The organism is Limnobaculum allomyrinae, assembly GCF_016649425.1.
GTDB lineage: Bacteria > Pseudomonadota > Gammaproteobacteria > Enterobacterales > Enterobacteriaceae > Limnobaculum > Limnobaculum allomyrinae.
This window is the reverse complement of record NZ_JADRCR010000004.1, coordinates 1-57,671: the sequence shown is the minus strand read 5'-3', so window position 1 is coordinate 57,671 and position 57,671 is coordinate 1. Positions and strand designations below refer to the sequence as shown.

Sequence of the window (57,671 nt, the reverse complement as noted above, 5' to 3'; positions counted from 1 at the left end):
TAGCATTAGAGTAATCGGTGTAATTATGTTCCTGCGCCATATGAACGCTTTTCTCATATACCTTCTCGAGCTCGTCAACTAACTCTGGTGTCGAATTTTCTGCGGCCAGTCTGGCGGCCAGAGGCTCAAGGGTTTTGCGGATTTCCAACATATCCTGCATTTCCTTAACGGAAAGCCTCTTCACCCGAGACCCCTTATGAGGACTCATTTCAATCAGATCTTCAGCGGCCAATTCCTTTAACGCTTCGCGAACAGGAATATCACTGCTGTCATACATACCTGCCAGTTGGTGGATAACCAGACGGGTATCTGCCTTCAGCTCACCTGACAGAATCCGATGTTTTAGATCAAAGTAGATCGTCTTCGCTTTTGTTTTCATTTTTATTGAGACCAAACGTCAAGTGTCAAACAGCGAAAACCGCTGTGTATAAGCATGATTTTACTCAATAGACGGGGAAAAGAGTAGAATACTTTTTGTTTTATGAGGTTAGCGCATGTGATGAAGGCGTCAAGAAATACTTTCGGCCTCATATTTCTGATACGACACCGCAATAGCATCCATTCATATCTTATATATTAAGCATGATTATCAAGGCATAACTTGTTTACAGGCGCTCTTGTGAACAGGTTATAAGTTTGAGTGAAAACGAGATTTTTTCTTACAGAAGGGATAATGGAATATCAGCAAAACAGTGCTCAATACAATAATCATTCTTTTTATATTGAGCACATTATGGATTAACTCTGGCTAAATTTTTCTCAAATAGCTCAACAGCGGCACAATCCCCGCGCTTTTGTCCATCTGTTTAATGAACACCAGTACCTCTTCCGACGCCTGCCGATCTACGTTATTCGTCAAATTGAGAAACTTTTTCTCCAACATTGCGAAATCCGCAACATCAGTGGAGTCCATGACTTCGCATTGATAGACTTGTCCATCCTCCATAAAGACAGTGACATGTGCCTGTCGTTTAGGGAAGCGTGCCGTCGCCTGCTCAGATTCAACGACCTCAATTTTTTTCGCCAATTCCAGTACATCCGGGGCTTGTAACACTTCTGGTTGGAATTCGGCTAACGAGACCTGACCAAACAGCATGGCTACCGCCATACAATACGGTAGTGAAAACTTGGCCTCATCCTCATTTTTCACTTTCAGCACCGCGGTCAGGGATACTGAAATACGGTAGGTTTCCACCTTGATACTGATTATTTTTTTCACATCGGGTGCATATTCTTTGATCAGGCTAAATATCGCGTCCAACGGCGAGTTCGTGTGACCACAGGATGCGTAAACCTTATAAAATGCCGTATCGGACAGCAGCTCTGGCGCAGAAAGGCGATCAAAGTAGGGTAAAGACTCCGCATCACTGGTCGCCATGACATATCCTTTTTCCCCCATCATTGCTGACGGTGACCCGGTAAATCCTTCTTTCGCCAACAGCGCGGCATAAACACCATTTTGGCAGGCATGCCCCACGTTTAACGCTTTGGCGTGTGAACCGAATGATGCCACCAATCCACTGGCTAACGTTGCTGAGATACCCAACGCATTACAGGTTTGCTCTGGCGTGAGTTGCATTAATGATGCTGCCGTGGCGGTAGCCGCAAAGGTTCCACAGGTACCCGTAGTGTGCCAATAAGCATAATGTGAAGGATTGACTGTCTGCCCCAGGCGAATATAAACATCGTAGCCAATAATCAGCGCTTTCAGGAACGCCTGACCGCTGACATTCAGTGATTCACCCAATGCCAACGCAACGGGTAACGTTACCGAGCCCGGATGGCCTATCGCTTTACGATGACCATCATCCAGTTCAGATACATGACCAATGACACCGTTTACCATCGCCGCCATCGCTGCGGGATAACGCGCTCCGGTACCGATAACCGTCGCCTCTTCCAATCCACCAGACCCCGTAAAAACACGACGAGCGATGTCGGATTGCGGATAGTGTACTCCTGCCACCGCACAACCCAGCCAGTCAATCACTCGATACTTCATGTCCGTCATCAGTCGCTCTGCTATCGATTCGTCACGACAATCAACAATAAAATCGGCTAATTTTTTCTGAACATCTTTTCGCATGATCTCCCCCCTTGATCAGGAGGCTACAACGGGTTTAACGCGCCGCGGCCTCCTGAGTGGTGGTATTAATGAAATCTGGTTCAAGGCAACACGACAGTAAAGGTCAATATAAAATTGACTAACATACATAAGATGAGCTGAATCGCGTTGCGTTTGACAATTTGAAACGGCGAAACACCGGCAATACCAGCAACAGCAACTATCGCACCGGTTACCGGTGATAATGTGCGACCAAAGCCAGTCATGGTTTGCAGTGGCAACAGCATAGCGGCAGATGGCACCCCCATTTTCGCGGCAATCGCAGGAATCAGCGAAGCAAATGAGAAGAATGGGGCATTACCTGACCCCATCAGGAAAGCAACGGCGCCGATGATCAGACTCATCAGAATAATCATAAAGCCGGCACCCAGTCCTGCGCCTTCTACACCCGTAATCAGTGATTCGACAGCACCGATAGCAATAAGCCCCTCACCGAACACCTGACCTGCAATAATCAGCGCCACAACGATGGTCAACTGTTTTCCCAGACCTTCAAAGAAAGACTTCATGCCGTTAAGCACTTCAAGCGTGTTACGGTTACGGATAAACTCAAATAGCATGGCAACCAGCGTACTGAGCACAATCGCTGAAGGCACACCGACTTTGATATCGATACCGACCTGACCAAGCACCACTGGATTGAAAAGCAACAGAATAGCCAGCGGTACGATCGGCAGCAGCGCGTAAATCTTCGGTACTGGTGCCACCTGTCCTTCCTGCTCCTCGCGAAACCGCGCCTGCAAGACCAAATCCTCTGGATCTGGCCCTTCACGACGCTCCCAGAAGCGCTGTACGAAGTAGTGAGAAACCAGCATCGTCGCCAACAGAGGAAAGTAGATCATCATTTGCCAGCTAAGGAAATACTCCGCCCACTCAATACCTGAAATCTTGGCCGCCAGCAGACAGTTGGCCGATCCGGGCCCTAAATCGAAGAATCGGCTAGAGCCAATGATAGCCACCGCAGTCAGTCGAGACACACCTGCGCGGATCATGACGGGATACAACGTCACCATCAGCATCAACGCTAATCCTGATGCACTCGGGATTGCCATACCGATGATTTGAGAAACAACAAACCCCATACATGCCAGTAAATAAGGCGATTTGATATACTTCAACGGGCCACCAACAACGGCATATAACGCCTGACCCGCATTCAGTGTATCCATATAGCGGGAAAATCCCCCCATCGCCATAATGGCTAACCCCAACCCACCGAGGTTACTGGACATAATATTTTGAACGACCTGAAAAATATCAAAAAAACCACTACCCGTTGATTTTTTCAGCGTTAATCCCGGGCCGAGATCGAGCATTACTGATGTTCCTAACAAGAAAACGCCGGCGATCAACAGCACTGCCGTCGCATATCCTTTTCTTGCTATCATCCAGGCGACCCACCCGATAACAACAAGTGATATTGTTAATCCCATACTTTGACTCCTCACGAAGCCAATGGCTTCGCGCAAATAACCCACTATCAATATTCGGGAGGTATTAACACCCTGGACTTTGCCTCCCTCATCAGGGCTACCGCTGTTCTTTTATTATTTATTCATGATGAAACATTGACCTGAATGTGTTGTTGTTAATCGTCAAACTTGCTGGCGAATGTTCTAAGAACAACATATCGCCAATCGACATTTTTCTTACTCACATCGGTATGTTCAACACTCACTAAAGGCGGTGCCCTTCGGTAATAGTTGCTGATTACTTCACGGTCTCTTTTGGTGATTCAGCAATTGATTTATCTGTCAATTCCTGACCAATACCCGGCAGGTCAGGAACACTGTACTGGCCATTTTCCGGTAAATAGTCGTACTTACAGGTCGCACGATTGCCATCTAACAAGGAGTAGCGGTGCAACTCGTGAATACCGAAATTAGGGATCGCACACTCCAGTTGAAGCGACGCCGCCGTCATAATCGGGCCGCCGCAAACATGGATTTGGCAGGTGGTATCGTAGATATGGCCCATATCACAAATCTTCTTCGCTTCACTGAAGCCACCACAAGTACCGAGATCGGGCTGAATCAAATCAATAATGTGTTCTTCAAAGAAGGGGCGGAAACCCCAGCGAGTATAAATACGCTCACCAGCAGCGATGGGAATATTGACGTTTTGCTTCACTTCTTTCAGTTGCCCTGGATTCAGATTCATCACAGGCTCTTCATAGGCGGAAATGCGGAGCTCTTCAATCATCCGACCAAAGCGAATCGCAGAAGCCGTATCGGTCAATGCATGAGCTTCTACGATGATATCAATATCATCGCCAATCGCATCACGGATAGCTTTAAGGCGCTTATAACCTACCTTCAGTTCACGGTCACTAAAGACACCGTACAGGTTACTTTTCTTCACGCCACCCTGTTCGTTAATCTCATTAACATCGACTTTAATCGCATCATAGCCATCGGCTACCGCCTGTTCTGCCGCCGCCGCGTACTGTTCCGGCGTGGTCAGGATCTCTTTCTTCTCTGCATCTCCCCAGCCAAACTGTAACTGACTGGCGTAGGTACGCAGTGTATCGCGACATTTCCCGCCTAATAGCTGATAACAGGGCACATTAAGCGCTTTCCCTTTAATATCCCACAGCGCAACATCAATCGCGCTCATCCCGGCAGAAACCACGGTTCCTCCACCTTGTCCCCAGAAGGTTTTCTTCTGCATTTTGTCCCAAATTTTTTCCGTTTCCATGGGATCCATACCGATGATAATACTGGCAAGATCTTTAGCCATACCAAACCCGGCCGAAGCGCCCACACCGTAGGCCATACCCACTTCACCGAAGCCAGAAATGCCTTCATCGGTATTAATACGAACCACAATCGGGCGCCACTTAGCAACGGCAGACTGAAGCGGGTTTTTCACATCGATAATATCGACACTAACGATTTTCATCTTAATTCTCCTTAAGGCACAAAAACATAACCACATGAAAAATAAAGCGATACAGACATCACTTACTCAACCCTCACAAATAATATATTATATATAATGAGTAGAAATTAATCATGTTTCGTGCAGAAAAGTGAGCAAGATCTCAAACGACCTCCCTTCCGGTGAATAAAGGGCGCCCCTTGTAAGAGAAGAAGCTATAGCTCGTTGCCTTTAATCCTCTGCTCAGGGAGAGTTTCAATATGTTGATGCCCGGCATCGTCGGGTGTTGAATTCAGGAGTTATACGATGATGACAATTGACCGAATGGTCTTACATGAATGGATTGAAAAGGTTAAAAGGCAGTCGACGCGTTGGTCGATTAAGTGAAAAACGAGGATGAGAGCACGCCAGAAACAGCACACAGGACAACTGGATTTATCCGGGAGTGATAATAATAAGAGACGACCAATAAAGTACTGCTTCAGGATAAATCCCTATTCCTCTATATCTGCCCACTTAAAATAGAGCTGTAAGAACTCGACACAGACTTTCAGCTTGGCAGAGTTTGATAGTCTCATTGGGTATACCGCCCAGATGTCAGCACTCTGGCTATATTCAGGCAGGACGTTGATCAGTTTGCCTTCATCGATATAGCGTTTGGCATCCCACATGGAGCGCAGGAAGATGCCGTGGCCTTCCAGCCCCCATTGCAACACAATCGCGCCACTATTGGAGGAGAGTCGACCGTCAACCCGAACGGTTTGTGGTTTTTCATCTTTGCCACTCAGTAGCCAACTGCCAAAAGGCGTATCCCGCTCTTTGATCACCAGACAGTCGTGCCGGGCTAAATCATCCAGGGTTTCAGGCTGACCTTTAGCCGCCAGATAGGCGGGTGAGGCGCAAAGCACCCGCTGATTATCCAGCAACTTTTTCGCCATATAGTGATTCGGCAGGTCGCTGCCAACACGGATTTCTAAATCGAAACCTTCGGCAACCAGATCAATCACGTGGTCTGAGGTAACCAGTTGAATGGCCAGATTAGGATACTGTTTTGCCAGTTGAGAGATGGCCGGAGCAACAAACTGTCGCCCAAAACCAAACGAGCTGACGATGCGCAATGTGCCCTGTGGCTCATGACGTGCTTCAGAAACATCGCTGATGAAGTCATCGAGATCTCCCAGAATTCTGTCGGCCCAGACTCTGGCTTTCTCTCCGTCTTCGGTTAAGACAATGCTGCGAGTACTGCGATGAAACAGCTTTATATCCAGTACCTTTTCCAGTGCATTAATCCGTTTGCTGATGTACGCAGGAGAAACCCCCAACTCAACGGCGGCTTTAGCAAAGCTATGCTTTCTGACTACGGTGAGAAAAACCCGTAAATCTTCATTTAACGGCAACGGAGAACGGCTAATCGACATAAAAATGACCCTGAAGTAAAACGATACACCTTAAAGTAAACTGTCTGACGGGCTTTCCGGTTTATTATTGTTTAAAGTTGTATGATTTTATAAACAGAAACCCCGATTAATTCAGGAATGCCCTGATATCTGACTATATTTTAACCTTGCTAACAATGCTATGGGAGCACCGGATTAAAGTGTGATAAACTTCACACTAATTAGTGACTGAACCAGCCATTTTCAAAATGACCTGATCAAGAGTATCTCTGAACCAAATCGAGTGATGCGATTCACTTCTCACGTTTTATTATCTGCAAAAAAATAACTGTATTTTCTGTAAGGATATTCAGGTCATGACATTTTATTGGGCTGCGCAAGCCGTGGGCGGCGTGGCATTTCTGGTAGGCATCACTATGTTTTTTAACCGCAATGAACGCGGTTTCAAATATCAACTGTCTGCTTACTCTACCATCATGAGCTGTCACTTCTTTATGATGGGTGCCAATGCTGCTGCAATGAGTGTGCTGCTTAGCGCAATACGGACTATCACGTCCATCTGGTGGCGCAATCTTTGGGTAATGATGATCTTCATTACTCTGACGCTGATATTAGCCACCATGAAAATTCAGCACCCCATTGAAGCCCTGCCGATTGCAGGTACTATTGCCAGTACCTGGGCAATGTTTCGTACTCATGGTTTGAAAATGCGCAGCATTATGTGGTGCTCAACCGCCTGTTGGGTTACTCACAATATTTGGGCTGGCTCCATCGGTGGAACGCTGATCGAAGGGAGTTTTCTGCTGATGAACGGCTTCAATATTATTCGTTTCTACCGTATGCAAAAACGTGGTATCGATCCGTTTGCTATTGAAAGCAAAGTGGTTAAAGCAGCGGAAGAAGAAAAGGCGCTGGAAGAGAAAACACCAGAAGGACAAAAGTAAGCCCGCGCTTTATGGCGTGGGCTTAACATTTTAATCCAGAAACAACCCCTGATCGCGAAGCAAGTGGTCATTGCCACGTCGGCGGGTAAAGCCGCTGCGGTCAAAAAACTCCAGAACCTGAATCGCCAGTTTACGCCCGACCCCCAGGCGATCGCGAAAATCAGCGGCGCAGGTACTTCCCTGAGTGGTATGCATGGTGCGAATCAAATCTGCAAACTGGCGAATACGGCCACTCAGATAATAACGATCGCGAACCACCGCGGTAACGTGACCCAGCTGTGCCGCTTTACGTAATACACCTCTCACCAGTTGCTCATCCAGCCCCAGCTCGGTGGCTAAATCCCGCACCCAGTATGGGTCATCACCAAATTTCTCTTCTATACGCTGCCATATCGCCTGTTCATCAGGGGTGAATGCCAGACTGAACTCCGGAAGGTGCAGCCAACCCCGGCTATTGCTCAGACGCTTTTCGGTCAACAGCATATCAATCAATGAAAACACCAGCGCTTCCGGCTCAGAAGGTAGTGCCATCCGGCGCAGTCTGGCTCGCCCAACCCCCAGTTGATCTAAATGCTGTTCATGAAAATCTTTCAGGGTATCAATTAATCGCTGCTGAAACTCCTGCACTTTTTCCTGCTGCAGGGCGGTATCACCCACCACTTTACAACCTGATGCCGTTAACAGCATTTGCAGGCCATCATCGGTTAACTGACGTGCCCAACCAAACGCTTTAAGAGACAAACTGCCCTCCGCCAGGCGCAGCTGTAACACCTGCATATCGTTTTGTGCCTGACTTAGCAGGCTGAGCTTTTCAAGATATTCCGGCTGACGTTTGCCCCTGCGCGGAGGCTGAAGTAACAGCACTCGCGCGCCACCCAGCGTTTCACGTGCGCTGATATCACGCACAATGATGCGGTCGTTCTCCGCCAGCAATAAAGCGTCATCCAGCACCAGTTCCACTAAAACGTCACTACCGGCGCTAACAGCCCCTTCCTGTAACAGAGAAATGCGCCCGGTAATATGGTTAACCGAATGGTGCAAATGTACCGACTGCCAGTGACGAATGGGTTTATCACAATGGAGAAGCGCAAGCACTCTGTCCCCTGCTTCTGGTGGTGTTTGCTGTAATAGCCAGTCTCCACGATTGACATCCTGCTTTCCCATATCACCGGTAATGTTTAACGCAATACGCTCACCGGCACCCGCCCGTTCTGCCGGTTGATTCTGGGCATGAATACTTCTTACCCGAACCGGTCGGTTAACCCCCGTCAGCCACAGGGTATCCCCTACGCTAACCTGCCCGCTAAATGCGGTTCCGGTGACCACCAGGCCGCTACCTTTGATGGTAAAGCTACGATCAACCGCCAGACGAAAGCGGTGTATTGATGCTTCACTATCTTCAATTCGGTGCTGATATAAATTGATTAAATGCTCGCGCAACTCCGCAATACCTGTTCCCTGTGGAGCGGCAGTGATAAAGATTGGGCAATCATTCCAGCCCTGAGCGTTTAACTCATCAGTAATCTGACTTTTGACGCTGGCAACCCGCTCCGGCGTAACGCGATCCGTCTTGGTTAAGGCAACGGTAATGGCAGGAATGCCCACCAGACGTAAAATCGCCAGATGCTCCCGGGTTTGCGCCATAATGCCGTCGTCACAGGCCACCACCAGCAATGCATGCTGAACTCCGTCAACCCCTGCCAGCATATTGGCTAAAAACTTTTCATGACCAGGAACATCAATAAAACCAAGTACCTGACCATCTTCCAGCGGCAAAAAAACATAGCCTAAATCAATGGTCATTCCCCGGCGTTTTTCTTCCGGCAGGCGGTCAGTGCTGCCTGCACCGGTCAGCGCTTGCAGCAGGGTAGATTTTCCATGATCAACGTGTCCGGCGGTGGCAATAATCATGCTAACAGCATCTCCAGCAATTCTGATTCATCTTCAAGGCAGCGTAAATCCAGCCATAGCTTTCCTTCCTGTATCCGGCCAATTACCGGTTTGGGCAGGGCGCGCCATTTTTCCGCCAGTGCTTCCAGCGTTCGGCCTCGGCCATCTTTTGGCTCGAAAGTCACGGCATAGCTGGGAAGACGGTCTACCGGTAATGAACCGCTGCCAATTTGCGACAGGCAAGGCTCTGCCTGTACGGTAAAATGTCCACCGTAACAGGCCTGCAATGGTGATAATAACTGTGAGGCCATGCCTTTCATTTCAGCGGCATCACGGCTTAACAGACGTAAAGTCGGCAGGGAGTAAGCTAAACGTTCTGGCTGTTGGTAAAGGCGTAAAGTGGCTTCTAACGCCGCCAGTGTCAGTTTTCCGGCGCGCAGTGCACGTTTTAATGGATGGCGCTGAATTTTTTCGATCCACTTTTTCGAGCCGAGGATAATTCCCGCCTGTGGGCCACCCAACAGTTTATCGCCGGAGAAGGTGACTAAATCAACGCCGGCGGCAATCAGGTTTTGCGGCATTGGCTCAGCGGGTAGGTCATACTGTTGTAAATCGATTAATGAACCGCTGCCAAGGTCGGTAGCTACCGGTAAATTCAACTCACGCCCCAGCGCCACCAGCTCCTGCTCATCAACCGCAGCGGTAAAGCCCTGAATGCTGTAATTGCTGGTATGCACTTTCATCAACAGTCCGGTGCTTTCACTCACCGCATCACGGTAATCACGCAGGTGGGTGCGGTTGGTCGTCCCCACCTCCACCAGCTTACATCCCGCCTGACGCATCACATCCGGCACCCGAAATGCACCGCCAATTTCCACCAGCTCACCGCGGGAGACAATAACCTCTTGATCGGCAGCGACCGCAGCCAGCATCAGCATGACCGCGGCGGCGTTGTTATTCACAATACAGGCCGCTTCTGCACCGGTTAATTCACTCAGCAACTCGGAAATCACATTATCCCGATGTCCACGCCCGGCACCGTCCAGATCGTACTCCAGCGTCACCGCATGGCGCATGGCGCTGGCAACCTCATCAATCGCCTCTTCCGCTAACAGCGCCCGCCCAAGGTTAGTATGCAGCACGGTTCCACTCAGGTTAAATACCGGCTGTAAGCCGCTGCGCTGCTTTTGCATCAGATGGCTGCTGACTGCTTCAATCCAGTTGTGGCTCCACTCGGGTAATCGATTGAACTGGCTAATCTCCTGTCTGGCCTGCTGTTGTAAATGGCGCAGTGACGCCACTACCAGATGTTGACCGAATTGAACCAACAGCGGCTCCATATCCGGCTCATTAAGTAAGCGATCCACCGAAGGAAGCTGGCTGTACAGGGATTGAGTTTGATTATTCATGAGTGCGACCTGTTAAAAATCAATGACGCTAATATATCGGCTCAGCGCCATAACGTGAAGCGTAAGCTTATCAGGGCGTGAATGATATCGATGAAATGGTGAAATCAGTCAATGGCGGCTACGCTTAATAGCAGTCAGCATAATTTTTATGCTGTATGGATGCGGCACGTTTTACTTCCGCTCATCCCTCTTTTTATTCCGTCAGCGTTACAAGGTGATAATCACTATGACTATGAATATTCGCAGCTTTGCTGCCACTTCCGCTACGTCTCCCGTTGCTCTTCACGCCATTATTCGTCGTGACCCGCGAGAAGACGATGTCGTAATCAAGATTTTGTACTGTGGCGTTTGTCACTCTGATATCCATCAGGCGCGTAATGAATGGCACAACACCATTTATCCGGTGGTTCCCGGCCATGAGATTATTGGTCAGGTCACTTCCGTCGGTAAGAACGTCAACCACTATAAGCCGGGAGACTGGGTTGGCGTTGGCTGTATGGTGGATTCCTGCCAGCACTGTGCCTCCTGTCAGGATGGTCTTGAGCAGTTTTGTGAAAACGTCGCCACGTTTACCTACAACGGTAAAGATCGCCATGACGGCACCATTACTTATGGTGGTTATTCAGAATCTATCGTGGTTTCCGAGAAGTTCGTACTGCGCCTGCCGGAAAAACTCGATCCTAAATCCGCCGCGCCTTTGCTGTGCGCAGGTATCACGACTTACTCGCCGCTACGCCACTGGAAAATTGGTAAAGGCCATAAAGTGGCGGTAGTCGGTTTAGGGGGATTAGGCCATATGGCGCTGAAGTTCGCCAAAGCACTGGGCGCTGACGTCACCCTGTTCACCCGTTCAATGAGTAAAGCCCCGGAAGCCACCCGACTGGGCGCCGATCACGTAGTACTGTCCACCGATGCCGACCAGATGAAAGCCGTAAGCAATCACTTCGATTTCATTCTGGATACGGTTCCTCAACAACACGACCTTAACCCTTACCTCGCCACCCTGAAACGCGACGGCACCTGCGTACTGGTTGGCCTGCTGGAACCGGTAGAACCCCCAATGAACAGCGGCCTACTGGTCATGGGCCGTAAAAGCCTGGCCGGCTCACTGATCGGCGGCATCGCCGAAACGCAGGAAATGCTCAACTTCTGCGCCCAACACAACATCACCTGCGACGTAGAAATGATCAACATCCAGGAAATCAACCAGGCCTACACCCGAATGCTAAAAAGCGACGTCAAATACCGGTTTGTTATTGATATGAAATCAATTGAAACGGAAAGCTTATAATTTCCAGTCTTTATCTTTTGACCTTTAGGCCTTTGTCCGTTGACCTTTATTCTTTGACCTTCAAAGGAGCACTGGAATTCAGCCGACAACTGAGAGAGGGTAGCACGCCAAACAGGGATGTTTGGCGAGGCACTGCTTCGCCTGACAAAATTGCAGGAGCAATTTTGAACAGCACAACGTGCTGGCCCCGTAGGGGTGAGCCTCATGGATGAGGCGAATAAACCGAATCAGTGCCGGTGCGTAAGCCCGAACGAAGGCGGAGGGAAGTCGCCGCGAGGCGACCTGGATTCGGGTGCGAAGGCGCGGGGGGTGCAGGGGGGCATTCGCCCAAATGCCTCCCTGCTCGGCCACACGCACCACTGCCAATCCGGGCTCTGTACTATTCGTGGACGAAACCTTCTCCTGACAAAACTCTATTCAAACAAATTTTTACTATCAAATAGTTAATTAAATATCCTTAATTAACTCCATAAAAACCACGCCCACAACCCCAAAACCCCTCTCTCATCACCCCCCTAATGCAAAAATTAACAACTAAACAACAATAACTTGAATCTCATCACATTTAATTAACATTCACCTACCCTCACCTTGTCATCCCCCCCTTTCCACCCATACTTAATTTTGTCTATAACCTGATAAATAATGGGAATACTAGCATGTCCAAGAAATCAAATTTATTCATCGTCAGTATGCTAACCCTGTCCGTTGGTTCCGCTCTGGCTGCCCCTGAAAACTACCCTGCCGACTACCAAAAAATTGTGGATGCAGCCAATAAAGAGGGCAAAGTGGTGATCTATTCCACCACCGATACTGCCGCCGCAGCACCGATTATTAAAGGGTTCGAAACGCTCTATCCAAATATCACCGTTGAATATAACGATATGAACAGTACCGAGCTGTATAACCGCTATATCAGCGAGCAAGCCTCATCCAGCGGTAGTGGTGATGTGGTCTGGAGCTCCGCAATGGATACCGGCCTGAAACTGGCTACCGACTATGCATTAACCTATAAATCACCAGAAGCCAGTAAAATCCCAACCTGGGCAGTATGGAAAGATACTGCTTACGGCACCACCTATGAGCCGTTGGTGTTTATCTATAACAAGCGTCTGATTAAAGAAGATGAAATTCCTAAATCCCACGCCGCTCTGGGTGAATTAGTGAAAAGTCAGCCGGACAGATTCAAAAACAAAGTCACCACTTATGATATTGAGAAATCTGCCCTTGGCTTTATGCTCTCGGTTGAAGACATGAAGAACGATCCTAAATACTGGGATCACCTGAAAGACATCTCCAGTGCAGGTATGGTGGTTCAGTCATCTACCGGTACTATGCTGGAGCGCGTCTCTTCCGGAGAGAACCTGATCGGTTACAACATTCTGGAACCTTATGCAAAAACCCGTGCGGTTAAAGATCCTTCGCTGGGTATCGCTTATCCATCGGATTACACCCTGGTACTTTCCCGCGTGACCTTTATCAGCAAACAGGCGAAAAACGTTAATGCTGCCAAACTATGGCTGGATTATCTGCTGTCACAAAAAGGTCAGGATATTGTCGCTAATCAGGCCAATATCACCTCCATTCGTGACGATATCAACGGTGATAACGACGTAGCAGGCACCACCAAGCTGCTGGGGAATTCACTGAAGCCGATTCCGGTTAATGAAACGCTGCTGGAGTATCTGGAGCAGAATAAGCGTCTGGACTATCTGAAAAAATGGCGTTCTGTCACCGGTAAATAATAAAAAAAGACTCTAACGGTAAGCGATACTGTGTGTGCACTTACCGTTAACCCTTCTCTTTTCTACAGGGTTTTATCATGTACTCGTTGCGCAAAATAAAGCAGAGTTTGCCGCGCGGTGTAGTAGTGATGCTAACGGCACTGTTTATCTACGGCCCTTTAGCGCTTATTGTCACCCAAAGCTTTCTGTCTGCTCCTTTTTTTGTTCCTGACAAAACCTTCAGCCTCGATGCCTACCGCTTCGTGTTTGACGATCCGGATTTCTATAAAGCGCTGAAAAGCGGATTTATTCTGGCTATCGGGCTGGTGGTCATTGTTATTCCTCTGGGCGGTATTCTGGCGTTCCTGATTGTCAGAAGCGATCTGCCGGGTCGCCGTTGGATAGAACCGATGATTCTGGTACCGGTGTTTGTCTCGCCAATGGTATTGGGGTTTGGCTACGTGGTTGCTGCCGGCCCGGTGGGGTTCTTCTCACTGTGGATGCAGGATCTGTTCGGGTTTGTGCCGTGGAACATCTACTCCATGACCAGCATTATCATTATTGCCGGTCTGATGCATGTGCCACACGCCTATCTGTACATCGCCTCCGCGCTACGTAATATGGGTTCCGATGTAGAAGAAGCGGCGCGCATCTCTGGCGCTTCGCCGTTTCGCGTGATGGTTTCCGTTAGCCTGCCAATGGTCAGGCCAGCGATTCTGTACGCTACCGTGTTGCTGTTCTTCCTCGGACTGGAAGTATTTGGCCTGATGTTAGTACTGGGAGATCCGGAAGGTAACCTGGTGCTGGCTACCTACTTATACAAACTCACCAACAAGCTGGGCATCCCTTCTTACCATCTGATGGCGGTGGTGGCGGTAGTTCTGATCAGTATTACCATTCCGCTGATCATGTTACAACGCCGTTTAATGCGCACCGCCAATCGCTTTGTGACGGTGAAAGGCAAAGCCTCACAGGCTCACGTGTTGCCATTAGGCAAATGGCGTTGGGTGTCTGCGGCCGTGGTTATTTTATGGCTGATTGTGACGATATTCGTACCACTCACCGGCATACTGCTGCGGGCGTTTGTCTCTAACTGGGGGGTTGGCGTTTCGCTATTTGACCAGCTTTCGCTGGATACCTTCCGCACCGTGTTCTCACAGCCAAACCTGATTCGAGCCATTATCAACTCGGTGGCGATTGGCGTATTCGGCGGGGCACTGGCGGTAATTTGCTACACCTTTATTGGTCTGGCGATGCACCGCAAGCCAGACCGTACCACGCGTTTTCTCGACTATAGCGTGCTGATCCCTCGGGCGGTACCGGGAATACTGGCGGGTCTGGCCTTCTTATGGGTATTCCTGTTCACCCCGATGTGGATGGATAGGTCACTGGAGAACGGCTATTTGTCGGTTCTGCCGGGTGCTCAGTGGATGCGGGATAACGTTATCGTCTGGATGCGTGCAACCCGCAATACCATCTTTAGCGTCTGGTTAGCCTATACCGTGGTATGGCTGGCCTATGGCCTGCGGCTAATCTCCTCAGCGCTGTTGCAGGTGGGAGCGGAGCTGGAAGAAGCGGCGCGCAGTACCGGCGCACAGCGCAGTCAGGTTACCCGGCAGATTACCGTGCCGCTGGCTCGTTATGGCCTGATTGGCTCCTGGTTGTTGATGTTCCTGATCTTTGAGCGGGAATATTCAACCGGCGTGTACCTGCTGTCACCGGGTACAGAAACCATCGGTTCAATGCTGGTTTCCCTGTGGGCTACCGGTGCCGTTGATATCGTCGCCGCCCTGTCATTTATCAATATTGTTTTAGTCATGTTCGGCTTAGGCATTGCACTGCGTTTTGGAGTAAAACTCAATGACTGAACTCACTGTAGAGAGTCTGCATTTAAATTACGGCACTAACCCGGTATTAAAAGGGGTTTCGATGCAGCTGAAAAAAGGCGAAGTTGTTACGCTGCTCGGCCCTTCGGGCAGTGGAAAAACGACGCTGTTACGTGCCGTTGCCGGATTAGAAGCCCCCTGTAAGGGGCGCATTATCATTGGGGATCGGGTGGTGTACGATGGCAGCACCAATCAGGAAATCCCGGTGGAAGAGCGTAATCTGGGGCTGGTTTTCCAGTCTTATGCGTTGTGGCCCCATATGACCATTTTCGACAATATTGCCTATCCACTTAAGCTACGTAAAACCCCAACCGCTGAAATAAAACAGCGGGTTCAGGCAGTATTAGATCAGCTGGGATTGGGCCATTTAGGCCAGCGCTACCCTCATCAGCTATCCGGCGGGCAACAACAGCGGGTGGCGATTGGTCGGGGGCTGGTTTATAACCCTCCGGTGCTACTGCTGGACGAACCGCTTTCCAACCTGGATGCCAAGCTGCGCGAAGAAGCGCGGGTGTTCCTGCGCAGTCTGATTGTTGATTTAGGGCTCTCAGCGCTGATGGTGACTCACGATCAAAACGAAGCAATGGCAATCTCCGATCGTATTCTGCTGCTGAATAATGGTGTGATTGAGCAACAGGGCACGCCTCAGGAGATGTACTCTACTCCCACTACTCTGTTCAGCGCTGAATTTATGGGCAGCAACAATCGGCTTTATGGCCATGTTGCTGAACTTGCCGGTAACTACGCTTGCATTCAGGGAAATAGCTGGAAGCTGTGGGGAAAGCCGGGAGGTGCGCTGAAAGTCGGGCAAAACGTCACGGCGGTGATCCGTGTTGAGCAGGTGAAACTCAATGATGCGGCCGAACAGAACAGTCTGGAACTACCACTGCTTACCGGTATGTACCTCGGTAGTCACTGGGAGTACCTGTTCCGTGAGTCTAATGAAGACTCTCCGGTATTGCGGGCTTTCGGCACCACCAAACCAGCCAGCGGCAGCCACTGTCGGCTCTCGATGCCTGCGGATCAGGTGTGGATATTCCCCGGTTAATCGTTTTTTGTGTTAACTAATGCCTGAATAAGCGCTCTTATGGCATAAGAGCGCTGAGATTGATGACAAACCAAATTAATTGGCTTTCATGAATATTCTGGCCGGGCACAACGATGTTGCCCAAATCATCGTTGTGCCCGGCCGGAAGACCATCTGTACTTAACGGTAGAGCTCGTCGGGCATAGATTCCCCTGGCGTGGTTATGAAACACCTTACGGTGTTCAAACAGGCCTTGCCTGTTTGTCCGGCAGCTAAAGCTGCTACGACCCCAACGGCAATCTCTCCCTCCGATTGACTATGATAAAACATAAAACTGAACTAGCCGACTTTGTCAGCAGCCTGAACACTTTTATGCCATAAGAGTGCTCCATTTCACCAATGAGGTGAGCCTCATCAAGTGGGCGCATTAAGATAAAATTCCATACCCCTCTACCGTCATTCTGTCTTAATATGCATTCGATGTGAGTTTAGCTAATCAATGGAATGAACTATGGTCATAGCGATCTTCGCGAGTATCGTTTTTATTATTATCGCCCGCGCATTTATTAAATCGGTACGGGAAAATCTGAACAAGCTCAATACGGATAAGCTAATGCAGCAACGAAATGAGCGCACTCCGGCTGAGCTTAAACTGGTTGCCTGCGCGCAACCACTGCGCTGTTTAGAATTTTTCTTTAATCATCAATTTACCCCAGAAAATCATATGCCGGGCTATTACTCCGAAGAGCAGAAGACGTCGTTAAGAGAAACATTAGCCGATGATTTTGCCGTTAACGGTGCGAAAGATTTGAATCACTACCGGGCAGTTGTTCTGTTCAAACTACTGTTAACCTACCTGACCCCCAAACAGTTTGTTGAATTATTCAAGATATCTCCCCCGCTGCTGATTGCCATTAAACAGAATCATTCGGCAACGGAATACCAGAATTTGCTGGCTGACATTGATATTCACACCATCAACGACGCGTTACAGGCCATTGCGCAAGTTCATCCTAAAAAAATGGCGCCGCTGCTTGCCGATAAGCATTTAGCTGACCACCTCAGGCATATTGAGATCCTGTATAAGGCCCATGTTTATACACTGGCCTGTGAAGTTGGCTATCTGGATAAAGTGCACATGACGCAGCTTACCGCGGACATCGTGGCGCAAAATATTAACTGGAAACAGTACGATCAATCCTTTGCTTTCCTGAACCGAATGATGAAGACCAGCCTTTTTACCAACTATATGATTGAACGGAAAAAAGAAAAGGTATGCTGGAATGAGTGCGGAGTCTGGACGTTACAGCAGCAACAGATGTTTCAACAGGGATCTCACGCCGGAGCAGCGTCTTCCCATCTTCAATAAACGATGAAACCGTTATCCCGATAAAAGCCGGGATAACGGTTAAAATACAGCGGAGTTAAACTACTCTCCCGAAGGAAACAGGAACGGATTCACCGCACTGCGGGCAAAACCTTCTTCTTCTACCTTGGCGTCCAGCACCAGCGAGGCTAAATCATCGGCCACCGGCTCAACGTACTGATCTTTCTCCTGATACAGAATCTTCAGGTAGCTTCCACAGTCGCCACAGCTTTCAGCTCTGACCGGGGCATTTTCACTGTCCAGCGACCAGTAATTCAGCTTACCGGTTTGCTCGCAGTTGGAACACTTCACCCGTACCATATGCCATTCGCTTTCACACAGGCTGCAATGCAGGTAGCGTAAGCCCGCTTCCGTACCGATATGTACCATGCTGGCTACCGGTGCGCTGTCGCAGATTGGGCAGTTATGACGGCCTTCGCCGTAGTCGGCGCGAGCCTTGCCCGGTATTTGAGTCGCCATTTGCGCCCAGTAAACCGACAGCGCCGCCCACAGGAATGGCGCTTTATCGCTGCCTACTTTACCGATTTCGCCGGTCAGCAGGTCAGTGGCCAGATTTTCCAGCTCCTGAGTGCCCATCTTCTTCAGCGATTCCAGAACCGGTAATACATGCTCCGGCGCTTCCGGCTCCAGCTCGGCGATAATCGCCGACAGCAGCTGTTGCCAGTGCTGAGTGCGCGGGAAATACTTCACCGACAGCGGTGGATTTCCGGTGGCCGCCGAGATTTTCAGCGTCTCGGAGAGGTCAATGTTTAACGGATGATCGTGTTGAGCATGGCTCTGGGCATCCACCATCGTCGCGACAAACTTCAGGTAGTCACCTAACGGATGGTTTTCAGCCAGCTGACGCAGGCGTTCAGCACGACGGGAATAGAGACTCTTTAAATTGGCAAATAACAACGGCGGGATTGCTCCCGCCGTTTTTGCCACTTCGTCCGGGGAGACGATGCGGATACTACTCATTCTTTTTTTCTTCCTCGGCTACAACTTCACGATACCAACGAGGATGATGCTTGGCGGCCCACTTGCGGCTGACCTTGCCTTCTATCATCCCGGTTATAGAACCTTTCACCCAGAATGCCATATAAATATGGATAAGGATAGCGTGAATCAGCACGATAGCCGCTACAGCGTGGATCATTAAACCTAAGCGGATAGCCCATATCGGGAAGAACTCAGCAAAGTAAGGACGCCAGATAATCACGCCGCTCACCAGCAAAACAAGGATTAACCCCATAATGCTCCAGAACATCGCCTTCTGACCCGGGTTATATTTACCCACGTCAGCCACTTCATGCTCTTTGCCTTTCAGTACGTCAACAATATGGACGAACCAACTGATATCCTCTTTCTTCGGGATGTTGTGTTTCACAAAGCGGAAAAACATCAGTACCAGCACACAGAAAATCAGCACGCCAAAGAAGGGGTGTAAAATACGCCCCATCTGCGGTGTACCAAATGTCTGGGTTAACCAGCTCAGGGTCGGGAAGAACATCGCAATACCGGACAACGCCACCAGAAAGAAACAGATGACCACTGTCCAGTGACACGCTCGATCGATAAACGAGACTCGTTTAATCATCTTACTTTTCTTCATGATGATCCTCCTCGTCATCGTCTTCATCTACTTTGTTCGGCCCAACGCCGATGTAGTGATAAATCAGGCCTGCGAAGCTGGCAACAAATGCGGCTGCTGACAGCGGTTTCAGAACACCTTTCCAGAAGCCAACTACCGGGCTAATGACCGGATCTTTCGGTAAGCCATGATACAGCTCAGGACGGTCAGCATGGTGCAGCACATACATCACGTGTGTACCACCAACCCCTGCCGGGTTGTACAGGCCTGCGTTCTCATATCCGCGAGTGTGCAGCTCGGCAACACGCTCTTCTGCCAGCTGAATCATTGCCTCTTTGGTGCCAAAGTGAATGGCGCCGGTCGGACAGGTTTTCACACAGGCTGGTTCCTGACCTACGGTTACCCGATCGACACACAGGGTACATTTGTACACCCGGTTATCCTCTTTATTCAGACGAGGAACGTTGAACGGACAACCGGCGATGCAGTAACCACAACCGATACAGTGTTCTGACTGGAAGTCGACGATACCGTTAGCATACTGAATGATCGCACCCGCAGACGGGCACGCCTTCAGACAACCAGGGTCGCTACAGTGCATACAACCATCTTTACGGATCAGCCACTCCAGCTTGCCATTTTCTTCCACTTCAGAAAAACGCATGACAGTCCATGATTTGGCGCTCAGGTCTGCCGGGTTGTCGTAGACACCCACGTTATGACCGATTTCATCACGAATATCGTTCCACTCTGAACAGGCCACCTGACAGGCTTTACAGCCGATACAGGTGGTGACGTCAATCAGCTTCGCCACTTCTTCCTGGTGATGACGCACCTGTGGAGGCGGCGTCAAAGCGTTGGTGGCGGAACGCTTAATAATGTCTTGAGATTGCATTGACATATTTTCTCTCCGTTACACCTTTTCCACGTTAACCAGGAACGCCTTGTACTCTGGCGTTTGCGTATTGGCATCACCGACGAACGGTGTCAGGGTATTAGCCAGATAGCCTTTTTTAGCTGCACCGACAAAGCCCCAGTGAATCGGAATACCGACGGTTTCCACATCCTGACCGTTAACTTTCAGGGTGCGAATACGTTTAGTCACTACCGCTTTGGCTTCAATATAGCCACGCTGGGAGCTGACTTTCACCGTATCACCGTGCTGAATACCTTTCGCCTGAGCCAGACCTTCACCGATTTCAACAAACTGCTCCGGCTGAGTAATGGCGTTCAGTACGGAGTGCTTAGTCCAGTAGTGGAAGTGCTCCGTTAAGCGATAGGTGGTACCCACGTATGGGAAGTCTTTCGCCGATCCCATATTCGCCAGATCCGCTTTAAATACGCGGGCTGCCGGGTTAGAGATCACGTCTTTATGCAGCGGGTTAGTGCTGATTGGTGTTTCAAACGGCTCGTAGTGCTCAGGGAACGGACCTTCGGCCATTTTATCGGTAGCAAACAGACGACCCATGCCTTCGTTTTGCATGATAAACGGACCAACATCACTGCCCGGAGGTGCCGCGCTGTAGTCAGGAACATCAATCCCTGTCCACTTAGCGCCATCCCACTCGATCAGTTTACGTTTTGGATCCCATGGTTTACCCTGAACATCCGCTGATGCGCGGTTGTACAGAATACGGCGGTTAAGCGGCCACGCCCATGACCATGCCAGCGTGTTACCCAGACCGGATGGGTCAGAGTTATCGCGACGGGCCATTTGGTTACCTGCTTCAGTCCAGCTACCGGTGTAAATCCAGCAGGCGCTGGAGGTGGTACCGTCATCCCGCAGTTGAGCAAAGCTGTCGAGCAGTTGGCCTTTCTTGAGAATCACTTTACCGGTGGCATCGGTGATATCTGCCAGAGCACGACCGTTAGACTCTTTCGCCATCTCTTCAGACTGAGGATGCATTGGCTCCAGATAGTTCCAGGTCATATTCATCAACGGCTCAGCACCAACGGCGTTAGCGCCATCCTGTGCATACAGCTCACGGATTTTGAATAACAGACCGGCCAGGATTTCACCATCAGTTCTGGCTTCTCCCGGTGGTTCGCCGCCCTTCCAGTGCCACTGTAACCAGCGACCGGAGTTAACGATAGAACCATCTTCTTCAGCAAAGCAGGTACAAGGCAGACGGAACACTTCGGTTTGGATTTCCGCTGGTTTCACGTCGTTTTGCATACCATGATTTTGCCAGAACTCTGCCGTTTCGGTGTTCAGCGGGTCAATGGTGACCAGGAACTTCAGTTTAGACAGTGAGCGAACAACTTTATTTTTATCCGGGAACGAAGCAACCGGGTTAAAGCCCTGGCACACATAGCCATTCACTTTGCCCTGATCCATCATTTCGAAATACTTCAGAACGTCGTAGCCCTGATCCCATTTCGGCAACCAGTCATAGCCCCAATCGTTGTCTTTCTGGGCTTTATCACCATAGAAACTCTTCATCATGCTGATAAAGAATTTCGGATAGTTACCCCAGTAGTTCACCTGATCCGCCAGCGCTTTTTTCGGCGTGTTGGCATCCAGATAAGTTTGTAGCGTTGGCTGTTTTTCTGACGGTAAGGTCAGGTAGCCCGGCAGCGACTGTGACAGTAAGCCAAGGTCAGTCAGACCCTGAATGTTGGAGTGACCACGTAAGGCGTTAACCCCACCACCAGCCATACCCATGTTACCCAGCAGCAGCTGAATCATGGCCATGGTACGGATGTTCTGAGCACCAACGGAGTGCTGAGTCCAGCCCAGGGCATACAGGAACGAAGTGGTTTTATCGACGGCGCTGGTTTCAGCAATCAGTTCACACACTTTGATAAAGTCATCCTGCGGCGTACCACAGATATTACTGACCACTTCAGGGGTGTAGCGACTGACGTGTTTTTTCAGCAGGTTCCATACGCAGTTTGGATCGGTCAGCGTCGGGTCGCGCTTGGCGAAGCCGTCTTCACCAACCTGATAGTTCCAGGTGGTTTTATCATACTGACGTTTTTCTGCGTCATAGCCGCTGAACAGCCCATCTTCAAAGGTGAAGTCTTCACGCACCAGCAGGCTGGCGTTGGTGTAAGCCTTCACATATTCAGCATTGATCTTGTTGTTTTCCATCAGGTAAAGGATAACCCCTGACAGGAACGCAATATCAGTACCGGAACGAATAGGCGTGTAGAAATCGGCAACGGAGGCCGTACGGGTAAAGCGAGGATCGATGACGATCAGCTTAGCGTTGTTATGGATTTTCGCTTCCATAGCCCAGCGGAATCCTACCGGGTGCGCTTCGGCTGCGTTACCGCCCATCACGACGACGAGGTTTGCGTTTTTGATGTCAACCCAGTGGTTGGTCATCGCACCGCGACCAAATGTTGGAGCAAGACTTGCTACCGTTGGTCCGTGTCAGACGCGCGCCTGGTTATCGACAGCGAGCATACCGAGCGCCCGCGAAAATTTCTGAGTCAGTAAACCATTTTCATTGCTGGAAGCAGAGGCAGCGAGTAATCCGGTGGTTAACCAACGGTTGACGGTTACGCCACTTTCCGAAGTTTGCTGGAAGTTTGCGTCACGGTCTGCCTTCATTAATTTGGCAATACGGGTAAAAGCGTCATCCCAACTGATTCTCTGCCATTTGTCAGAGCCCGGAGCACGATATTCCGGATATTTCAGGCGACTTGCGCTGTTAACATAATCAATCAGCCCTGCCCCTTTAGGACAAAGCGCGCCACGGTTGACCGGATGATCCGGATCTCCCTCAATGTGGAAGATACTGGCTTTGGCATTTTTGGCACCATCACCCATGCTGTACATTAACAGCCCACATCCCACCGAACAGTAGGTACAGGTATTACGTGTTTCCTGAGCGCGTAACAGCTTATAACTACGCGTCTCTGCCAGCGCCATCGAGGGGGCAAACCCCAGCGCTGCTGCCGTTGTACCTGCCATACCGCCAGCGCAGATTTTAAAAAACTGCCTTCTGCTGACCTGCATGGTTTTCTCCTTTTTTCTTATTACTGTTACATTGCTCGAATAAATTCACGTACAAACACTTTGCCGGTGACTTGCTTAAGGATTATTTAGCAATTCGTGATTGCTTTCTTAGCAAATCGCACCAAAAAAGAAAAAATATAACCAATAGACTGTCTTCTTCATCTGATGTGCCAGTGGTTACAACTAACCAATTAAAGACATTATTATTGTACGAAGATAGAATAGTGATTAACTTGATCCATCTCGTAAATGTTACAAAAATTAACTTTTTGTTGGCTATTTTCGTTGCATTTGTACCTCTAATGTTAACCCGAAAATAATATTCATCAAGTCCCCAATATTTGAAGGTCTATACGTGAAAACCGATATCCCTGTGCAAAACGACTGTTCTCAATCTGTTGTTGGCGTGAAGCAGCTTACCGTGCGTCGACACAACGCTTTAAACGCACCCGAGCCAGACTGGGTTGCAGAGGAGGTTCCGGTTGCTCTGAGCTATAACGGTATCTCTCATGTGGTGATGATGGCTACGCCAAAAGAGCTGGAAGAATTCGCTATTGGTTTTTCTCTGGCGGAGGGAATTATTGACTCGCCGCAGGAGATTTACGGGATTGATATCAACAACGGTTGTAACGGTATTGAGGTAGAGATTGAGCTGGCGACCCGTCGTTTTGTCGGTTTGAAGGAGAGGCGTCGTGCGATGGCCGGTCGTACCGGTTGTGGTGTATGCGGCGTTGAGCAGTTGGGTGAGGTTTTACGTCCGCTTAAGCCGCTGCCGTTTACTCAAACCTTCGATCTGGGTTTGTTGGATGGCGTGTTGCCGCAGTTGAATAAGGTGCAAATCGTGGGTCAGTTGACCGGTTGTACTCATGCTGCGGGTTGGGTCTCTTCTGAAGGGCAGATGCTGGGCGGCTGTGAGGATGTGGGTCGTCATGTGGCGTTGGATAAGCTGTTGGGCGTGCGGGCGAAGCAGGGCTGGCAGCAGGGTGCGGTGTTAGTTTCCAGCCGTGCCAGTTATGAGATGGTGCAGAAAGCGGCGATGTGTGGGGTGGAGATTTTGTTTGCGGTGTCGGCGACTACGTCGCTGGCGGTGAAGGTGGCGGAGGAGTGTAATTTGACGTTGGTGGGGTTTAGTAAGCCGGGGCGAGCGACGGTTTATACCTGTCCGGAGAGGGTGATTGTTTAATTGGGTTTTATCTGATCTCGTGTATATTCCGGCCGTAACTACATATATAAACATATCAACAGTGTGCTCGGCCGGTAGACCATCTGTACTTTAGTCCGGAGTGCGTCGGGCCTAGGCTGCCTACGGGCACTTCGTTGGCTTACGCCAAGTCGACCCCCACGGCACCCTCTCCCTCCGTTTGGCTTTTAGGGCTAATAAGACCGTTATAGTTTACCCCGAACTGCCAGCATTTTTAGGGTATCCATCTGCTGGGTCATTTCAGCATTATTGATAAATTCTGCGTTCCCTTCATTGTAGTGGCTGAATGCCTGATTTATCTGTTGTTCCAGCCAGTTATCATTGGTGTTGTTTTGGGCTTCTTCATCTATTCGAAAATGTATTGTCGCCATAACACGTCTTCCTTTGTTGTTTCATTGAAGCATTTGTAATTAATTCTGTTTAAAAGGGATAGCGATGGCTATCCCTTTTTCATATTTATTAACCGTGATTCAGGTTTTGGTTTTGCATCTGAAATAGCTGAGTGGTTGATTGTTCGTATAGCTCAAGCAGTATGGGGATGATGTGGGCGGAGGCTTTTAGCCATGCGCCGAGTTGTCCGAGGTTTTGTTGTTGGGTTTGAATTCCGTTTTCCAGTGACTCTCCTGTATATAACAGCCCGTGGCATAGCCCTTCGATGGATTCGGCGGCGATGCTGCTGAGGTCGTGTAGTTCGATGTCGCTGAGTTGAGTGTATTGCAGATCGGCGATTAGGGTGCGGAGGATGGTGATTGAGGTGTCGGGGGTGGTTTCGGTAAAGGTGTTAGTCATTTTAATACTCCGAGTAAAAAAATTTGATAACACTCGAGACGCTAAACTCGGGTGGTAGCTCAGGCGGGGTTAGCGTTACCGGACTCGGAAACCGGCGCTTCTTTCGAAGCCCCTACCTGAGCCACCATAGTTCTGGATGGATCAAAGCATGCGGCATTATGCCACAGAATAACCGAGTATATCTGATACGGAACGCTAATTTCCGGCTACGGATTTTGCCGCAGCAAGGTGACTATATTCCTGAGTTTTTGTGAATGAAATAGGTTGAAGGGATTTACATCGAGTTGTATGCGGATGTGGAATAAGGATCGCAGGAAATGGGGTTTCCACGATCTAAAACACCCGCAGCAACTGGCATATTACTCAGTTTTTAATATGGAATTGTATTGGTACCATATTTATGACCATTTCCCTATCCATCTATTCATTTTATCTTCTACAGAGAGATCGCTAAATATAACGTCATAATGAATCTTATCATTATTATCAATCACCTGTTTTGAGATTTCATCACCATATATATTCTCTTTAGAGAAAACCCTCTCCATACATATGGAACTCTTTATATTTTCTTTTGAAACACCAATATATTTGATATAGGCTAATTCATTATTAAAAAATGAAAACATCACCTCAATACGACCACAACCCGTGTCCATTTGCTCCACCTTTGCAAGGGTAAATCTTGCATTCCCTCTTTCAACATGTTGGTCTTCCTGAATAACAAATTTATTCCCCTTTTCTGAAACTATCTTTTGTAATTCATCGAATGTAGATTTCCCATGAAATTGGAGCGTCTCTTTGGGAGAATTATCATAATGTTTATAAATCATAATAAGTATTACGGCTAATATAACTATAAAAAATATGAACGTTACCTTCTTCCGAATCATTAATAGCCCCTTTCTGGAATATTTGTGGATGGCGACATATTGCTTCCCCCTAAGACATGCAGTTCCCCATTATCAAAGCAAAGAAACAGCAATGCCTGTCATTCATCCGCCCAAACTTACTTGGTCTCCAGGCATAACTTCATCATTGTTCATATATCTCATGAAAAAACTCAACTAAGTTATACAAAAGATTCTATTAAAATGAAGCCAATAGGAGAAAACCATCAGTTCATCGACTCAATCATTTTAATTCATCAGGAATAATATCTGGATGCATTTCGTATATTGGATTCATTATCTCTAATAATATTTCCCCCATTACTTTTCCAGCCGCTAACTTATACGCAGAAAACTCATCTGGACTACACTCGGCTTGAACCAATATTATTGATTCGTTTATATCCTTTCCTATCTTTAGCATCAAATCACTAATAGATTCAGCTACCTCAGTATTGTTTATCATGTATGCTCCTAATTAATTTTTATATAGATATCAGGTAAATAGCAAGGAAAGTGCTTCTTCTAAAGTGACATCAACAATATCAAAAACAGTTCCGAATAATTCACCGATTTAACATGAGAAATAAAGTTCTTTTTCCATATGCCGTATCCCTGTTAACTACAACTTTATTAAGCCTTCTATGCAAGATATTTGATATGAAAAATCAGTAAATTACAGTTGGTAAAATTACTAGAAAGATCAGAATTGTTGAGAAACTAACATTTCTACTCAAAATACCAAGACGTTTTAAAAGGGACAGCACTAACCGCCCCTTTCCAAATTAATTAACTTTTATTTCCGTTTTGCATCTGAAATAGCTGAGTGGTTGATTGTTCGTATAGCTCAAGCAGTATGGGAATGATATGGGCGGAGGCTTTTAGCCATGCGCCGATTTGCCCGAGGTTTTGTGGTTGGGTTTGAATTCCGTTTTCCAGTGACTCTCCTGTATATAACAGCCCGTGGCATAGCCCTTCGATGGATTCGGCGGCGATGCTGCTAAGGTCGTGTAGTTCGATGTCGCTAAGTTGAGTGTATTGCAGATCGGCGATTAGGGTGCGGAGGATGGTGATTGAAGTGTCGGGGGTGGTTTCAGTAAGCGTGTTAGTCATCATTAATATCTCGTGTAAGTAAGATTCAGATAACCACCCAAGACGCTAAACTCGGGTGGTAGCTCAGACGAGGTTAGCGTACCGGCTTACACGAATCCGGCGCTTCTTTCGAAGCCCCTGCCTGAGCCACCATTGTTCGGGGTGAATCAAAGCGCATGACATTATCACATAATGTCATCGTGTAAGTCTCGGAACGCTAACTCCGACTACGGATTTTGCCGTAGTCGGGTGACTATATGCCTGAGGTTTTGTTAATGGAATAGGTTGGTGGGATTTACATGGAGTTGTATGTGGATATGGAATGTGTATCGCAGGAAATGGATCACTAAACCTGAATGATCAGAGGCAACCTATAACTGCCAGTTGTCTATATGCAAGTTCCGTCATGATTGGCGAAAAGCTTTGCTATATCAATCAGCGAGCAAAAATTTCTTTAACGTCAAGAGTCGATATTTGCTCTCTTAAAAAATTACTAGTGGCGGCATTCGCTGCAAGAGTTCCAGCAGACATTCTTTTTCATATTGGGTAGAGTACGGGTTATCTTTGACTATGAGAGCAAGATTTTTATTAAGGTTACGGTGTGGCAATTTTTGACATTGAGAGAGACGAATTACTCCGACTGTCCGATACTCAGCTAGAAGAGCTAATTGCACGTCTAGCTGAGGCCGAAATAGCAAAGTATGGTCATAGCCCAGCGTGGGTAAGCTGGTCAGGTTCAATCAATGCTCCTGACGGTGGAATTGATATCCACGTTCAGGTTCCTGCTACAAAACTAAGCACAGGGTTTCTTGAAAGACCTGATACGATCATTCAAGCCAAGAAACATTCCATGCCAATGGCTGCGATCAAAAAGGAAATGGTCACCGATAAAAAATTGTCACCAACAATTTCAGAGCAAGCTGTAAAGGGTGGGAGCTACATCATCGTCAGCTTAAATGATGATTGCTCTCCTCTTATGAAGAGGGATCGCCTCAAAGCAATGCAAGATGCCGTGAAGGATGATCCTAATAGTGGCAATATTCATCTTGATTTTTACGATCGTTCGAAGCTAACTCAATGGTTGCGTCAACACCCGTCAATCATGCTATGGGTAAAAGGAAAGCTCGGCCAAGGATACTCCGGTTGGCAAGCATATGGTGCGTGGAGCAATCCGCCACAAGGTATTGCAGACACTTTGATTTCTGTTCCTGGTGTAATGGTCACTTTGCCATTAGGAAAGGGCCAAAAACTCAACATTAAGAATGCCATCGATTCGATGAGAGACCTTATCCGGTCTACTAATAAGGCTGTTCGTATCACAGGGTTATCTGGCGTAGGAAAGACAAGGATCGTACAGGCTCTCTTTGATGAAACAGTTGGAATAGATGCCCTCGACCGAACAGTAGCTGTCTATGTCGATACAAGTGCTGAACCAAAACCTTCAGCAACAGAGATGTTAAACAGGCTTATCGCTAAAGGCCAACGTGCAATTATGATCCTTGATAATTGCCCATCAGAGTTACACTCTTCGCTAGCCAGTAAAGTATCAGCCGTAGGCGGCGAAGTAAGCCTCATCACAATTGAATACGATATTAGGGACGACAAACCTCAGACAACTGAGGTAATCCATATAGAAGCAGTCGGACCGGGTGTCGCCGAACAGCTTTTGCTCTGTCGCTTCCCTGGTATTGGTCGGAATAATGCTCGTCAGATAGCAGAGTTTGCTGATGGGAATGCAAGGGTATCTCTAGCAATCGCCGAAAGGTTAGAAGAAGGTGAGAGTTTGGCCCAGCTTTCTGACGAGCAGTTGTTTAATCGTCTGTTTGAGCAACGTAAACATCCGGACGAGAATTTGAGGCAGCAAGCTGAAATACTGTCTCTGGTATATTCATTTTCGGTTTCAATCCCTGAGGTAGGCCGTAATGAGTTGGAAGTGCTAAGTTCGCTCTCAGAGCATTCCCAGAGCCAATTATTTCGATCCATTAAGAAGCTGTTGGACCGCCATATTGTCCAGAAAAGGGCTCATTGGAGGGCCATTCTTCCCCATGCCATTGCGAACAAGCTCGCTTCATCAGCACTTGATAGCATTCCGGTTGAACAACTGAGGGCGACATTTGAAACCCCCGGTAATCAACGTTTATTAATGTCGTTCGCGCACAGACTAGGGTTGTTGCACAATCACCCTGTGGCAAAAGAGATCGTTGAAGCTTGGCTCCGGCCGGATGGGTTACTGGGGCGGATAACAGAATTGGACGATATATCAGCAAAAATGCTGAACTATATTGGCCCGGTCGTGCCTGAAGCACTACTTGGCAAAATCGAAGCTGAAATTACCGCGCCTGATTTTGAAGGTATAGAAGCGCGTTACAATCCATGGCGGCGGACGACTATTCTCAATCTTTTGCAATCATTGGCATACGAACCGAGCGCTTTTGAACGGTGTGTCAAGCTCCTTATCCGTCTGGCAGACTACGAAGACGAGAACAACAACTACGACGCGATTCGAGATAGGATCGCAAGATTTTTCCAACCATATCTATCTGGTACACATGCCTCTTTAGATCAGCGTATTACGATCATGAATGAATGTCTTTCATCAGATGTGGCAGGACGCAGGTCACTGGGAATCAGAATGCTTTCGACAGCTCTAGATGGTCCGCCGTGGACCTGGAACGGGATAAACGAGTTTGGTGCCCGCCCAAGAGACTTTGGATTCCGACCCAACCATGATGAACTTGTGGAGTGGCTTAACACTTTCATCGACATTGTGGTGCGATTGGGAATATCAGGAGCACCAGATCTTAAAGGCCGCGCCCGGTTAACCTTAGCGAAAAAGTTTCGAGAAATGTGGCGCCAAGAAGCGATAAGAGACAAGCTAGTTGATGCAGCTCACAAGTTACATGCTTATCGCCCTTGGGTCGAAGGTTGGAAAGCCATTCGTGCAACGATCTATTTCAACTACAACAAGCACAAAGACAAGGATAATTTCGAAGCGCTTCCAGACAGCCTTGTCGCATTGGAGAGGGAATTAAAACCCGATGACTTGGTTCCGGCAATAATGACATACGTATTCAGCAAGGAACTCAACTATTGGGAGCTAGAAGACAATTTTGTTTATGATGACACCAACAAGTTGCGTGAAGCTAGGGAGCGACTTGAAGCTAAGGCATTCCGATTGGGTGAGGAATTTGCGGCATCAGACCATAAACTTGACGAATTGAGCCCTAACTTATTCTCCAACAATTATGTGTCCAATCTCGCCGCATTCGGGAAAGGTTTAGCTAAAGGAGCGCATGACTTACAAGTTGGCTGGCAACAACTCGTCGATCATCTGAAGCCACAGCCTGAAGCCAACAAGAACTTTGCAGTCTTTATGGGTTTCATCGAAGAAGTTGACTTTGTCGATCCAGCACTAGTACATGAGCTACTCGACCAATGCGCACAACACCCTAAACTTCGACACGTATTGGTCGATTTGCATCCCCAGCGGAAATTCACAGAAACAGACTTGGAGCGCTGCGTAGTGCTTTTGGATGACCCTAGCATTCTCCCATGGATGTATGGACCAATCTTGTGCAGGGAGAAATATGCCAATTTACCCAAAGGCCGTGTCCTCGAGCTTGCTCAACGGCTCCTGAGTAAATCGAATGGCGATGACGTAGTTTTGAACGCTCTCAGCATAAAACTACATGACAAAGAGAAAGCTGTAGATGTACTTGGTACTGATCTTCGATTGGTTGGCCTAAGGGCAGCTATCCAGAGGCTCCGCAGTGATCGCAATGATCCTTGTGAGTCTATGGATTATGACATGAAGTGTGTGCTCGGTACCGCATTACGCTTCGATGGCAATGAGGCCGAAAAATTGGAGTGGTTAGACACGATCTTTTCTATTGTTGATAAACACTATGGTTACATTCATTCATTTGAAAACGTTATTGGGATGACCGCTGCATTAATGCCAGAAGCATTTCTCAATCGAGTTTTTGAAGGTACCGAAGAACAACAGCAACAACGATTATTATTTATTTGCCATGACAGCTTACATCGGTCACCTCTTGCCAATATTGATGTGAACTTCTTGATTGAATGGTGCCGTGCCAGAAACGATACCAGCGTGTGGGGGTCTGTATCGGCAGGTATTAGTCTTTGGTCAAATGATGGAGAGTTGGAAGCGGTTACAATATCAGAATCAGCGATCAAGTTACTGGAAGTTTCTCCTGAACCAGAGGCCATTCTGGAAGCATTCGCCGCGCGCGTCACACCTTCATCTTGGTCTGGTAGTCGAGCAAACGTGATGCAACCCAGGGCGGATGCGATTGGCAGGTTGGCTGAACATAAGTGCGCAGAAATCTCTGTGGCTGCAAAATCAGTGTTTGCAAAACTGATTAAGCAGATAGAATATGAGAAAGTTCGTGAACAGCGGGAAGATGAGGAGCATGAACAACGATTTGAATGAAGGCAACTCAATCCTAACTACTACAATTACAATCCTTGGAATTTTGCTAGTTATATGAGTGTCAACAATCAAAAGATGCCTCGCACCAGCAGTTGACTGAGGGACCAGTCGCATAATCTTCAGAAACCTAAACCAACTGACCCAATTTATAGCAAGGGGTCATTTAGATATAAGATCGATATTGCAGAAAATAATAAATAACAAACCAAAAAGTAATTACCGCGTCTCTTCACTTCCCCCCAACACCAACCCCCGACAAACCTCCACCCCCCCCCCCTCAACCAACGATGCCCCGGATCCACCTCTGCCCGGGGATGCCACATCTGCGACACGGTGATGCCTTTGGTTTTTACCGGCAGCTCAAAAGCGCTGAGTGTGGCTGTCGCCCCGGTCATGGACTGATTAAGCAGAAAAGAAGCCGGAACCAACGCCACCAGATCCGATGCCTTAGCCACCGCCAGTGCCGCCGGAAAACTGGGGACTACAGCCGCAACCTTGCGCTTTAAACCTGACTCCGCCAGCGCTTCATCCACTGGCCCGCTGATATGTTCACGGCGGGAAGCAACCACATGTCCGAAAGCCACATATTGCTCAACGGTAACCTCCGCTACTCCGTCAAGAGGGTGCCCCTTTCTGACCACCCCCACAAACCTGTCTCGAAATAGCGCCTGCAAACGAATCTCCGGCCCCATCGCCCCTAAAACGCCGATTTCAAGATCCACCAGCCCTTCACGCAAATATCGGGAACTCTTCTCTGGCTTGGCGACAAAACGCAGGCACACCAGAGGAGCCACCAGAGCGGCGGCGGCAATCAGCGCAGCGCCAAAAGCCTCCACAAAACCGTCGTTAGCCCGAATGGTAAAGGTGCGTTCCAGCGTGGATAAATCCAGTTCCGTTGACGAGGGGCGAAGTAACACCCGTGCTTCAAACACTACGTTTTGAGTGCGCCCGCGTATCTGTTCAGCATAAGGGGTTAACACCATATGGCGGCCAGCCCGAACCAACAGCGGATCGCCGGTGGCGGCGCGAAGGCGGCTGAGGGTACGACTCATTGCCGAAGCGCTTAACCCCAAACGGCGGGCAGCACCAGCCACGCTCCCTTCAGCAAGAAGCACATCAAGTGCAATGAGTAAATTGAGGTCGGGTTCAGTCATACGGGCATAGTACTCCTGACGAATGAATAAGAGAAGGCGCCTGGTGCAGGTTATAACTGCAAATGCTGCGTCTTCCGCCATATCTCCAACAGGGTTATATTCCCTGAACTAATCTAAACTAACCAGCCTGAATGGCATTAACAAGAGCAACTTCCGTATGGAACTATTTTCTGATCTGCCTGGTGATGAAGGGCTTCCCGGCCGGGAACGTTGTTTAGCCATGGTGGCGGTAATGACCATGACGACTATGGCCGTATTCGATGGCTCGATGATTAACATCGCCCTGCCGCAAATCGCGCATGCTTTAGGGGTTTCCTCCAGCAATGCGGTCTGGGTTTCTAACGGTTATCTGCTGTCGGCAGCGATGACGCTGGCAATATTTGCCGCCATTGCCAGTCATATTGGCTTTCGGACACTGTTTGCCATCGGTTTAAGCGTATTTACGCTGGCCTCGGTGGGCTGCGCCTTTTCCTCATCGCTGGAAATGCTGGTAGTGATGCGCATACTGCAAGGTATTGGTGGTGCGGCAACATTAAGTATTGGCCCGGCAATCCTGCGATCTATTTTCCCCAATCGCCTGCTGGGGCGAATACTGGGGCTGAATGCCTTACTGGTTGCCGCCAGCACCGCTATTGCGCCGGTGCTTGGCGGGACTATCTTATCCACCCTGAGCTGGCAGTGGCTGTTTGCCATTAATATTCCGTTGGGCATTATTGCCGTGGTGCTCGCGCTGCGGGTTATTCCCGGTAAACGAACTACTACCCGTGAGCCATTCGATATCCCCGGAGCGGTGCTGTCTGCGGTGATGTTGGGCGCACTGATTATGGCGGCGGGGGCTTTCTCTCGCCCCGAGGGTGTGGATTATTTATTTAGCCCACTGATAACCTCTGTCGGTTACGGACTAACCGCCATGGCTGCCGGATTAGCCTTTATCTGGCGTCAGCGCCGTGCGCCAAAACCTCTGCTTCCTCTTGGTATGTTTGCCTCTTCGCGGTTTTCACTGGCGGCGTTAACCTCGCTGGCCTCTTTTGTCAGTCAGGGGATAACCTTTGTTGCGCTGCCGTTCTTATTCCAGAGCGTTTATGGCTACAGCGCGTTTGTGTCCGCACTGCTTTTTACCCCCTGGCCAATCGGTATTATTCTGGCGGCACCCTATGCCGGACGGCTGGCGGATCGCTATCCGGCAGCCATTATATCTACCGTAGGGTTATGTCTGTTCGCTGCCGGGCTGGTGCTGCTGGCTCTGCTACCCGCCCACCCACAGGAATGGGATATTGGCGCTCGCAGTTTGCTGTGTGGTATCGGCTTTGGCTGTTTTCAAAGCCCGAATAATCGGGAGATGCTGTCAAATGCATCCCGTGAGAACAGCGGTTATGCATCCGGAGTGCTGGCTATCATGCGCACTTTCGGCCAGTGTCTGGGGGCGGCATTTGTCGGGGCTATCTTATCGGCTTATGCTCAATCCGGTAGTGAACCGCTAAAGCTGGCGGTGCAGGAAGCACAGGCGGTCAGGTTGAGCCTTTGGGTGGCGGTGGCGGCGACAATATTAGCCATGACTATCAGCTATATGCGCAATATTAGTCGCGGTGAAAAGAAAGCCTGAGTTCAGGCCAGAGAAACCGGCATCTGGCTTTATGACGCTCAATAAAGCCAGATGCGCAGATAAACCATTAATCCCCTAACAGCACCGAATCCATGGCGATTTCCACCATCTGATTAAACGATGTCTGACGCAGTTCAGATGATAGCGCTTCACCGCTACGGATATGGTCGGATACGGTACAGATACACAGCGCTTTAGCGCCATACTCGGCGGCTACACCATAGATACCTGCGGCCTCCATCTCGATACCCAGAATGTTATATTTTTCCATTACGTCGAACATCTGCGGATCCGGGTTATAAAACAGATCGGCAGAGAACATATTGCCAACGTGAACCGGCACCTTCTTCGCCTCTGCCGCCGCCACCGCATGGCGTAATAAATCAAAATCGGCAATGGCCGCAAAGTCGTAGCCCTTAAAACGGGTGCGATTAACGCCGGAATCGGTACAGGCTCCCATTCCGATCACAATATCCCGTACTTTTACCTGTGGTAACAGTGCGCCACAGGAGCCAATACGAATAATCTTATCTACCTGATATTCGGTAATCAGCTCTTTGGTATAGATAGAACAGGAAGGGATCCCCATGCCATGCCCCATCACAGAAACGCGCCGCCCCTTATAAGTGCCGGTATAACCGAGCATATTTCTGACATCGGTGACTAATCGCGCATCCTGCAACATGGTTTCTGCAATATGTTTAGCTCTGAGCGGGTCGCCGGGCATAAATACAACATCAGCAAAATCACCCGGTTCAGCATTAATGTGTGGCGTCGCCATATCCGTTTCCTTTCACAAAGTGGTTAACTGGTTAAGATGATTAAAATAATGGTTTGCCGTAATCCATCGCCGAAAGATCCAGGTGTTTCGCTACCGTTTGCCCGATATCGGCAAAGGTATGTCGCAGCCCCAGCGGGCCGGGCTTCACTTTCGGGCCGTATACCAATACCGGAATATGTTCCCGGGTATGGTCGCTGCCAGTCCAGGTAGGGTCACAGCCGTGATCGGCGGTCAGAATCAGTAAGTCATCCTCACCAATCAGCGACAGCATCTCCGGCAGGCGACGGTCGAAATGCTCCAGTGCAGCGGCGTAACCGGCAACGTCACGGCGATGGCCGTAAGAAGAGTCAAAATCAACAAAGTTGGTAAACACAATGGTGTTATCACCCGCCTGTTTGATTTCTCTTAATGAGGCGTCAAACAGCTCATCAATGCCGGTAGCTTTGACCTTTTTGGTGATGCCTTCATCAGCATAAATATCGGCAATCTTACCAATCGAAACAACCTGCCCCTGCTTCTCTTCTACCAGTTTGTTCAGTACGGTGGGTAATGGTGGTTTTACCGCATAGTCATGGCGGTTGCCGGTACGTTTAAAGTTCTCGGGGTTATCACCAACGAAAGGACGGGCAATAACCCGACCAATGTTATAGCCACCTTGCGTAAGCTCTTCACGCACCAGAGCACAGAGTTGATAGAGGTTTTCCAGACCATAGGTCTCTTCATGGCAGGCAATTTGGAATACGGAATCCGCAGAAGTATAGAAAATCGGTTTACCGGTTTTCATATGCTCAACACCCAGCTGTTCCAGAATGGCGGTGCCGGATGCATGACTGTTGCCCAAATAACCCGGCAGCTTTGCCCGTTCTACCAACCGCTGTAATAATTCCGGCGGGAAGCTATTGTTCACATCACTAAAATAGCCCCAGTCGAACAATACCGGCACACCGGCGATCTCCCAATGGCCGGATGGCGTGTCTTTACCGGAAGAGAGCTCTTCCGCGTAGCCATAGGCTCCGATAATTTCTGCCTGTGGATCAAGACCGGCAGGAAACTCACCGGAAGCCTGTTGATTAGCCTTACCCAAGCCCAACTGGCTTAAGTTCGGTAAGGTTAACGGGCCGCTGCGGCCAATATCCGCCTGCCCCTGCTGACAGGCTTGTGCAATATGGCCCAGAGTGTTTGAACCCACATCACCAAATTTATCAGCATCTCGCGTAGCGCCAATACCGAACGAATCGAGAACCATAATAAAAACACGTTTCATTGCTCACATCCTTCAGATAGTCGTCACTGGCGTTTTGGTAAAAACCAGTCGTATGGCAGAGGAGCTCCGTGTTAATACAGGAGTTTGGTTCCCTGCTGTTTAAAATAGTGTTGCCAGACGCGGTCAGGTTTACGGTTAGTTACCACGCAGGCAAAGGCATCCAGAGTGGCGAAACGCCCCACTCTGACCTGCTCAAATTTATTGTGATCGGCAACCAGAATACTTTGGGCAGACGTCGCCATGGCCTGAGCCTTTAAGGCAATTTCATCAACAATAAAGGTGGTAACCCCCTGCGTTAATGAAACGCCAGCAGCAGAAATAAAGGCTTTATGGGGGCGCAAATAATCCAGTTCGTTATGACCACCAACGGCGGTAAAAATATGAGTACTGGTTTTAAATTCACCCCCGCAGAGAATAACCTTACAATGCGGCTTTTCCTGTAACGCCATAAACGTATTCAATGAGTAGCAAATTCCGGTGAAGCGGCACTCATCCGGGATACTTTCAATAATAAAGGGGACGGTGGTTCCCGAATCGAAAAGTATCACTTCATCATCATTAATCAGTTGAGCTGCCAGCTGACCAATATGACGCTTTTCATCAATATTCTTAAACTGTTGTTCACAAAAGAGATATTGATTAACGCCGTTCACCTTCGGATCGGTAACGATATATCCACCCAATAATATCAACGATGAAGGCTCTGCGTTCAGGTCGCGGCGAATGGTCATTTCCGACACATTCAACTGCTGAGCCGCATCTCGCACATAGAGCTTATCGGTATCTTTTAAAATCTGGGTAAGTTTATATATTCGCTCCGTCCGACGACTGCTCATTTGCACTCCTGCCAGGTTAGTAGTCTTTCTTTTCGTCAACCTGCCCTGACACAATACTAACGCCCGAGCTGGTACCAATTCGAGTGGCGCCAGCATTGATCATCATGGTGGCGGTTTCTCGTGAACGTATACCACCGGATGCCTTAACGCCCATCTTCTTACCAACAGTGTTACGCATCAGTGACACATGTTCAACCGTTGCACCACCGGTACTGAATCCGGTTGACGTTTTAACGAAATCTACCTGCAAATCGCGACAAATTTCACAAAGCTTAACGATTTCCTCATCCGTGAGCAGGCAGGTTTCCAGAATCACTTTTAGCGTGACTTCGCCACAGGCCTGTTTAACCGCGTTGATATCCGTGGCTACGTCATCAATCCAGCCACTTTTAAGCCAGCCCACATTGATAACCATATCGATTTCCTGCGCTCCGGCTTCAATCGCAGCTTTAGCCTCATAAGCTTTTACCCAGGTCAGACTGGCACCTAATGGAAAGCCAATAACGCTGCACACTTTTACCGGGCTTCCGGTTAATTCGCTAAACACTAATGGCACATAACCGGAATTAACACACACCGCAGCAAAGTTATATTTCAGCGCTTCACGACAAACCTGAATAATTTGTTCTGCCGTCGCATTCATTGCCAGCAATGTATGATCAATATATTGCTCATAACGTATTGATTGACTCATTATTTTACCTTTTTTATTCCACCCGACAGGAATTTTCCGTCAATATAACAACAAAAATGTTATTTAAATAACATCACACAAAATCATTAAAATCAATAATATTGATATTTTCATATTGAGATAAATGTCACAGTAAAAACATTTATGAATAATTAATGTTACTCTGCAAACAATAGACCATATCAACACTGAGATCTCAATTTTCATTTATCATGAAAATATGCCTCGGTGTTTATTCTATCCGCTTTATTGGCTGTCGAGAATTACGGAGTTTTCTGTGAAATATCTTATTGGAATAGCAGGTATTATTGTTATTTTAGCGCTGGCACTCTTAGCCAGTAATAATCGAAAGAAAGTCAGGTATCCTTATATTTTTATTATGCTTGGTCTGCAATGTTTATTAGCCTTTTTACTGCTGAATACCACCGGCGGCAGTACACTTATTGGGGGAATTGCCAGCATTTTTGATAAATTATTAAAATATGCGGCAGAGGGCGCAAATTTTGTTTTTGGTGGCCTGTTAAACGAAAATAAATTTTCTTTCTTTATCATGGTACTAATGCCTATTGTTTTTATTTCAGCGCTGATTGGAATAATGCAATATATTCATCTACCGAGCCGGGTCATTATTATTCTCAGTACATTATTAAGAAAGATTGGTTTAATTAAGAGCAATGAATCTGCCTCTTTTTTAGGCCAGTCATTTTTAACCATGATTATTAAAGGCATCGGTATTTTATTAAGTAAAGTAAACGGCATGGGCAAGCTCGAATCTTATAATGCTGTCGCTTCTGCTATTTTGGGTCAGTCCGAAGTTTTTATTTCGGTGAAAAAATCATTGGGTTTTCTCCCACAGCATCGTCTTTACACCCTTTGTACTTCGGCTATGTCGACCATTTCCATGTCCATCGTGGGTGCCTATATGACGCTGTTAGATCCGGTGTATGTGGTTACCGCTATTGTCTTAAACCTGTTTGGTGGATTTATTATTGCTTCCATGATTAACCCTTATCGGGTCGATCCTGAGGAAGATGTTTTGGAGGTGCTGGCTGAAGAGAAGCAGAGCTTCTTTGAAATGCTGGGGGAATATATTCTTGATGGTTTCAAAGTTGCCATTATCGTGGGCGCAATGCTGGTTGGTTTTATCGCTATCATCGCCATGATCAACGCTATCTTCAGCTATTTATTTGGTATCTCTTTCCAGGATTTCCTGGGCTATGTGTTCTCGCCTTTGGCCTTTTTAGTGGGTATTCCGTGGGATGAAGCAGTTAGCGCCGGAAGTCTGATGGGAACCAAACTGGTCAGTAATGAGTTTGTTGCTATGGATCAGCTAAAACAGGGATTAGATAACGGTACCTTCCTGTTTTCAGAACATACCAAAGCCATTATCTCAGTGTTTCTGGTCTCTTTTACTAATTTCTCTTCTATTGGCATTATCAGCGGCGCGATTAAAGCGCTGAACCCTCAACAGGGTAATGTGGCATCTCGCTTTGGTTTGAAATTGCTGTATGGCGCAACATTAGTTAGCTTCCTGAGCGCTGCCATTGTCGGGCTAATTCATCACTAAAACAGGATATTTTTGCCAGTTAGATAACTGGCATTGGGATAATTTTAAATCGGTGTAACGGGCCGTTTTACTCAACAACAAGGTAAATACTATGAGAATCGTTGATCTGATTGCCAAAAAACGCGACGGTAAAGAACTTTCCGCGCAAGAAATTGAATTCTTCGTCAAAGGCTATACCGATGGCTCCATCCCTGACTATCAGGCCAGCGCTATGATGATGGCCATTTACTTTCAGGATATGACCGATCGCGAATGCGCAGACCTGACCATGGCGATGGTGAATTCCGGCGACACGATAGATTTATCGGCAATTGACGGTATCAAAGTGGATAAGCACTCTACCGGCGGGGTGGGTGATACCACTACGCTGGTGCTGGCTCCATTAGTTGCTGCCCTTGATATTCCGGTAGCCAAGATGTCTGGCCGCGGTCTGGGACACACCGGCGGTACGCTGGACAAGCTGGAGTCGGTAACAGGCTTCCATATTGAAATCAATAAAGATGAATTTATCGATTTGGTAAATCGCCACAAAGTGGCCGTTATCGGTCAGTCTGGCAATTTAACACCGGCAGATAAAAAGATGTACGCTCTGCGGGACGTGACCGGTACCGTCAACTCGATTCCACTTATCGCCAGCTCCATTATGAGCAAAAAGATTGCCGCGGGTTCTGACGCCATCGTATTAGATGTTAAAACCGGCGCTGGCGCGTTTATGAAAACCGATGAAGATGCCATTGAGCTAGCCAAATCGATGGTGCGCATTGGTAACAACGTGGGACGACATACCATGGCGGTGATTTCCGATATGTCACAGCCCCTTGGTTTTGCTATCGGTAACGCGCTGGAAGTACAGGAAGCTATTGATACCTTAAAGGGCAAAGGCCCGGCAGATCTGACGGAACTGACTCTGGTGTTAGGCAGCCAAATGGTGGTGTTAGCCAAAAAAGCTAACAACCTGGAAGAAGCACGTCAGATGCTGCTTGAAGTGATTAACAACGGTAAGGCACTGGACAAATTCAGAGAGTTTCTGGCCAATCAGGGCGGCGATGCTTCCGTTGTCGACCATCCGGAAAGATTACCTCAGGCGAAATTCAAAATTGAAGTGCCCGCCAAAACCTCTGGCGTAGTGGCAAACATTGTCGCCGATGAAATTGGCGTTGCTGCCATGCTGCTAGGCGCTGGCCGAGCCACCAAAGAAGACGATATCGATTTAGCCGTTGGGCTGATGCTGCATAAGAAAATGGGCGATAGCGTTCAGGTCGGTGATTCGCTGGTCACCATTTACGCTAATCGGGAAGAGGTCTCCAGCGTGATGGAGAAGATCTATAGCAGCATAGAAATCGCCGAACGCGGACAGGCTCCTAAACTGATTCATACGGTCATTACTCAGTAATCCAATGAGTTATCTGCCACCTTTTATCACAAGGAAATTACCATGACTGATAATGAACTGATTGAACAGGCCAAAAAAGCCCGTCAATCCTCCTACAGCCCCTACTCTAATTTCGCCGTTGGCGCTGCATTGCTTGCGGATAACAATCAGGTTTTTCTCGGCTGTAATGTTGAGAATGCTTCCTATGGTTTAACCAACTGTGCAGAACGAACCGCTATCTTTAAAGCCGTATCAGAAGGCCTGCGCCAGTTTAAAAAGCTGGTGATTATCGGCGATACCGAAGGCCCTATCTCCCCTTGCGGCGCCTGCCGTCAGGTGATTAACGAATTCTGCGCTCCGGATATGCCGGTTTTGATGGTGAAGTATGAAGGGTGAAGTGAAACATACATCGATTGCTGAGTTGTTGCCGTATTCGTTTGGGCCGGCAGACCTTGCATAATATACAGATGAGAAAAAAGGATTTAGCCTGGAGCAAATTTCGTCCACTAACAGTATTGTGTTCAAATCAACATTGGTGCAAGTGGCCGAGCAAGGGGCGTTAAAAGGCGAACGCCCCCTGCACCCCCGCGCCTTCGCACCCGAATCCAGGTCGCCTGACGGCGACTTCCCTCCGCCTTCGTTCGGGCTTACGCACCGGCACTGATTCGCTCCAGGCGAAGCAGTGCCTCGCCAAACATCCCTGTTTGGCGTGCTACCCTCTCTCAGTTGTCGGCTGAATTCCAGTGCTCGATGAAAAAACAGGTCAAGGTCAAGAACCTCAAAAAAACCACCTATCACACCAATAGACAATAACCCCACAAACGATAATGATTATCAATTCATATTAGGTGCTATACTGATAACCCACCATGAAATTGAAATGAGCTGTCTTATAAACAGCGTAAACCACCTTTGAGGAGTGATACGATGAGTTATACCCTTCCAACCCTGCCTTATGCCTACGATGCGCTGGAACCTCACTTTGATAAACAAACCATGGAAATCCACCACAGTAAGCACCATCAGGCTTATGTAAACAACGCGAATGCCGCACTGGAAACGCTGTCTGACGATCTGAAAAAACTCTCTGCTGAAGAGCTGATCGCTCAGTTAGATAAAGTCCCTGCGGAGAAACGCACCGTATTAAGAAATAACGCCGGCGGCCACGCTAACCACAGCCTGTTCTGGAAAGGCCTGAAAAAGGGCACCACGCTGCAGGGCGATCTGAAAGCGGCAATCGAGCGTGATTTTGGTAGCGTTGAGAGCTTTAAAGAGAAGTTTGAACAAGCTGCCGCTACCCGTTTTGGTTCAGGTTGGGCCTGGCTGGTATTAAAAGATGGCAAACTGGCTGTGGTTTCTACCGCTAATCAGGATAGTCCTCTGATGGGCGAAAGCGTATCTGGCGCCTCAGGCTTCCCGATTGTGGGCCTAGACGTTTGGGAACATGCTTACTATCTGAAATTCCAAAACCGTCGTCCTGATTACATTAAAGAATTCTGGAACGTGGTGAACTGGGACGAAGCGGCCAAGCGTTTTGCTGAAGCCAAATAATAAGCTAATCCTTTAAATTTCATATGAATAATAGAGACAATAGCGAGCGCACTGCTATTGTCTCTTTAATAAACCTTTCGTTATCTGCCTCTTAATGAAATTTTCGCGTCTGCGTCCTGAAAAAATAAAGATTCTTTCAATAAAAGCCGGATTTTCACGATGAAAAATTAATTTTCCGTTTCGCCTCTCCCCTTCGCCCGCTATCACCTTCATATGCCGATGGTTTATCCATGTGATAAAAGTGGTCATTTGTAGTAGAATAGCGCCCTGATTTTATTCACATTCTATTTTTAGGGAAATTGACATGAATTCTATTCCAGCCTGCCCGGTCTGCTCATCAGAAAATACCTATCCGGACGGAGACATGTTCATCTGCCCTGATTGTGCTCACGAGTGGAACCCTTCAGAGCCAGAGTCAGCAGATGGTGATGCGAGAGTGGTGAAAGACAGTAACGGTAACGTATTAGCCGATGGCGACTGCGTAACCCTGATTAAAGACCTGAAATTAAAAGGCTCTTCAACCGTACTGAAAGTGGGTAGCAAATCCAAACCTATTCGTCTGGTTGACGGCGACCATGAAATCGACTGCAAAATCGATAACACCAGCATTATGCTGAAGGCCTGCTTCGTTAAGAAGGTCTGATAAGCCGCAATAAAAGCCACCGTTTTTTAAAAACCGTGGCTTTATCTTCCCCACGTTAGTAGCACTGTCCCTAAACCAAAAACTGGATATGGCCTTTAACAGTCAGTATGCTGAAATGAAATAATCATTCAGTAAAACCGGCGGTTACCATGCACTCTCCCCTTGTCTATATTGGCAAAATTAAACCCTATTATGACCATTCACCCAGCGCCATCGATAAACGCGCGGTTGATGGTGAGCTGATACTCACACCGCTAGGTTTTGAAGGCGATCAACAGGCAGATACCCGCCATCACGGTGGAGCCGATCGCGCTTTATGCCACTATCCGCGGGAACATTACGACTACTGGAAGCATCGGTTCCCTGAACAGGCCGAACAGTTTATGGCACCGCTGTTTGGAGAAAACCTTTCCACTCAAAATCTGACTGAAGAAACGGTTTTTATTGGTGATATTTTCCGCTGGGGGCAAACGCTGATTCAGGTCACGCAGCCCCGTTCCCCCTGCTACAAGCTGAATTATCACTGTAAAATTAATGGGTTCGCCCGCATCATGCAGGACAGTGGCCGCTGTGGCTGGCTCTATCGTGTGGTTTCAGCTGGCAGGGTTAATCCTGGTCAACCGCTGGAACTGGTAAGCCGTAACAGTGATGTTTCCGTCGCCGAGGCTATCTCTATTGCTTTTAACTCTCCGTTTGATGAAGAGCAGTATCGTCGCTTGCTATCCGCCAGCGCTCTGTCTGCCAGTTGGAGCAAGAATATGCAAATGAGAATTCTGACTAAACGAATTGAGGATATGGAACGTCGACTGGTGGGTATTTCTGCTGATTAATGATCGCTTAAACCGTGTCAGGTTAGAGAGCATAGCCATACGGGTAACATCAAATGACCCGTATGGCTAAGTAGAAGTGGTCTTTCGGCTGCTCTCAATAAAAATACTGGCTCTTTGCTGCTATGGCCAAAATATTTTTAAATGCCGATTTATTAAATGGGTTGGCAGCCAAAGCAGCCTCTTACCTTAAAACTTCCCTCTGGCATACCCCATCACTTCCTTCAACCCCATCTCACGCCCCAGCGCAGTCATTGAGTGAACCACTTCCAGGCCTTTTACCTTTTTCTTTAATGCGCCCATATCAGCTTGCTCAGCCTTGGTAATAGGACGACTAAACGGCATCTTTTGAATCTTTTGCGCCTTGGCACTCAGAACCTGGCTTTTCTCTTGTCTGAGTCTTTCAATTTCAGCCTGTAGCGTTACTTTTTCCGCATCAATCTCGCTGAGATCGGTATCCAACCCTTTGGTTATAATCTCTTTTTCTTTACGATTCAGCGCATCGAGACGGTCGCTCAACCGCTTAATTTCTGCCGCCTGTTGTTTCATAACTCGACCTTAAATTCTGGCTTCAAATAGTGAGGTATCCCGCTATACGGGATGGTCTGACAGGGAGTATAAACGTAACCTAATCTCAGTACTAATCCTGAGTGTAGAATCATAACTTATCCGAAGAGCGAACAAAAAAAACGAGTCACTATAATAAGTAACCCGTTCTGTCTTTTTCGCTGAAGATTCAGCAAATATTACATGATTTGTGCGATTTTACGTGCAATATCCATCAGCGCTTGCTGATTCTTTTGTAAAGACGCATTCATTTCATTGAATTTATCCAGTCCAGCCTGTTCAGTAAATTGAACAACCGGGCCATTATATTCAATTTTATTGCCCTGAGCTTTCAGGAAATCAGAAATGGTCAGAATGTCGCTAAAAGTAGAATCCAGCAGCGTTAAAGTTTGTCTGCTTAAGTCACCTTGCTGGGTAACAACTTTGGCATAAGCCTTGTCATAAACCACTTTTAAATCTTCCGGCAGCTTCATCGTTGCATAGCTGTCTGCGGTTTGCTTAACGATACCGTCCAGTTTAGCCTGAACTGCTTTAGTTTCGGCCTGAGCTTTTTCAACTTTCTCGCGATTCTCAACCATCGCTTTCATGCTATTCAACGTTCTTAACTCGGTCATTGAAGACTGCATAGCGCCTGAGAATGCACCGTCCAGTTGGCTGGTAAAGTTGGTTAACAGCGCATAATCTTTGGCGTAATTACCAAAAGCTTTCTCCTGGTCTTTACTTAATTCCGGTAAACGAATTTTAGTGCCATCAATCACTTGCGTCTGTAGAAACTCACTGAACGCTTTACGCTGCTCTGGCTCGTTATCACCACAACCCGCTAATTGAAATACCAGACCCAAAGCAAACAGAGGAGCTAAAAAGCGAACCCATGTTTTTTGTTTAACTAAAGACATACATGCTCCTGAAATTTATTCACTAATAATCCATTAATTACTCTGCGGAAAGCGAATCCTTCGTTCACACATCGATATACCGCAGAAACCCGGATACGTTAGCATTCGGTGTTAATGGAATAAAGCGATTAAACTAAAATGCTGAATATAATTGTATAGTTAATTGAAAATTATAAGATTATTTAACAACGCAATAAGCATGGTTTAGAACATGGAACAATAACTAAAACCAAAAGCGGGGGGAGGTTTATTCATTTTCTACTTAAAGTGTGTTTAACAATATATCTTGCTGGAATATTGCTTGTCACAACACTCAGTATAATAAAAACGATTAATGCTTTATTAAAAATAAAACAGCCTCACCCACTTTTTTGATGAGGCTGTTATCACTCAACTCACGGATTAATTACTTCTGACCCAGTAAGTATTTAACAACCTGACCGAACTCCTGGATGAAGCCTTCAACACTTTTAGCCTCTAAACCATCATTCTTAACCAGATATTTTCCGTTAACGATAACTGAAGGTACGCTTCTTAAATCAACGTCCTCTGCCAGTTTACGCTGTTGAGCAGTCAGAGATTTAACAATGAAGCTGTTCCATGCGCTGTCAAACTCTTCACCACTTACGCCAGCCTCAATAAACGCCTGACGAATACCATCCAGATTACGGATAGTTTGAGTTTTTTGGATGCCGTTAAAAATCAGCGGAGCAACTTTATCCTGAACGCCTAAAGTAATGGCGACGGCCCATGCCTGAGTCAGTTGAGAACCTAACTCTCCACCCATAAAGTCAACGTGGTATTTAACAATTTTGCCGCCTTCTGGCAGTTGCTTCTTAAACTCGTCACTCATGTGATAGACGTTTTCGAAGTCATAGCAGTGTGGGCAGAAAAAAGAGAAAAACTCTAATACCTGTGGCTCTTCTGTTGCACTTCTGTTCAGGGTTTCAAACTGCTTACCATTTTGGAAATTGGAGGCTACCACGGCTGAGCTGCTACCGGTAGGCTTAGAGTCTGCATTTGCCGGGGTAGAAGAATTTGACCAAATAAAAAAAGCACCGACAGCAACAACGGCACACACCAGCACCAACCACATCTTTTTCATAACAATACTCCGTAAAACAATAATCAGTACATTGGCATCAGTTGCAACGGTGGAAGTTGTAGCAACTTAGCCTGTTCAGTAAATAGAGATGGCTGCGCCTGCCAAAAATCATTATCTGCAATCCAGGGAAAGCTTTTTGGAAACGCGGGATCCTCCCAACGGCGAACCACCCAAGCAAGGTAATAAACCATCCGCATACAGCGTAATGGCTCGATCAGTGCCAGCTCCCTCTGATCGAAATCAGCAAACTCACTGTAGGACTCCACAAACAAATCCAGCTGCATCAGCTGTTCTGAACGCTCGCCCTGTAACAGCATCCAAATATCCTGCACCACCGGCCCGTTACGGGCATCGTCCAAATCAACAAACATTGGACCATCGCGCCACAGAATATTGCCAGGATGACAATCACCATGCAGACGGGATAACGCCCAATCCGTATGCCAGTGCTGTTCAACGGCCCGGATTAACTCATCCAATACCGGCAATAGTAGCGGTTTAACGCTGGCAGGCACCAGAGAACTCTCCTCCAGTACCCGACGAGGTTGGTAAAGATACTCATCCAACCCCATAGTTGGTCGAACAACAAAAGGCTGTTGTCTGCCAACCTGATGAATTCGTCCCAGAAAACGAGCAACCCATTCCAGGTGGTCAAGGTTGTCTACTTCGTACTGGCGTCCCCCCATACTGGGGAAAACAGCAAACATGTATCCCTGATGGTAATGTAACGTCTGCTTGTTTATCACCAGCGGAGCGACAACCGGGATCTCTGCTTCAGACAACGTTAAAGAGAAATCGTGCTCTTCCTGTATCTGTTCCGGTAACCAACGCTCCGGGCGATAAAATTTCGCCACATAACGTTTACGGTCTTCATCCATAAACTGATAGACGCGATTCTCATAGCTGTTCAGTGCAGTGAGCCCGGAATCCACACGCAACCCGACACTTTCCAGTGCATCCAGTATCATGTCGGGCATTAAGGTATGGAAAGCAAATGCTGCTGAATTCATAAGAAATTTATATCACCACAGGGTTATTCGGACTGCCAGTTGGTTATCATACACAGGGTTTAATCTTTTAAAATACCACGTGCGCGTAATAAGGCAGTTTTAAAGTCTTCTTCATAATCTTTCTTTAAACCGGGAATCACTTCAGTACGAGCGCTGTCACGCATTTTAAGATGGTAAATCAGCACATCATCAGTTAATTCACTCAGCGGGCCGGTAAAACCGGCCTCTGTAGCCAATTTTTGCAGAAACTGAACCAGATTCAGATCCGGGTCTTTCTGCCAGGATGGATGGATAAGTTCAATCAGTTCATTGACGCGATGGCATTTCATAACGCCTCTCCCTTTTATTCAAAAGAGTCACACGGTATCAGGGTTAATCAAATTTTAACAGCTTGTTATTTCATCATGCGAGCCATATTAATCGCTTCGATTAACTTAGCCCGATTAATTTGTGGATTGTTGCTGTCCAGCAGCTGCTGCCAGATATCAATCGCTTGCTGATATTGTGCGTTCAAGAAATGATCTGATGCCAGAAGCATCAAGGCCGTCACCTGATTAGGTTCCTGAGCCAGCGCCTGATTAATTAAGGTCTGTGCCTGAGGCGTCATGCGCTGACCAGCCTGATAATAGAGGGTGGTGGCTTTCGCCGTGAGGACTTCCGCATCGTTACCGCGCAGTTGCGTTACCCTGTCGAAGGCTATCAGTGCGTTTTCGAATTCGTTACTGTTGAGATAACGTTGGCCTAGCAGGAACCAGGCTTCCGGATCGCCAGGTGACTGACGGATACGCTGCTGAAGTTCTGCTACTACCTTATCCTGAATTTGGCTGATATCCATACCGGAGAAAGGATCGGTATGATTTTCACGACTGTATTGTGCAGATTCCTGATATTGGCCAACGTATCCATAGCCCACAACGGTAATCAGGACTGCGACCACCATCATCACGACAGGAATGATTTTCGAAGTTCGATGGGATATAGCCGGCGTCGTTTTTTCCGCGGCGGCCATATTTTGTAACAGGCTCAGAGAGAGCTCTTGTTGATACTCGTTTGACAGACCATCGGCTTTTTCCTGCCCGGAAAACAGCTTTTCAGCCAACGCCACTTGCTGTTGATAAAGGGCCACATTGGTGTCATTGCGTAAATCCCGACCGCGGGTAGTTACCGTATTCGGGCGAATCACCGGTAACCAGATAATCAGCAGAATCAGGCAAAACATCAGCCCAGCACCACACCAAAAAATCATCATGACTTCTTCTCCAGCCATTTATCCAACTGGCGCTTTTGTTCTTCGGTTAATGCCGGAGGGGGCAACTGGCGGCGTTTCTTCACATAGCGCCAGATAATCAACAAGCCAAACAACAGCAGTACCAACGGACTGCACCACAACAGCGCGGTCTGGCTATTAAAGCGAGGTTTATATAATACGAAGTCGCCAAAACGCTGGGTCATAAAGCTAACAATTTGCTCATCCGATTTACCCTCATCTACCATACGGTAAACTTCCAAGCGCAAATCGTGGGCAATAGGAGAGGTAGACTCCACCAGATTCTGATTCTGACACTGCGGGCAACGTAACTGCTTTGCCAGACTAATAGCTCGCTGCTGATTCTCCGGGTTTTTAAACTGCCAGGTATCAACAATTTCGGCGCGCAGCGGCAATGCCACTAACATCAACAATATCAGGCGACAAATCAGACGCATCATGAAGAACCTCCCGATGCCATACTTTGCAGCACTTCAATTTTAGGCTGGAACTCTTTTTGCCAGACGTCCTGATTTAACTCACCAGAATAGCGGTAGCGAATAACCCCCTGACTGTCGATCAAATAGGTTTCCGGGGTGCCATATACGCCTAACTCCAGCGCCAGCTTTCCGTTTGGATCGTAAACTGAACGAAGATACGGATTCCCCAGTTTATTAAGAACATCCAGCGCCGCCGGACGATTATCACGATAATTCAAGCCGTAGAGCTTAAAGTCAGGGCGCTCGCGCAGGGTTTTTAAGAATGGAAACTCCAGTTTGCAAGACGGACACCAACTGGCCCATACGTTTAATACCGTAATATGTCCGATAAAATCTTGCTGACTAAAGGTTTTATTGCGCAGCAGCAAATCTTCCGCCACAAACTCGGGCATTGGCTTATCCTGCTGAGTTAATCCTAGCTGATGGGGATCTTGCTTTAAGCCAAAGTAGAGGGCGATGCCCATCAAGAGCACCAGAAACAGGGGCAAAAATAATTTTAACCGATTCATGATGTCACCTCATTCTGATGACAATTTACCGCGTTATCTTTCTTCCTGCTGCGCTTACTCCACAGGCTACATCCGCCGCCCAGCACCATTAATAACCCACCGCCCCATACCCAACGAATAAACGGCTTATGATGGAAACGCAGGGCATAGTTCTGTTTATCAACCTTCTCGCCCATCACCACATACAGATCCGCAAGCAGGTTCCAGGAAATCCCCGGTTCGCTCATCAGCATGGTTCGAACCGTATAGTGACGGCGTTCTGGCATCAATAACGTGACCTCTTTGCCCTCACGCGTAACGCGAATAACCGCCTGCTCCGCCGTATAGTTAGGGCCAATCAACAATCTGGTTTCATCATAATGGAACTGATAACCACTCAGCGTACTTTCGCTTCCCGGCCCCATTTTTACGCCGGTCTCTGTTGAGTAGTAGCTGGATAACGTAATACCTATCGCGGTAACAGCCACGCCACAGTGGGCTAACAGCACGCCCAAACGTCGTAATGACAGATGCCTGACAAAGGTAAGATTGCTGACAATAACCCATACCGATAGCACCAAAGCAACCGCTACCATCGGATAGAAACGATTGAACATCAGGGAAGCAACGCTGCCGGTAATCAGCGCTAATAACGCTAAAGCAGCAAGCCATTTTATCTGGCCTGATGCCATACTTTTCCAGCGGCTCAGAGGAGACAGCCCCATTACCATAAGTATTAACAATACTGGCGGCACAAAGGTGCTGTTAAAGTAAGGTGCACCAACCGAGATAGAACCTAATCCCAGCGCGGTAAACAGCATCGGGTAGAAAGTGCCAATCAATACAATCAAGGTGGCAACGCTCAGCAGTACATTCGCCATTAACAATAATGCTTCGCGAGAAAGCAGGCTAAAACGAGCGGCGGCCGAGTGGGTATTGGCTTTGAGAGCAAACAACGTTAATGCCCCTACAATCGCCACTCCCAGCAGTAATAGCAACATAATGCCGCGATCGGGATCGACAGCAAAAGCATGAACCGAAGTTAATACGCCGGAACGAACAATAAAGGTACCCAGCAGGCTCAGGGCAAAGGTAAAAATCGACAGCAACAAACTCCAATAACTGAAAGTGCCGCGTTGCTCTGTCACAATCAGGGCATGCAGTAACGCCGTTCCTAACAGCCAGGGCATTAAAGAGGCGTTTTCAACCGGATCCCAAAACCACCATCCGCCCCAACCCAGTTCATAATAGGCCCACCATGAGCCTAAAATAATACCCGCGGTTAAACAGATCCATGCCGCCAGCGCCCATGGACGGCTCCAGTAAGCAACAGCGGCATCCATACGTCCACTTAACAACGCCGCAATGGCAAATGCGAAATTGACCGCAAATCCTACGTAACCGAGATACAACAACGGAGGATGAAAAATCAGACCGATATCCTGCAACATCGGGTTGAGATCCCGCCCTTCCATCGGCGCAGGAAATACCCGCTCGAAAGGGTTGGAATACAACAGAATAAACAGACAGAACCCCACCATAATCAAGCCAAGAATCGCCAGCACGGTACTATTGATCTGCATATCCATCCGGCGACGCAGTGCAGCAACCAGTGCAGTCCATATTGAGAGAGAAAACAGCCAAAACAACATGGAGCCTTCATGTCCACCCCACACGGCCGCCACTTTAAAAAACAGCGGTAGTTGGGAGTTAGAGTGCTGGGCAACATACATTACGGAGAAGTCATCGGTTGCGAAGCTATAACCGAGTAACGATATAGACAGGGTAATCAGCAGGCAAACCCCATAGCTCAGGGGGGCTGCATAACCAATGAGTAATGTCCGCCGGCAATATATACCTGCCAGCGGAACAATACTCAGTAATATCGCAAGTGCCAAAGCACCTGACAGGGATAGCAGCCCCAAATCAGGGATCATGCTATATCCTTTTTATCAAACATTCAGGCTACCGTCATTTGACCGGCATACAGGATAAAGAAACGTAAGAGCAGTATGCCGGAGAGTCCCATACATGCGACCGCTATTATATAACTTTTACTGTGCTGAACGCGCTTGCTACACACCATACTCATGATCAGCGGCAATAAAATTCCCAATCCGATCACGCCAAACCAGAAAACGTTCGACCAGAACCCACCACCGATCGCCGCAACCGCCGCCGCTTCTCTCTGACCGCCGCCAAAGAACAGGCCAACAAACAGTGCCAACAGCAGGAACAATTCAAACAGTACAACCGGTTTTTCAATCTGATGAACGAAATGAACTGACGGGCTATCTACCGGCTGTTTAAACCAGGTAATACCAAACAACACTGCCGCCGCTGCCCCGGATGAAATACCGGAGAACAGAAACAACACCGGAAGTACCGGGTTATTTAGCATTGGATAGGTTTTCAGTGCCGACAGCAGGAAACCGGTATAAGCCCCCAGCGCCACCGCCAGAAAAATCATTAATGGCTCCAGCACCCGTTCGAAACGGGCCAGTGCCGAGATAATGCCGTTAATCCAGCGAAGTCCTTTAAAGCGTTGCTCCAGAAAGTTAGCAATCTCCTGACGAAACAGTACTGCCAGCCAGACGATCAGAACTAACATATACACCTGGAACAGCATAACCCCCATCGACATGACCGATGTTGGACTATAGAAAATCATCAGGTACCAGAAAGTCCACGGGCGTGTCAGGTGGAAAATCAGAATCACCAGACCAACAATCACCGTCAGCGGGGCAATAATTGCCGTCGCTTTAATGATACCATCGCGGCTTGCGCCATCCGCTAACACCCGGCGTTTAAGAAACACAGCAATAGTCGCCATGCCCGCAGAAACGCCGATCAGGAACAGATAAATGGCAATTGGCCAGTCCCAAACCAGGGATTCAAAATGGAAAGCGCTGCTCATCCTTTAATCTCCCCATGTTTGCTTGGAATACGATACATTTTCGGCTCGGTGCCTAAATGTACCTTCGCACGGTAAGTGGTCTTATTCTCTATCAGTTTCACAATTTCGCTATTTGGATCGTCCAGATTACCAAAGGTTAATGCCTTGGTAGGACAGGATTCCACACAGGCTGGTAGCTTGCCCTGAGCCAAATTGGTGTCGCGACAGAAATTACATTTGTCTGCGGTTTTTCTGACCGGATGAATAAAGCGTACGCGATACGGGCAGGCAGCAATACAGTACTGGCAGCCAACGCAGCGTTCCGGATTAACCTCAACAATACCCGTGGCAGCATCTTTATAAGAAGCCCCTGTCGGACAGACATCCACACAAGGCGGGTTATCACAATGCTGACAAGAGTGACGATAAAACTGATATTTTGCCTCAGGAAACTCTCCTGTCGGGCCAGAGCGGATAATATTTAGCCGCGATACCCCTTCAGGAACTTTATTCACCTCCCGGCAAGCATCCATACACGCGGTGCAGCCAATACAACGAGTTTCGTCATACACCATGCCATAACGAATCCCGTTAATTGACATGGTCTGCGCCAGCGTACGGTTAACCGGGCCGGTCATAAAGATTACTGCTCCCATACCGGCAATAAAATGACGGCGTGAGCAACTCATGGTGTTTCCTTCTCTTTTTGGTATTGCTGCTGTTGTTTACTGTGGCAGTCAACACATAGCTTGATCTGACCTTTTTGATCCAAACCTTGTACCGGATCTTTTGTCGGATGCAACTGGTGGCAGCTGGCACACGAAGTTTTCAGAATATGAACATCATGCGCCCATAGCGCCGTGCGCAATTTCTCCGGCTGGTGACAGGTCATACACACCTGATTTTGCTTATCAACCGGGAAGACGTCTTCGTTAAAACGCATCGCATCCGCAACGCCATTACGGTGTTCCGGAGTGATTTTGCCGTGACAGTTGGTACAAGTCACTGGCAGTTGGTTATTTGGATTAATCGCTTTTGAGTGCGCGCCGTGCATGCCATCTTTAGTGTCTTTATGACACTGAGTACAGGCATAGTCACGATTGCGTTGTAACTCTACTTTATATTCGGACGACGCTTCTGTTTTCTGCTCCGGTACCGGTTCTGCGGATGACGACATGGCCGTCAGCGCAAACATTGATACCAGCATTAACAGTCCGCCCTTAAATAATGAACGTAAACTGCCCATGATAATTCCACCTTATTTGGGCCCCGGAATACCGGGGCCGATAACTTTATTTGCTTAACAAGCGCTCTTCTTTCTTGGCGTTTGCGTCCCATTCCGCTACGCGGGTTTTCAGGAACTCTTGCTTGTCGCTCTCAAGTTTTTGCATATCCATGCCTAATGCTTTTTGCGCATTAGCTTTAGTGGAAAGATCAGGTAATGCGATTTCGTGAGTAATACCTTTAGTTGCTAACAACCGGGCCAGTTTGGTACGGGCATCAGCCGCTTTATCTAACGCAGTACCCAGAATTTTCAGACCAACTTCAGGCGCGTGCATATGAATACCATGCGAGGCAATCGCATAGTCCCAACGCCATTGTGCATGACGGATATCCATCAGGATTGGTTTCATCTCTTCTTCTGTTGCACCGGCATCCCATGCCGCTTTCGCTTCGAAGTGAGCATGAACTAACTGAGCTTCTGTTTTCTTCTTCAGCTCTCTGACCGCCTCTTTTCTGGTAGCTACGATATCCTGTAATTGCTCTTTAGTTTGGGTATGGCAGCTGGCACAGGTGTCATTGAATCGCTCGAAAGGATTACCAATTTTATGGTCGGTATACAGTTTGCCTTCCGCGTTTTGTACCTTCGGCATATGACAGTCAATACAGGTCACATTATTTTTACCGTGGATACCCTGGCTCCAGGTTTCATATTCTGGATGCTGAGCCTTCAGCATTGGCGTTTTAGATAATTGATGAGTCCAGTCAGAGAAAGCAATGTTGTCGTAGTACTCTTCCATTTTCTCTACGGTCATCCCTTTATCCCAAGGGAATTTAACCGCTTTGTTTTTACCATCGAAGTGATATTCAACGTGGCAGTTGCTACAAACCATTGATTGCTGATCCAGATGGCTGGCTTTATCAAATGGTTTACCAATAACTTCTAATGCACGAGCGGTATAAGGACGAGACATATAAAGCGCTGGCTTACCTTCAGAAAAATCTTTAGATGCCGTGTCGTGACAGTCTGCACAGCCAATTGGGTTAACAATCTGTGCGCCACCTCTTGACCACATGCCTTCAAAGTATTTGTCTTCGCCACCTTCATCGATCAGACGAGCCACATCCGGGCTTTTACAGCTCCAGCATGCCATCGGTAACGGACCATCGGTATCTTTCATTGGTGCTGCGGTACGCAGTGTTTCACGCACATCAGTAATGGCATAGAAGTGACCACGTGCTTTTTTATAATCTTTTGCAAATGGATAACCGGCCCAAAGAATAACCATATCAGGATATTCATCCAGACCGCCGCCTAACTTATTTGACTCGCTGGTTGCGCGCCATGAATCGTATTGATCCGCATGATCTTTTGCAAAGACCTCATTACGAGCCTCTACGTTCGATTTATTAGCTAATGCTGTATTGCCCACCAGAAGTGATGCAAACAATATCAGTAAGCTAGCTGATAATTTTGCCTTAATCTTGCCCACGGTAAGTACTCCCATTTATTATAAGTTCGGCGTTCGTTGAGCCGATTACTAAGATATAGATATCTTTTTATGTGCTGCTTCCAGTGCACTAAACTACTACTCAAGTAGTATTTTATTATCCCCCTAAATATAACTATTCAGAGAGCAAATAAATATTTGTCTTAATATTGATTGTTTTAGATCAATGAATAACCCAGGTAAAAATCATTTTCTTGATAGGGTTCAAATATTATTTTCAACAACGATTTGAATATAATCATAAATAGTTATACGACGGATTAACTATTTATAGGTATATATTTATCCTGCAATTAAATAAACATACCTAATAAGAGTTATATGGTTTTTAAAATAGAGAAATACAAAAAAGAATATATATAACGTAATTCAAATTAATATTTAAATGAAAATTATTATCAATAAAGAGAATAAACAGGACTATTTATCAACGAACGCGTTAAAATAGCTCACCTTGTTGAGTGGCTAAAGGGAAAGTGCAATGTCGATACCTTCAATTACCGGCGCTATTCTGGCCGGTGGACGAGCAACCAGAATGGGTGGTACAGACAAAGGTCTGGTCACCATTAATGGTACGCCATTATACCTGCATGTTCTCACTCGCCTGAAGCCTCAGGTTGGAAACATTATTATCAGCGCTAATCGCAATACAGATGAGTATAAAAAAAGTGGCTATCAGGTATTTCAGGATTCCATTGAAGGCTTCAAGGGCCCTCTGGCTGGCATATTAACCATACTGGAAAATAGCCCGACAGAATGGGTTCTGTTTGCTCCCTGCGATACCCCTCTAATCCCTGATACTCTGGCTGAAAGATTGTGGAATAACCGAAATAATCAGCTCGTTGCTTACGCAGATGACGGGGAGCGGGCACATCCTACCCTGGCATTAATGAATACTCGCCTGATAACACCACTACGCAACTATCTTCAGGGAGGAGATCGTAAGCTTATGATCTTCTTATCCCAACAACAGGCCACTGCGGTTGATTTTAGTGACATGCCTGAGGCATTTAAAAATATTAATACGCTGGATGAATGCCATAACTGGAATAAATAGAACATGACAATAATCACTAAACAACGCATTCCGCTTTTAGGCATAACGGCATACAGCGGCACAGGAAAAACCACGTTACTTAAACAGTTAATACCTGCTTTATCCAACATGGGTATTCGCTGTGCGCTGATTAAACATTCTCACCACAATATGGATATTGATATACCGGGAAAAGACAGCTACGAATTACGTAAAGCCGGTGCATCACAAACTATTGTGGCCTGTGACCAACGCTGGGCTTTAATGACAGAGACACCAGACAGAACCATAAGTCTGGCAGAACTGGCGGATAAATTTGATGCTAACCAGATTGATTTAGTATTAGTCGAAGGCTTTAAACATGAGCCCATTGATAAAATAGCTTTATTTCGCCGCCCTGTGGGTAAACCTCTGGAGGGATTAATCGATAATCATGTTATTGCACTGGCAACAGACGAGGCTATGTCAGTTAATGTTCCACTACTGAATATAAATGACTTTGAGCAAATAGCTAACTTTATTCAGTGTTGGTTAAATGATAAAAATACAATCACTAATTAATAGATAGTATTAGTTATATCAGGAAAAAGTTGTCTATATAGAGAATTTAAGCTTTATTGCTAAAGCGTTTCATCTAATTAAATTAGATGAAACGAGATTATCCTTACTCATTATTAATACTAAATAATAATGCTAAATTATTTATTTTTAACCACTTCGATATTTATTTTGCCTACTAACAGAAATACACGTTCTTTTGTATCAGCCTGAATACATGATGTAAAAGTAGGATCACTCTCTGACTATTTCGCAGTCTGCATAAAGCAAAAACCGCACTCTTTCAGCGGAGGTGTTTTTCCTGATTCAAACCTGACAAATTGGCTGGAGCGGATATTCCGGCCGTAACCGGTATGTGCTGATATCACTTAGGTGCCCGGCCGGTAGAGCCTGTCTCTGACTGTTTCACTATCTGCA

51 protein-coding genes (1 of these 51 running past the window's edge) are annotated in these 57,671 nt (G+C 47.5%); 17 read left to right on the top strand and 34 right to left on the bottom strand.

The features are described from left to right. From I2494_RS09145 to I2494_RS09125, 5 genes are all read right to left on the bottom strand, one after another. Window positions 1-379 carry the 5' portion of a GntR family transcriptional regulator gene (locus tag I2494_RS09145; RefSeq protein ID WP_218466557.1) on the bottom strand. Its footprint begins 287 nt before the window's first position, so 379 of the gene's 666 nt are visible here — the first part of the coding sequence; the start codon lies at window positions 377-379; its stop codon lies off the left edge, out of view. Window positions 380-748: 369 nt separating this feature from the next. Next, window positions 749-2,086 (bottom strand): MmgE/PrpD family protein, encoded by a 1,338-nt coding sequence (locus I2494_RS09140; RefSeq protein WP_218466556.1) that lies wholly within the window; start codon window positions 2,084-2,086, stop codon window positions 749-751. 80 nt (window positions 2,087-2,166) lie between these two features. Next, window positions 2,167-3,558, bottom strand: coding sequence for a C4-dicarboxylate transporter DcuC (dcuC, locus tag I2494_RS09135; RefSeq protein WP_218466555.1), 1,392 nt, complete (start codon window positions 3,556-3,558; stop codon window positions 2,167-2,169). A 277-nt stretch (window positions 3,559-3,835) separates the two neighbouring features. Beyond that, a complete protein-coding gene (locus tag I2494_RS09130; RefSeq protein WP_130593385.1) occupies window positions 3,836-5,026 on the bottom strand; it encodes a mandelate racemase/muconate lactonizing enzyme family protein in 1,191 nt (396 codons plus the stop codon). A 473-nt stretch (window positions 5,027-5,499) separates the two neighbouring features. Beyond that, complete coding sequence (locus tag I2494_RS09125; RefSeq protein ID WP_218466554.1) at window positions 5,500-6,423, bottom strand: LysR substrate-binding domain-containing protein; 924 nt, start codon at window positions 6,421-6,423, stop codon at window positions 5,500-5,502. Between the two features lie 335 nt (window positions 6,424-6,758). Here I2494_RS09125 and I2494_RS09120 point away from each other — a divergent pair, with 335 nt between their 5' ends. Further along, the gene (locus I2494_RS09120; protein ID WP_218466553.1) at window positions 6,759-7,346 is read left to right on the top strand and encodes a YgjV family protein; all 588 of its coding nucleotides are present in this window, start codon (window positions 6,759-6,761) and stop codon (window positions 7,344-7,346) included. A 30-nt stretch (window positions 7,347-7,376) separates the two neighbouring features. Here the strand turns inward: I2494_RS09120 and selB are convergent, their stop codons facing one another. Together selB and selA are read right to left on the bottom strand one after the other, a co-directional pair. Continuing rightward, window positions 7,377-9,257, bottom strand: coding sequence for a selenocysteine-specific translation elongation factor (selB, locus tag I2494_RS09115; RefSeq protein WP_218466552.1), 1,881 nt, complete (start codon window positions 9,255-9,257; stop codon window positions 7,377-7,379). After that, window positions 9,254-10,645 (bottom strand): L-seryl-tRNA(Sec) selenium transferase, encoded by a 1,392-nt coding sequence (gene selA / locus I2494_RS09110; RefSeq protein WP_218466551.1) that lies wholly within the window; start codon window positions 10,643-10,645, stop codon window positions 9,254-9,256. The genes selB and selA overlap by 4 nt, the downstream gene beginning before the upstream one ends. A gap of 226 nt (window positions 10,646-10,871) precedes the next feature. Here selA and I2494_RS09105 point away from each other — a divergent pair, with 226 nt between their 5' ends. The 5 genes from I2494_RS09105 to I2494_RS09085 all read left to right on the top strand — a co-directional run bounded on the left by I2494_RS09105 (window position 10,872) and on the right by I2494_RS09085 (window position 17,942). Continuing rightward, the gene (locus I2494_RS09105; RefSeq protein ID WP_321206109.1) at window positions 10,872-11,936 is read left to right on the top strand and encodes an NAD(P)-dependent alcohol dehydrogenase; all 1,065 of its coding nucleotides are present in this window, start codon (window positions 10,872-10,874) and stop codon (window positions 11,934-11,936) included. 659 nt (window positions 11,937-12,595) lie between these two features. Further along, window positions 12,596-13,681, top strand: a complete 1,086-nt coding sequence (locus I2494_RS09100) for an ABC transporter substrate-binding protein (protein WP_218466550.1) — start codon at window positions 12,596-12,598, stop codon at window positions 13,679-13,681. 77 nt (window positions 13,682-13,758) lie between these two features. Then, a complete protein-coding gene (locus I2494_RS09095) occupies window positions 13,759-15,528 on the top strand; it encodes an ABC transporter permease (RefSeq protein ID WP_218466549.1) in 1,770 nt (589 codons plus the stop codon). Beyond that, a complete protein-coding gene (locus I2494_RS09090; protein ID WP_218466548.1) occupies window positions 15,521-16,594 on the top strand; it encodes an ABC transporter ATP-binding protein in 1,074 nt (357 codons plus the stop codon). The genes I2494_RS09095 and I2494_RS09090 overlap by 8 nt, the downstream gene beginning before the upstream one ends. Window positions 16,595-17,084: 490 nt before the next feature. After that, window positions 17,085-17,942 carry a hypothetical protein gene (locus I2494_RS09085; RefSeq protein WP_218466547.1) on the top strand — a complete coding sequence of 286 codons (858 nt, stop codon included), beginning with the start codon at window positions 17,085-17,087 and terminating at the stop codon, window positions 17,940-17,942. A 60-nt stretch (window positions 17,943-18,002) separates the two neighbouring features. Here I2494_RS09085 and fdhE read toward each other — a convergent pair whose 3' ends face one another. From fdhE to fdnG, 4 genes are read right to left on the bottom strand one after another with little or no spacing between them, the layout of a single operon-like run. Further along, a complete protein-coding gene (gene fdhE, locus I2494_RS09080) occupies window positions 18,003-18,920 on the bottom strand; it encodes a formate dehydrogenase accessory protein FdhE (RefSeq protein WP_218466546.1) in 918 nt (305 codons plus the stop codon). Next, entirely contained in the window at window positions 18,913-19,554 is a 642-nt protein-coding gene (gene fdnI / locus I2494_RS09075; protein WP_267079638.1) for a formate dehydrogenase-N subunit gamma, read from the bottom strand. The genes fdhE and fdnI overlap by 8 nt, the downstream gene beginning before the upstream one ends. After that, a complete protein-coding gene (gene fdxH / locus I2494_RS09070; RefSeq protein ID WP_218466545.1) occupies window positions 19,541-20,434 on the bottom strand; it encodes a formate dehydrogenase subunit beta in 894 nt (297 codons plus the stop codon). The genes fdnI and fdxH overlap by 14 nt, the downstream gene beginning before the upstream one ends. Before the next feature lie 12 nt (window positions 20,435-20,446). Beyond that, the gene (gene fdnG / locus I2494_RS09065; RefSeq protein ID WP_218466544.1) at window positions 20,447-23,500 is read right to left on the bottom strand and encodes a formate dehydrogenase-N subunit alpha; all 3,054 of its coding nucleotides are present in this window, start codon (window positions 23,498-23,500) and stop codon (window positions 20,447-20,449) included. A gap of 406 nt (window positions 23,501-23,906) precedes the next feature. Here fdnG and fdhD point away from each other — a divergent pair, with 406 nt between their 5' ends. Beyond that, window positions 23,907-24,683, top strand: coding sequence for a formate dehydrogenase accessory sulfurtransferase FdhD (gene fdhD, locus I2494_RS09060; protein ID WP_407657893.1), 777 nt, complete (start codon window positions 23,907-23,909; stop codon window positions 24,681-24,683). A gap of 203 nt (window positions 24,684-24,886) precedes the next feature. On the opposite strand, the gene I2494_RS09055 is transcribed toward fdhD, so the two are convergent. The 5 genes from I2494_RS09055 to I2494_RS09035 form a co-directional block, all read right to left on the bottom strand. After that, complete coding sequence (locus tag I2494_RS09055) at window positions 24,887-25,072, bottom strand: hypothetical protein (protein WP_218466542.1); 186 nt, start codon at window positions 25,070-25,072, stop codon at window positions 24,887-24,889. An 88-nt stretch (window positions 25,073-25,160) separates the two neighbouring features. Next, the gene (locus tag I2494_RS09050) at window positions 25,161-25,490 is read right to left on the bottom strand and encodes a hypothetical protein (protein WP_218466541.1); all 330 of its coding nucleotides are present in this window, start codon (window positions 25,488-25,490) and stop codon (window positions 25,161-25,163) included. Window positions 25,491-25,888: 398 nt separating this feature from the next. Further along, window positions 25,889-26,383 (bottom strand): YdcD family protein, encoded by a 495-nt coding sequence (locus I2494_RS09045; protein WP_218466540.1) that lies wholly within the window; start codon window positions 26,381-26,383, stop codon window positions 25,889-25,891. A gap of 241 nt (window positions 26,384-26,624) precedes the next feature. After that, on the bottom strand, window positions 26,625-26,846 hold the full coding sequence (locus I2494_RS09040) for a hypothetical protein (protein ID WP_218466539.1): 222 nt from the start codon (window positions 26,844-26,846) through the stop codon (window positions 26,625-26,627). A 323-nt stretch (window positions 26,847-27,169) separates the two neighbouring features. After that, window positions 27,170-27,496, bottom strand: a complete 327-nt coding sequence (locus tag I2494_RS09035) for a hypothetical protein (RefSeq protein ID WP_407657883.1) — start codon at window positions 27,494-27,496, stop codon at window positions 27,170-27,172. Window positions 27,497-28,073: 577 nt separating this feature from the next. Between I2494_RS09035 and I2494_RS09030 the strand changes: the two genes are divergently transcribed. Beyond that, window positions 28,074-31,928: a P-loop NTPase family protein gene (locus tag I2494_RS09030; RefSeq protein ID WP_218466538.1), complete on the top strand. Its 3,855-nt coding sequence runs from the start codon at window positions 28,074-28,076 to the stop codon at window positions 31,926-31,928. 146 nt (window positions 31,929-32,074) lie between these two features. Here I2494_RS09030 and I2494_RS09025 read toward each other — a convergent pair whose 3' ends face one another. Beyond that, window positions 32,075-33,082, bottom strand: a complete 1,008-nt coding sequence (locus tag I2494_RS09025) for a LysR family transcriptional regulator (RefSeq protein WP_218466537.1) — start codon at window positions 33,080-33,082, stop codon at window positions 32,075-32,077. Between the two features lie 157 nt (window positions 33,083-33,239). On the opposite strand from I2494_RS09025, the gene I2494_RS09020 reads away from it, so the two are divergent. Next, window positions 33,240-34,685 (top strand): MFS transporter, encoded by a 1,446-nt coding sequence (locus I2494_RS09020; RefSeq protein WP_218466536.1) that lies wholly within the window; start codon window positions 33,240-33,242, stop codon window positions 34,683-34,685. Between the two features lie 67 nt (window positions 34,686-34,752). On the opposite strand, the gene deoD is transcribed toward I2494_RS09020, so the two are convergent. From deoD to deoC, 4 genes are all read right to left on the bottom strand, one after another. After that, the gene (gene deoD, locus I2494_RS09015; RefSeq protein WP_218466535.1) at window positions 34,753-35,466 is read right to left on the bottom strand and encodes a purine-nucleoside phosphorylase; all 714 of its coding nucleotides are present in this window, start codon (window positions 35,464-35,466) and stop codon (window positions 34,753-34,755) included. Window positions 35,467-35,506: 40 nt separating this feature from the next. Continuing rightward, entirely contained in the window at window positions 35,507-36,730 is a 1,224-nt protein-coding gene (deoB, locus tag I2494_RS09010) for a phosphopentomutase (protein ID WP_218466534.1), read from the bottom strand. A 71-nt stretch (window positions 36,731-36,801) separates the two neighbouring features. After that, window positions 36,802-37,566 (bottom strand): DNA-binding transcriptional repressor DeoR, encoded by a 765-nt coding sequence (gene deoR / locus I2494_RS09005; RefSeq protein WP_218466533.1) that lies wholly within the window; start codon window positions 37,564-37,566, stop codon window positions 36,802-36,804. Window positions 37,567-37,582: 16 nt separating this feature from the next. Beyond that, entirely contained in the window at window positions 37,583-38,260 is a 678-nt protein-coding gene (gene deoC / locus I2494_RS09000; RefSeq protein WP_218466532.1) for a deoxyribose-phosphate aldolase, read from the bottom strand. A 253-nt stretch (window positions 38,261-38,513) separates the two neighbouring features. Between deoC and I2494_RS08995 the strand changes: the two genes are divergently transcribed. The 6 genes from I2494_RS08995 (at window position 38,514) to yiiM (ending at window position 44,223) form a co-directional block, all read left to right on the top strand. After that, a complete protein-coding gene (locus I2494_RS08995; protein ID WP_407657892.1) occupies window positions 38,514-39,827 on the top strand; it encodes a NupC/NupG family nucleoside CNT transporter in 1,314 nt (437 codons plus the stop codon). Between the two features lie 91 nt (window positions 39,828-39,918). Continuing rightward, entirely contained in the window at window positions 39,919-41,220 is a 1,302-nt protein-coding gene (locus tag I2494_RS08990; protein WP_218466530.1) for a pyrimidine-nucleoside phosphorylase, read from the top strand. A gap of 42 nt (window positions 41,221-41,262) precedes the next feature. Further along, the gene (locus tag I2494_RS08985) at window positions 41,263-41,595 is read left to right on the top strand and encodes a cytidine deaminase (protein WP_228350908.1); all 333 of its coding nucleotides are present in this window, start codon (window positions 41,263-41,265) and stop codon (window positions 41,593-41,595) included. 531 nt (window positions 41,596-42,126) lie between these two features. Further along, a complete protein-coding gene (gene sodA / locus I2494_RS08980) occupies window positions 42,127-42,750 on the top strand; it encodes a superoxide dismutase [Mn] (RefSeq protein ID WP_218466529.1) in 624 nt (207 codons plus the stop codon). A gap of 304 nt (window positions 42,751-43,054) precedes the next feature. Then, window positions 43,055-43,393, top strand: a complete 339-nt coding sequence (locus tag I2494_RS08975; RefSeq protein WP_218466528.1) for a zinc ribbon domain-containing protein YjdM — start codon at window positions 43,055-43,057, stop codon at window positions 43,391-43,393. 149 nt (window positions 43,394-43,542) lie between these two features. Further along, window positions 43,543-44,223, top strand: coding sequence for a 6-hydroxyaminopurine reductase (gene yiiM / locus I2494_RS08970; protein WP_218466527.1), 681 nt, complete (start codon window positions 43,543-43,545; stop codon window positions 44,221-44,223). 186 nt (window positions 44,224-44,409) lie between these two features. On the opposite strand, the gene I2494_RS08965 is transcribed toward yiiM, so the two are convergent. The 13 genes from I2494_RS08965 to nrfA all read right to left on the bottom strand — a co-directional run bounded on the left by I2494_RS08965 (window position 44,410) and on the right by nrfA (window position 55,657). Then, a complete protein-coding gene (locus I2494_RS08965; protein WP_218466526.1) occupies window positions 44,410-44,769 on the bottom strand; it encodes a YibL family ribosome-associated protein in 360 nt (119 codons plus the stop codon). Window positions 44,770-44,966: 197 nt separating this feature from the next. Continuing rightward, complete coding sequence (locus I2494_RS08960; RefSeq protein ID WP_218466525.1) at window positions 44,967-45,683, bottom strand: DUF3053 family protein; 717 nt, start codon at window positions 45,681-45,683, stop codon at window positions 44,967-44,969. 406 nt (window positions 45,684-46,089) lie between these two features. Beyond that, entirely contained in the window at window positions 46,090-46,788 is a 699-nt protein-coding gene (gene dsbA / locus I2494_RS08955) for a thiol:disulfide interchange protein DsbA (RefSeq protein ID WP_228350907.1), read from the bottom strand. A 23-nt stretch (window positions 46,789-46,811) separates the two neighbouring features. Continuing rightward, window positions 46,812-47,798 (bottom strand): serine/threonine protein kinase, encoded by a 987-nt coding sequence (locus I2494_RS08950; protein WP_218466524.1) that lies wholly within the window; start codon window positions 47,796-47,798, stop codon window positions 46,812-46,814. 59 nt (window positions 47,799-47,857) lie between these two features. Then, complete coding sequence (locus I2494_RS08945) at window positions 47,858-48,127, bottom strand: YihD family protein (protein ID WP_218466523.1); 270 nt, start codon at window positions 48,125-48,127, stop codon at window positions 47,858-47,860. 65 nt (window positions 48,128-48,192) lie between these two features. Further along, on the bottom strand, window positions 48,193-49,047 hold the full coding sequence (gene ccmI, locus I2494_RS08940) for a c-type cytochrome biogenesis protein CcmI (RefSeq protein WP_218466522.1): 855 nt from the start codon (window positions 49,045-49,047) through the stop codon (window positions 48,193-48,195). Next, window positions 49,044-49,502 carry a heme lyase NrfEFG subunit NrfF gene (gene nrfF, locus I2494_RS08935; RefSeq protein ID WP_407657891.1) on the bottom strand — a complete coding sequence of 153 codons (459 nt, stop codon included), beginning with the start codon at window positions 49,500-49,502 and terminating at the stop codon, window positions 49,044-49,046. Before nrfF ends, ccmI begins: the two co-directional genes overlap by 4 nt. After that, entirely contained in the window at window positions 49,502-50,053 is a 552-nt protein-coding gene (locus I2494_RS08930) for a DsbE family thiol:disulfide interchange protein (RefSeq protein ID WP_218466520.1), read from the bottom strand. Before I2494_RS08930 ends, nrfF begins: the two co-directional genes overlap by 1 nt. Then, window positions 50,050-51,969, bottom strand: coding sequence for a heme lyase CcmF/NrfE family subunit (locus tag I2494_RS08925; protein ID WP_218466519.1), 1,920 nt, complete (start codon window positions 51,967-51,969; stop codon window positions 50,050-50,052). Before I2494_RS08925 ends, I2494_RS08930 begins: the two co-directional genes overlap by 4 nt. 23 nt (window positions 51,970-51,992) lie before the next feature. Beyond that, window positions 51,993-52,949, bottom strand: a complete 957-nt coding sequence (gene nrfD / locus I2494_RS08920; RefSeq protein WP_130593436.1) for a cytochrome c nitrite reductase subunit NrfD — start codon at window positions 52,947-52,949, stop codon at window positions 51,993-51,995. Then, window positions 52,946-53,617 carry a cytochrome c nitrite reductase Fe-S protein gene (gene nrfC / locus I2494_RS08915; protein ID WP_130593437.1) on the bottom strand — a complete coding sequence of 224 codons (672 nt, stop codon included), beginning with the start codon at window positions 53,615-53,617 and terminating at the stop codon, window positions 52,946-52,948. The genes nrfD and nrfC overlap by 4 nt, the downstream gene beginning before the upstream one ends. Next, on the bottom strand, window positions 53,614-54,174 hold the full coding sequence (nrfB, locus tag I2494_RS08910) for a cytochrome c nitrite reductase pentaheme subunit (protein ID WP_179038348.1): 561 nt from the start codon (window positions 54,172-54,174) through the stop codon (window positions 53,614-53,616). The genes nrfC and nrfB overlap by 4 nt, the downstream gene beginning before the upstream one ends. Window positions 54,175-54,220: 46 nt before the next feature. Continuing rightward, a complete protein-coding gene (nrfA, locus tag I2494_RS08905) occupies window positions 54,221-55,657 on the bottom strand; it encodes an ammonia-forming nitrite reductase cytochrome c552 subunit (protein WP_218466518.1) in 1,437 nt (478 codons plus the stop codon). A gap of 484 nt (window positions 55,658-56,141) precedes the next feature. On the opposite strand from nrfA, the gene mobA reads away from it, so the two are divergent. Together mobA and mobB are read left to right on the top strand one after the other, a co-directional pair. Further along, window positions 56,142-56,717: a molybdenum cofactor guanylyltransferase MobA gene (gene mobA, locus I2494_RS08900; protein WP_218466517.1), complete on the top strand. Its 576-nt coding sequence runs from the start codon at window positions 56,142-56,144 to the stop codon at window positions 56,715-56,717. 3 nt (window positions 56,718-56,720) lie between these two features. Further along, complete coding sequence (mobB, locus tag I2494_RS08895; protein ID WP_218466516.1) at window positions 56,721-57,257, top strand: molybdopterin-guanine dinucleotide biosynthesis protein MobB; 537 nt, start codon at window positions 56,721-56,723, stop codon at window positions 57,255-57,257. Window positions 57,258-57,671: the final 414 nt, after the last annotated feature.

Coding starts and splice junctions, on each gene's coding strand:
- I2494_RS09140 (WP_218466556.1), bottom strand. CDS start 2,086: ATGCGAAAAGATGTTCAGAAAAAATTAGCCGATTTTATTGTTGATTGT.
- dcuC (WP_218466555.1), bottom strand. CDS start 3,558: ATGGGATTAACAATATCACTTGTTGTTATCGGGTGGGTCGCCTGGATG.
- I2494_RS09130 (WP_130593385.1), bottom strand. CDS start 5,026: ATGAAAATCGTTAGTGTCGATATTATCGATGTGAAAAACCCGCTTCAG.
- I2494_RS09125 (WP_218466554.1), bottom strand. CDS start 6,423: ATGTCGATTAGCCGTTCTCCGTTGCCGTTAAATGAAGATTTACGGGTT.
- I2494_RS09120 (WP_218466553.1), top strand. CDS start 6,759: ATGACATTTTATTGGGCTGCGCAAGCCGTGGGCGGCGTGGCATTTCTG.
- selB (WP_218466552.1), bottom strand. CDS start 9,257: ATGATTATTGCCACCGCCGGACACGTTGATCATGGAAAATCTACCCTG.
- selA (WP_218466551.1), bottom strand. CDS start 10,645: ATGAATAATCAAACTCAATCCCTGTACAGCCAGCTTCCTTCGGTGGAT.
- I2494_RS09105 (WP_321206109.1), top strand. CDS start 10,872: ATGACTATGAATATTCGCAGCTTTGCTGCCACTTCCGCTACGTCTCCC.
- I2494_RS09100 (WP_218466550.1), top strand. CDS start 12,596: ATGTCCAAGAAATCAAATTTATTCATCGTCAGTATGCTAACCCTGTCC.
- I2494_RS09095 (WP_218466549.1), top strand. CDS start 13,759: ATGTACTCGTTGCGCAAAATAAAGCAGAGTTTGCCGCGCGGTGTAGTA.
- I2494_RS09090 (WP_218466548.1), top strand. CDS start 15,521: ATGACTGAACTCACTGTAGAGAGTCTGCATTTAAATTACGGCACTAAC.
- I2494_RS09085 (WP_218466547.1), top strand. CDS start 17,085: ATGGTCATAGCGATCTTCGCGAGTATCGTTTTTATTATTATCGCCCGC.
- fdhE (WP_218466546.1), bottom strand. CDS start 18,920: ATGAGTAGTATCCGCATCGTCTCCCCGGACGAAGTGGCAAAAACGGCG.
- fdnI (WP_267079638.1), bottom strand. CDS start 19,554: ATGAAGAAAAGTAAGATGATTAAACGAGTCTCGTTTATCGATCGAGCG.
- fdxH (WP_218466545.1), bottom strand. CDS start 20,434: ATGTCAATGCAATCTCAAGACATTATTAAGCGTTCCGCCACCAACGCT.
- I2494_RS09055 (WP_218466542.1), bottom strand. CDS start 25,072: ATGGCGACAATACATTTTCGAATAGATGAAGAAGCCCAAAACAACACC.
- I2494_RS09050 (WP_218466541.1), bottom strand. CDS start 25,490: ATGACTAACACCTTTACCGAAACCACCCCCGACACCTCAATCACCATC.
- I2494_RS09045 (WP_218466540.1), bottom strand. CDS start 26,383: ATGATTCGGAAGAAGGTAACGTTCATATTTTTTATAGTTATATTAGCC.
- I2494_RS09040 (WP_218466539.1), bottom strand. CDS start 26,846: ATGATAAACAATACTGAGGTAGCTGAATCTATTAGTGATTTGATGCTA.
- I2494_RS09035 (WP_407657883.1), bottom strand. CDS start 27,496: ATGATGACTAACACGCTTACTGAAACCACCCCCGACACTTCAATCACC.
- I2494_RS09025 (WP_218466537.1), bottom strand. CDS start 33,082: ATGACTGAACCCGACCTCAATTTACTCATTGCACTTGATGTGCTTCTT.
- I2494_RS09020 (WP_218466536.1), top strand. CDS start 33,240: ATGGAACTATTTTCTGATCTGCCTGGTGATGAAGGGCTTCCCGGCCGG.
- deoD (WP_218466535.1), bottom strand. CDS start 35,466: ATGGCGACGCCACACATTAATGCTGAACCGGGTGATTTTGCTGATGTT.
- deoB (WP_218466534.1), bottom strand. CDS start 36,730: ATGAAACGTGTTTTTATTATGGTTCTCGATTCGTTCGGTATTGGCGCT.
- deoR (WP_218466533.1), bottom strand. CDS start 37,566: ATGAGCAGTCGTCGGACGGAGCGAATATATAAACTTACCCAGATTTTA.
- deoC (WP_218466532.1), bottom strand. CDS start 38,260: ATGAGTCAATCAATACGTTATGAGCAATATATTGATCATACATTGCTG.
- I2494_RS08990 (WP_218466530.1), top strand. CDS start 39,919: ATGAGAATCGTTGATCTGATTGCCAAAAAACGCGACGGTAAAGAACTT.
- I2494_RS08985 (WP_228350908.1), top strand. CDS start 41,263: ATGACTGATAATGAACTGATTGAACAGGCCAAAAAAGCCCGTCAATCC.
- sodA (WP_218466529.1), top strand. CDS start 42,127: ATGAGTTATACCCTTCCAACCCTGCCTTATGCCTACGATGCGCTGGAA.
- I2494_RS08975 (WP_218466528.1), top strand. CDS start 43,055: ATGAATTCTATTCCAGCCTGCCCGGTCTGCTCATCAGAAAATACCTAT.
- yiiM (WP_218466527.1), top strand. CDS start 43,543: ATGCACTCTCCCCTTGTCTATATTGGCAAAATTAAACCCTATTATGAC.
- I2494_RS08965 (WP_218466526.1), bottom strand. CDS start 44,769: ATGAAACAACAGGCGGCAGAAATTAAGCGGTTGAGCGACCGTCTCGAT.
- I2494_RS08960 (WP_218466525.1), bottom strand. CDS start 45,683: ATGTCTTTAGTTAAACAAAAAACATGGGTTCGCTTTTTAGCTCCTCTG.
- dsbA (WP_228350907.1), bottom strand. CDS start 46,788: ATGAAAAAGATGTGGTTGGTGCTGGTGTGTGCCGTTGTTGCTGTCGGT.
- I2494_RS08950 (WP_218466524.1), bottom strand. CDS start 47,798: ATGAATTCAGCAGCATTTGCTTTCCATACCTTAATGCCCGACATGATA.
- I2494_RS08945 (WP_218466523.1), bottom strand. CDS start 48,127: ATGAAATGCCATCGCGTCAATGAACTGATTGAACTTATCCATCCATCC.
- ccmI (WP_218466522.1), bottom strand. CDS start 49,047: ATGATGATTTTTTGGTGTGGTGCTGGGCTGATGTTTTGCCTGATTCTG.
- nrfF (WP_407657891.1), bottom strand. CDS start 49,502: ATGCGTCTGATTTGTCGCCTGATATTGTTGATGTTAGTGGCATTGCCG.
- I2494_RS08930 (WP_218466520.1), bottom strand. CDS start 50,053: ATGAATCGGTTAAAATTATTTTTGCCCCTGTTTCTGGTGCTCTTGATG.
- I2494_RS08925 (WP_218466519.1), bottom strand. CDS start 51,969: ATGATCCCTGATTTGGGGCTGCTATCCCTGTCAGGTGCTTTGGCACTT.
- nrfD (WP_130593436.1), bottom strand. CDS start 52,949: ATGAGCAGCGCTTTCCATTTTGAATCCCTGGTTTGGGACTGGCCAATT.
- nrfC (WP_130593437.1), bottom strand. CDS start 53,617: ATGAGTTGCTCACGCCGTCATTTTATTGCCGGTATGGGAGCAGTAATC.
- nrfB (WP_179038348.1), bottom strand. CDS start 54,174: ATGGGCAGTTTACGTTCATTATTTAAGGGCGGACTGTTAATGCTGGTA.
- nrfA (WP_218466518.1), bottom strand. CDS start 55,657: ATGGGAGTACTTACCGTGGGCAAGATTAAGGCAAAATTATCAGCTAGC.
- mobA (WP_218466517.1), top strand. CDS start 56,142: ATGTCGATACCTTCAATTACCGGCGCTATTCTGGCCGGTGGACGAGCA.
- mobB (WP_218466516.1), top strand. CDS start 56,721: ATGACAATAATCACTAAACAACGCATTCCGCTTTTAGGCATAACGGCA.